The sequence below is a fragment of the Pseudomonas sp. MM211 genome, assembly GCF_020386635.1.
Taxonomy (GTDB): Bacteria; Pseudomonadota; Gammaproteobacteria; order Pseudomonadales; family Pseudomonadaceae; genus Aquipseudomonas.
This window is the reverse complement of record NZ_CP081942.1, coordinates 2,639,845-2,695,997: the sequence shown is the minus strand read 5'-3', so window position 1 is coordinate 2,695,997 and position 56,153 is coordinate 2,639,845. Positions and strand designations below refer to the sequence as shown.

The 56,153-nt window shown below is 62.3% G+C and carries 51 protein-coding genes, 6 tRNA genes and 1 pseudogene (2 of these 58 only partly in view); 23 read left to right on the top strand and 35 right to left on the bottom strand.

Annotation, left to right across the window (positions count from 1 at the left end):
* Positions 1-487: the beginning of a magnesium transporter gene (gene mgtE, locus K5Q02_RS12355; protein ID WP_225830876.1), read on the bottom strand. It extends 962 nt beyond the left edge of the window; 487 of the gene's 1,449 nt are visible here — the first part of the coding sequence; its start codon is at positions 485-487; its stop codon lies off the left edge, out of view.
* A gap of 311 nt (positions 488-798) precedes the next feature.
* Between mgtE and bamE the strand changes: the two genes are divergently transcribed.
* Positions 799-1,293 carry an outer membrane protein assembly factor BamE domain-containing protein gene (gene bamE / locus K5Q02_RS12350; RefSeq protein WP_225830874.1) on the top strand — a complete coding sequence of 165 codons (495 nt, stop codon included), beginning with the start codon at positions 799-801 and terminating at the stop codon, positions 1,291-1,293.
* Positions 1,294-1,334: 41 nt separating this feature from the next.
* On the opposite strand, the gene K5Q02_RS12345 is transcribed toward bamE, so the two are convergent.
* The 15 genes from K5Q02_RS12345 to K5Q02_RS12275 form a co-directional block, all read right to left on the bottom strand.
* Positions 1,335-1,411: transfer RNA gene (locus K5Q02_RS12345), tRNA-Arg, on the bottom strand.
* Positions 1,412-1,482: 71 nt separating this feature from the next.
* A tRNA-Arg gene (locus tag K5Q02_RS12340) sits at positions 1,483-1,559 on the bottom strand.
* 71 nt (positions 1,560-1,630) lie between these two features.
* A tRNA-Arg gene (locus tag K5Q02_RS12335) sits at positions 1,631-1,707 on the bottom strand.
* Positions 1,708-1,778: 71 nt separating this feature from the next.
* A tRNA-Ser gene (locus K5Q02_RS12330) sits at positions 1,779-1,869 on the bottom strand.
* Between the two features lie 61 nt (positions 1,870-1,930).
* On the bottom strand, positions 1,931-2,116 hold the full coding sequence (gene csrA / locus K5Q02_RS12325) for a carbon storage regulator CsrA (protein WP_013792214.1): 186 nt from the start codon (positions 2,114-2,116) through the stop codon (positions 1,931-1,933).
* A 182-nt stretch (positions 2,117-2,298) separates the two neighbouring features.
* On the bottom strand, positions 2,299-3,537 hold the full coding sequence (locus tag K5Q02_RS12320) for an aspartate kinase (RefSeq protein ID WP_225830872.1): 1,239 nt from the start codon (positions 3,535-3,537) through the stop codon (positions 2,299-2,301).
* A gap of 111 nt (positions 3,538-3,648) precedes the next feature.
* The gene (gene alaS / locus K5Q02_RS12315) at positions 3,649-6,273 is read right to left on the bottom strand and encodes an alanine--tRNA ligase (protein ID WP_225830871.1); all 2,625 of its coding nucleotides are present in this window, start codon (positions 6,271-6,273) and stop codon (positions 3,649-3,651) included.
* 221 nt (positions 6,274-6,494) lie between these two features.
* Positions 6,495-7,496 carry a low-specificity L-threonine aldolase gene (gene ltaE, locus K5Q02_RS12310; protein WP_225830869.1) on the bottom strand — a complete coding sequence of 334 codons (1,002 nt, stop codon included), beginning with the start codon at positions 7,494-7,496 and terminating at the stop codon, positions 6,495-6,497.
* A gap of 57 nt (positions 7,497-7,553) precedes the next feature.
* Positions 7,554-8,564, bottom strand: coding sequence for a succinylglutamate desuccinylase (astE, locus tag K5Q02_RS12305; RefSeq protein WP_225830867.1), 1,011 nt, complete (start codon positions 8,562-8,564; stop codon positions 7,554-7,556).
* Positions 8,565-8,573: 9 nt separating this feature from the next.
* Positions 8,574-8,858 (bottom strand): topoisomerase II, encoded by a 285-nt coding sequence (locus tag K5Q02_RS12300; protein WP_225830866.1) that lies wholly within the window; start codon positions 8,856-8,858, stop codon positions 8,574-8,576.
* A 41-nt stretch (positions 8,859-8,899) separates the two neighbouring features.
* Entirely contained in the window at positions 8,900-10,261 is a 1,362-nt protein-coding gene (gene astB / locus K5Q02_RS12295) for an N-succinylarginine dihydrolase (RefSeq protein ID WP_225830864.1), read from the bottom strand.
* A complete protein-coding gene (astD, locus tag K5Q02_RS12290; RefSeq protein WP_225830862.1) occupies positions 10,258-11,712 on the bottom strand; it encodes a succinylglutamate-semialdehyde dehydrogenase in 1,455 nt (484 codons plus the stop codon). Before astD ends, astB begins: the two co-directional genes overlap by 4 nt.
* Before the next feature lie 136 nt (positions 11,713-11,848).
* Positions 11,849-12,865 carry an arginine N-succinyltransferase gene (astA, locus tag K5Q02_RS12285; protein ID WP_225830860.1) on the bottom strand — a complete coding sequence of 339 codons (1,017 nt, stop codon included), beginning with the start codon at positions 12,863-12,865 and terminating at the stop codon, positions 11,849-11,851.
* Between the two features lie 52 nt (positions 12,866-12,917).
* A complete protein-coding gene (gene aruF, locus K5Q02_RS12280; protein ID WP_225830858.1) occupies positions 12,918-13,934 on the bottom strand; it encodes an arginine/ornithine succinyltransferase subunit alpha in 1,017 nt (338 codons plus the stop codon).
* Positions 13,935-14,064: 130 nt separating this feature from the next.
* Entirely contained in the window at positions 14,065-15,288 is a 1,224-nt protein-coding gene (locus tag K5Q02_RS12275; protein ID WP_225830856.1) for an aspartate aminotransferase family protein, read from the bottom strand.
* 476 nt (positions 15,289-15,764) lie between these two features.
* On the opposite strand from K5Q02_RS12275, the gene K5Q02_RS12270 reads away from it, so the two are divergent.
* Both K5Q02_RS12270 and K5Q02_RS12265 read left to right on the top strand, forming a co-directional pair.
* Entirely contained in the window at positions 15,765-16,034 is a 270-nt protein-coding gene (locus K5Q02_RS12270; protein ID WP_225830854.1) for a hypothetical protein, read from the top strand.
* A 141-nt stretch (positions 16,035-16,175) separates the two neighbouring features.
* Entirely contained in the window at positions 16,176-16,538 is a 363-nt protein-coding gene (locus K5Q02_RS12265) for a VOC family protein (protein WP_225830852.1), read from the top strand.
* A gap of 6 nt (positions 16,539-16,544) precedes the next feature.
* Here K5Q02_RS12265 and K5Q02_RS12260 read toward each other — a convergent pair whose 3' ends face one another.
* Both K5Q02_RS12260 and K5Q02_RS12255 read right to left on the bottom strand, forming a co-directional pair.
* Positions 16,545-17,600 (bottom strand): NAD(P)H-dependent flavin oxidoreductase, encoded by a 1,056-nt coding sequence (locus tag K5Q02_RS12260; protein ID WP_225830850.1) that lies wholly within the window; start codon positions 17,598-17,600, stop codon positions 16,545-16,547.
* Between the two features lie 50 nt (positions 17,601-17,650).
* Positions 17,651-18,517 carry a LysR family transcriptional regulator gene (locus K5Q02_RS12255; RefSeq protein WP_225830849.1) on the bottom strand — a complete coding sequence of 289 codons (867 nt, stop codon included), beginning with the start codon at positions 18,515-18,517 and terminating at the stop codon, positions 17,651-17,653.
* Positions 18,518-18,619: 102 nt separating this feature from the next.
* On the opposite strand from K5Q02_RS12255, the gene K5Q02_RS12250 reads away from it, so the two are divergent.
* Together K5Q02_RS12250 and K5Q02_RS12245 are read left to right on the top strand one after the other, a co-directional pair.
* Complete coding sequence (locus K5Q02_RS12250; RefSeq protein WP_225830847.1) at positions 18,620-19,474, top strand: DMT family transporter; 855 nt, start codon at positions 18,620-18,622, stop codon at positions 19,472-19,474.
* Between the two features lie 355 nt (positions 19,475-19,829).
* Positions 19,830-20,075, top strand: coding sequence for a hypothetical protein (locus K5Q02_RS12245; protein ID WP_225830845.1), 246 nt, complete (start codon positions 19,830-19,832; stop codon positions 20,073-20,075).
* Between the two features lie 27 nt (positions 20,076-20,102).
* Here K5Q02_RS12245 and K5Q02_RS12240 read toward each other — a convergent pair whose 3' ends face one another.
* Entirely contained in the window at positions 20,103-21,914 is a 1,812-nt protein-coding gene (locus tag K5Q02_RS12240; RefSeq protein ID WP_225830843.1) for a glycoside hydrolase family 15 protein, read from the bottom strand.
* Positions 21,907-22,707, bottom strand: a complete 801-nt coding sequence (locus K5Q02_RS12235) for a glucose 1-dehydrogenase (RefSeq protein WP_225830841.1) — start codon at positions 22,705-22,707, stop codon at positions 21,907-21,909. Before K5Q02_RS12235 ends, K5Q02_RS12240 begins: the two co-directional genes overlap by 8 nt.
* Before the next feature lie 357 nt (positions 22,708-23,064).
* Between K5Q02_RS12235 and K5Q02_RS12230 the strand changes: the two genes are divergently transcribed.
* Genes K5Q02_RS12230 through K5Q02_RS12210 form a run of 5 tightly spaced genes read left to right on the top strand, consistent with a single transcriptional unit; the run spans position 23,065 to position 25,171 of the window.
* The gene (locus tag K5Q02_RS12230; protein ID WP_225830839.1) at positions 23,065-23,214 is read left to right on the top strand and encodes a hypothetical protein; all 150 of its coding nucleotides are present in this window, start codon (positions 23,065-23,067) and stop codon (positions 23,212-23,214) included.
* A 36-nt stretch (positions 23,215-23,250) separates the two neighbouring features.
* Entirely contained in the window at positions 23,251-23,667 is a 417-nt protein-coding gene (locus K5Q02_RS12225) for a YgaP-like transmembrane domain (RefSeq protein ID WP_225830837.1), read from the top strand.
* Positions 23,668-23,709: 42 nt separating this feature from the next.
* Entirely contained in the window at positions 23,710-24,120 is a 411-nt protein-coding gene (locus K5Q02_RS12220) for a hypothetical protein (RefSeq protein WP_225830835.1), read from the top strand.
* Positions 24,120-24,524: a phage holin family protein gene (locus K5Q02_RS12215; protein ID WP_225830833.1), complete on the top strand. Its 405-nt coding sequence runs from the start codon at positions 24,120-24,122 to the stop codon at positions 24,522-24,524. The genes K5Q02_RS12220 and K5Q02_RS12215 overlap by 1 nt, the downstream gene beginning before the upstream one ends.
* On the top strand, positions 24,521-25,171 hold the full coding sequence (locus K5Q02_RS12210; protein ID WP_225830830.1) for a DUF3618 domain-containing protein: 651 nt from the start codon (positions 24,521-24,523) through the stop codon (positions 25,169-25,171). Before K5Q02_RS12215 ends, K5Q02_RS12210 begins: the two co-directional genes overlap by 4 nt.
* Positions 25,172-25,314: 143 nt before the next feature.
* Here the strand turns inward: K5Q02_RS12210 and K5Q02_RS12205 are convergent.
* Both K5Q02_RS12205 and K5Q02_RS12200 read right to left on the bottom strand, forming a co-directional pair.
* Positions 25,315-25,391 (bottom strand) — tRNA-Asp (locus tag K5Q02_RS12205).
* Between the two features lie 12 nt (positions 25,392-25,403).
* A tRNA-Val gene (locus K5Q02_RS12200) sits at positions 25,404-25,479 on the bottom strand.
* A 320-nt stretch (positions 25,480-25,799) separates the two neighbouring features.
* Between K5Q02_RS12200 and rdgC the strand changes: the two genes are divergently transcribed.
* The 3 genes from rdgC (at position 25,800) to sugE (ending at position 28,283) form a co-directional block, all read left to right on the top strand.
* Positions 25,800-26,720, top strand: coding sequence for a recombination-associated protein RdgC (gene rdgC / locus K5Q02_RS12195; RefSeq protein ID WP_225830828.1), 921 nt, complete (start codon positions 25,800-25,802; stop codon positions 26,718-26,720).
* 192 nt (positions 26,721-26,912) lie between these two features.
* Positions 26,913-27,851 carry a bile acid:sodium symporter family protein gene (locus K5Q02_RS12190; RefSeq protein ID WP_225830827.1) on the top strand — a complete coding sequence of 313 codons (939 nt, stop codon included), beginning with the start codon at positions 26,913-26,915 and terminating at the stop codon, positions 27,849-27,851.
* A gap of 114 nt (positions 27,852-27,965) precedes the next feature.
* A complete protein-coding gene (sugE, locus tag K5Q02_RS12185) occupies positions 27,966-28,283 on the top strand; it encodes a quaternary ammonium compound efflux SMR transporter SugE (protein WP_225830825.1) in 318 nt (105 codons plus the stop codon).
* Positions 28,284-28,341: 58 nt separating this feature from the next.
* Here the strand turns inward: sugE and K5Q02_RS12180 are convergent, their stop codons facing one another.
* From K5Q02_RS12180 to K5Q02_RS12140, 9 genes are all read right to left on the bottom strand, one after another.
* Positions 28,342-30,216, bottom strand: a complete 1,875-nt coding sequence (locus tag K5Q02_RS12180) for an MFS transporter (RefSeq protein WP_225830823.1) — start codon at positions 30,214-30,216, stop codon at positions 28,342-28,344.
* 115 nt (positions 30,217-30,331) lie between these two features.
* Positions 30,332-31,222, bottom strand: a complete 891-nt coding sequence (locus K5Q02_RS12175) for a LysR family transcriptional regulator (protein ID WP_225830821.1) — start codon at positions 31,220-31,222, stop codon at positions 30,332-30,334.
* 398 nt (positions 31,223-31,620) lie between these two features.
* Positions 31,621-32,085 carry a nuclear transport factor 2 family protein gene (locus K5Q02_RS12170; protein WP_225830819.1) on the bottom strand — a complete coding sequence of 155 codons (465 nt, stop codon included), beginning with the start codon at positions 32,083-32,085 and terminating at the stop codon, positions 31,621-31,623.
* A gap of 69 nt (positions 32,086-32,154) precedes the next feature.
* A complete protein-coding gene (locus K5Q02_RS12165; RefSeq protein WP_225830817.1) occupies positions 32,155-34,221 on the bottom strand; it encodes a 2Fe-2S iron-sulfur cluster-binding protein in 2,067 nt (688 codons plus the stop codon).
* A 38-nt stretch (positions 34,222-34,259) separates the two neighbouring features.
* Positions 34,260-34,877 (bottom strand): glutathione S-transferase family protein, encoded by a 618-nt coding sequence (locus tag K5Q02_RS12160; protein WP_225830815.1) that lies wholly within the window; start codon positions 34,875-34,877, stop codon positions 34,260-34,262.
* 130 nt (positions 34,878-35,007) lie between these two features.
* Positions 35,008-35,337, bottom strand: coding sequence for an AzlD domain-containing protein (locus K5Q02_RS12155; RefSeq protein ID WP_225830813.1), 330 nt, complete (start codon positions 35,335-35,337; stop codon positions 35,008-35,010).
* On the bottom strand, positions 35,337-36,047 hold the full coding sequence (locus tag K5Q02_RS12150) for an AzlC family ABC transporter permease (protein ID WP_225830811.1): 711 nt from the start codon (positions 36,045-36,047) through the stop codon (positions 35,337-35,339). The genes K5Q02_RS12155 and K5Q02_RS12150 overlap by 1 nt, the downstream gene beginning before the upstream one ends.
* A gap of 178 nt (positions 36,048-36,225) precedes the next feature.
* Positions 36,226-37,068, bottom strand: a complete 843-nt coding sequence (locus tag K5Q02_RS12145; protein ID WP_225830809.1) for a helix-turn-helix transcriptional regulator — start codon at positions 37,066-37,068, stop codon at positions 36,226-36,228.
* Between the two features lie 6 nt (positions 37,069-37,074).
* The gene (locus tag K5Q02_RS12140; protein ID WP_225830807.1) at positions 37,075-37,644 is read right to left on the bottom strand and encodes a GNAT family N-acetyltransferase; all 570 of its coding nucleotides are present in this window, start codon (positions 37,642-37,644) and stop codon (positions 37,075-37,077) included.
* A 169-nt stretch (positions 37,645-37,813) separates the two neighbouring features.
* On the opposite strand from K5Q02_RS12140, the pseudogene K5Q02_RS12135 reads away from it, so the two are divergent.
* Positions 37,814-41,289 (top strand): annotated as a pseudogene (locus tag K5Q02_RS12135) (hybrid sensor histidine kinase/response regulator).
* Between the two features lie 220 nt (positions 41,290-41,509).
* Positions 41,510-41,851, top strand: coding sequence for an FKBP-type peptidyl-prolyl cis-trans isomerase (locus K5Q02_RS12130; protein WP_225830805.1), 342 nt, complete (start codon positions 41,510-41,512; stop codon positions 41,849-41,851).
* A gap of 26 nt (positions 41,852-41,877) precedes the next feature.
* Here K5Q02_RS12130 and K5Q02_RS12125 read toward each other — a convergent pair whose 3' ends face one another.
* The 3 genes from K5Q02_RS12125 to K5Q02_RS12115 form a co-directional block, all read right to left on the bottom strand.
* Entirely contained in the window at positions 41,878-43,704 is a 1,827-nt protein-coding gene (locus K5Q02_RS12125) for a glycosyl hydrolase family 28 protein (RefSeq protein ID WP_225830803.1), read from the bottom strand.
* Positions 43,705-43,895: 191 nt separating this feature from the next.
* Positions 43,896-45,383, bottom strand: a complete 1,488-nt coding sequence (gene rmuC / locus K5Q02_RS12120) for a DNA recombination protein RmuC (RefSeq protein ID WP_225830801.1) — start codon at positions 45,381-45,383, stop codon at positions 43,896-43,898.
* A gap of 57 nt (positions 45,384-45,440) precedes the next feature.
* Positions 45,441-45,848, bottom strand: coding sequence for a tetratricopeptide repeat protein (locus tag K5Q02_RS12115; protein ID WP_225830798.1), 408 nt, complete (start codon positions 45,846-45,848; stop codon positions 45,441-45,443).
* Between the two features lie 527 nt (positions 45,849-46,375).
* Between K5Q02_RS12115 and K5Q02_RS12110 the strand changes: the two genes are divergently transcribed.
* The 4 genes from K5Q02_RS12110 to K5Q02_RS12095 all read left to right on the top strand — a co-directional run bounded on the left by K5Q02_RS12110 (position 46,376) and on the right by K5Q02_RS12095 (position 49,921).
* Positions 46,376-48,976 carry an intermembrane phospholipid transport protein YdbH family protein gene (locus K5Q02_RS12110; protein WP_225830796.1) on the top strand — a complete coding sequence of 867 codons (2,601 nt, stop codon included), beginning with the start codon at positions 46,376-46,378 and terminating at the stop codon, positions 48,974-48,976.
* Positions 48,977-48,990: 14 nt separating this feature from the next.
* Entirely contained in the window at positions 48,991-49,182 is a 192-nt protein-coding gene (locus tag K5Q02_RS12105) for a YnbE family lipoprotein (protein ID WP_042553186.1), read from the top strand.
* Positions 49,183-49,192: 10 nt separating this feature from the next.
* Positions 49,193-49,537: a YdbL family protein gene (locus K5Q02_RS12100; protein ID WP_225830794.1), complete on the top strand. Its 345-nt coding sequence runs from the start codon at positions 49,193-49,195 to the stop codon at positions 49,535-49,537.
* Positions 49,538-49,687: 150 nt separating this feature from the next.
* On the top strand, positions 49,688-49,921 hold the full coding sequence (locus tag K5Q02_RS12095) for a zinc-ribbon domain-containing protein (RefSeq protein WP_225830792.1): 234 nt from the start codon (positions 49,688-49,690) through the stop codon (positions 49,919-49,921).
* Here K5Q02_RS12095 and pdxR read toward each other — a convergent pair.
* A complete protein-coding gene (gene pdxR / locus K5Q02_RS12090) occupies positions 49,918-51,426 on the bottom strand; it encodes a MocR-like pyridoxine biosynthesis transcription factor PdxR (protein ID WP_225830790.1) in 1,509 nt (502 codons plus the stop codon). The genes K5Q02_RS12095 and pdxR overlap by 4 nt on opposite strands.
* 162 nt (positions 51,427-51,588) lie before the next feature.
* Here pdxR and K5Q02_RS12085 point away from each other — a divergent pair, with 162 nt between their 5' ends.
* The 4 genes from K5Q02_RS12085 to K5Q02_RS12070 form a co-directional block, all read left to right on the top strand.
* Positions 51,589-52,791: an NAD(P)/FAD-dependent oxidoreductase gene (locus tag K5Q02_RS12085; RefSeq protein WP_225830788.1), complete on the top strand. Its 1,203-nt coding sequence runs from the start codon at positions 51,589-51,591 to the stop codon at positions 52,789-52,791.
* A 177-nt stretch (positions 52,792-52,968) separates the two neighbouring features.
* On the top strand, positions 52,969-53,493 hold the full coding sequence (locus tag K5Q02_RS12080; RefSeq protein ID WP_225830786.1) for a sigma-70 family RNA polymerase sigma factor: 525 nt from the start codon (positions 52,969-52,971) through the stop codon (positions 53,491-53,493).
* Between the two features lie 5 nt (positions 53,494-53,498).
* Positions 53,499-54,488, top strand: coding sequence for a FecR domain-containing protein (locus K5Q02_RS12075; RefSeq protein WP_225830784.1), 990 nt, complete (start codon positions 53,499-53,501; stop codon positions 54,486-54,488).
* Between the two features lie 92 nt (positions 54,489-54,580).
* Positions 54,581-56,153, top strand: the 5' portion of a protein-coding gene (locus K5Q02_RS12070) for a TonB-dependent siderophore receptor (RefSeq protein WP_225839534.1). 866 nt of this gene lie beyond the right edge of the window; 1,573 of the gene's 2,439 nt are visible here — the first part of the coding sequence; the start codon lies at positions 54,581-54,583; the stop codon falls past the right edge of the window.

Genomic DNA, 56,153 nt, shown 5'->3' with positions numbered 1-56,153 from the left:
CATAGGACAGCGCAGAACGCACGCGCTCGCGCTGCTGAGCGTCGAGGGTTTCCATCAGCTCGTGGACAACGTCACGCGGAAGCTCGGATGCCAGATCCGCTAATTCGTCGGCATCCATCTCCTTGGCCGCCGCGAGGATCTCGTGATCCTCCATATCGGCAAGCAGCGTCTCACGCACGGCGTCGGACACTTCGAGAAGAATGTCACCATCACGATCCGCCTTGACCAACTGCCAGATAGCTAGACGATCTTGCAGCGGAAGGGCTTCGAGAATGTAGGCGACGTCAGCTGAGTGCAGATCATCGAGCTTACGCTGCAGCTCGGCGAGGTTTTGCCGGTGCACCAGACCTTCGACGCGATCCTGATGCTGACCTTCCTGGCGATGGGTAAGGTCTTCGACCAGCCGATGCCGCTGCAATAGCTCGACGACCTGAGCGAGTCGATCCTGCAGGCTTTCTTGCGGCTTCTTGGTTTCTACTTCTGACATGGCACACTCCGCCCCCAGCGGCGGCGCGCGCCAGCGAGGGTCAATCAATCAATACGTGATTGCACACTTGAAATTCTGAATTACTACTGGGTAAGTCCATGGTGAGGATCCACAAGCCCCGACGGGGCTGACAGATGAATAATAACACGCCAATCGGCGATGTACGTGACAAAGGCATGGCAAGACAAGCGCTTGCAGTGCTTTCCTGAACCCGCTCACAGGAGTTCGAATAGCAGGCACACAAGAAGACACCTGGCAGCTAGAAACGCATCAGCTAACCTTGAACCAGGACACGTCACGGAGGACGTCACATGCATCGAATGCGCTGCGCAACCGTTTGCGCCATCTTACTCTGCCCCACCCCGCTGATCGCCTCGAGTGTTTTTCGCTGCGAAGACGACAATGGTCACATCACCTTCACTCGGCACGGCTGCACGGAAAGCCAGCAACAGCACATTCAGGACGCCCACAATCCAAGACCCGGCAGCGGAGCGGCCGTTCCGCTGGCAATACCACAACCCGCCATTAAAAGCGCAGCAGCAAACGCCAGCAGTTCTCTGACCGTGGTCGGCGAGCAGCAGGACGGCTGTGGCAATGCCGTTACCGGCAACGCAAGGCGCGAAGCGATCATCAGAAAACAGGTGCGCCCCGGCATGACCCGTAGCGACGTAGAAAGCGCTCTAGGCAAGCCCGAGCGCATTAGCCGCCGTAACAGCCAGACGACCTATCACTACGCCAGCAAGTACAACAGCGAGCGACGCACGGTGAGCTTCGACCAGAATGACTGCGTAATGGGAAAACGCTAGGCAAAGAAAAAGGGCCTGCATTGCTGCAGGCCCTTTTTGTATGGCGGACTCAGGAGGATTCGAACCTCCGACCGCTCGGTTCGTAGCCGAGTACTCTATCCAGCTGAGCTATGAGTCCGTTTGGTGTTTTTAGACCAGACCACCGCTGGTTGGAACAAAATGATCTGCACTGCTGCAAGCCATTCAATATGGCGGACTCAGGAGGATTCGAACCTCCGACCGCTCGGTTCGTAGCCGAGTACTCTATCCAGCTGAGCTATGAGTCCGTTTGGTGTTTTTAGACCAGATCACCGCTGGTTGAAACAAAATGGCCTGCACTGCTGCAAGCCATTCAATATGGCGGACTCAGGAGGATTCGAACCTCCGACCGCTCGGTTCGTAGCCGAGTACTCTATCCAGCTGAGCTATGAGTCCGTTTGGTGTTTTTAGACCAGATCACCGCTGGTTTTTTTGCTTGCCCGATTTAAACCAGGCTTGCCAAATAATGGCGGAGAAGGGGGGATTCGAACCCCCGACACCCTTTTGAGGTGTACTCCCTTAGCAGGGGAGCGCCTTCGGCCACTCGGCCACCTCTCCGCAACACGGGGCGCATAATACTCATATTTCCCCCGCTTGCAAACCAAAATTTCGAGAAAAATTAGTGGTTTGGTTCTTCGCCCTTCTCTTTCTGGATGCGCTGGTAAATCTCTTCACGGTGTACGGCTACTTCCTTAGGCGCATTGACGCCAATCCGCACCTGATTACCTTTAACGCCCAACACGGTGACAGTGACTTCGTCACCCACCATCAGGGTCTCTCCGACCCGACGAGTCAGAATCAGCATTCCTTTCTCCTTACGGATTCAATTACGGACAACACGTCTGCAAGCAGTTGAAAAGCACCGGCCAAGATCAATACGAAATTGCCGACGCCCAGCTATTGACCAGCGCAGACGGACGGAAAGTTCCGCCAACACTAACCAAAAGTGCAAAAGGCGCGGAAGAACCGCACCTTTTGCAGGATACCTCAGTCGCCCTGACGGGCAGGTGCATCCAGCTCGAACGCAGTGTGCAGGGCACGCACGGCCAATTCCAGATATTTCTCTTCGATGACCACCGAGACCTTGATTTCCGAGGTAGAGATCATCTGAATATTGATGTTTTCCTTGGCCAGCGCTTCGAACATGCGACTGGCGACACCCGCGTGAGAGCGCATACCAACGCCGACAATGGACACCTTGGCGATGTTCACGTCCCCCACCACCTCACGAGCCCCCAGATCGCGCGCAGTGGCTTCGAGCACCTGCTGGGCGCCTGGGTAGTCGTTACGGTGCACGGTGAAGGTAAAGTCGGTGGTGTTATCGTGCGCGACATTCTGCACGATCATATCCACTTCGATATTGGCGGAGCTGATCGGGCCAAGAATCTTGAAAGCAACGCCCGGCAGATCAGGTACGCCACGGATGGTCAGCTTGGCTTCATCGCGATTGAAGGCGATGCCGGAGATGATCGGCTGTTCCATGGATTCCTCTTCATCAATGGTAATGAGGGTGCCCGGCCCCTCTTGAAAGCTGTGCAGAACGCGCAGCGGGACGTTGTACTTGCCGGCGAACTCCACCGAGCGAATTTGCAACACTTTGGAACCAAGGCTGGCCATTTCCAGCATCTCTTCGAAGGTAATCTTCTCCAGACGCTGAGCCTTGGGCACGACCCGCGGATCCGTGGTGTAAACGCCATCGACATCCGTATAGATCTGGCACTCATCGGCTTTCAAGGCCGCTGCCAGGGCCACACCGGTAGTGTCGGAGCCGCCACGCCCGAGGGTGGTGATATTGCCCTGCTCGTCGACACCCTGGAAGCCGGCAACCACCACCACACGACCAGCCTTGAGGTCAGCGCGAATGTTGGCGTCGTCGATGCTCAGGATGCGCGCCTTGGTATGCGAGCTGTCGGTCAGGATGCGCACCTGGCTGCCGGTGTAGGACACCGCTGGCACGCCAAGCCTGATCAGCGCCATAGCCAGCAGCGCAATGGTCACCTGCTCGCCAGTGGACACCATCACGTCGAGCTCTCGCGCCACTGGCTGACCATCACTGATCTGCTTGGCCAGATCGATAAGGCGATTGGTCTCGCCGCTCATGGCGGACAACACGACGACGATGTCGTCACCCCTTTCGCGGAATTTCTTCACCTTCTCGGCGACCTGCGCGATTCGCTCGATGGTGCCGACGGAAGTACCGCCGAATTTCTGTACGATCAAAGCCATTTCAAAGCTGCCTCAGCCCGTGAAGGGCGCCCATTAAACAGACAACACCGCACACCACCACGCCGCTCACCGGGCATGGCAAGCAGCGTGGTCACGCTTGAGTTACGAGCCTTAGAGGCCCTGTTCGACGAACGGGCCGATCAGCGCCAGGGCGCCATCCAGTGCAGCCGCATCGACCCCACCGCCCTGCGCCATGTCCGGCCGACCACCGCCCTTGCCGCCGACTGCAGCAGCGGCCTGTTTCATCAAGTCGCCGGCCTTCAGCTTGCCAGTCAGATCCTGGGTCACGCCGGCAACCAGCACGACCTTATCGTCCTGCACGCCGCCGAGCAGGATCACCGCGCTGCCGAGCTTGTTCTTCAATTGATCGACCAGCGCCAGCAGGCCCTTGCCATCCAGACCGTCGATGCGCGCACTGAGCGTCTTGACGCCCTTGATGTCCACGGCGGAACCGGCCAGATCGCTGCCAGCCGCACTGGCGGCCTTGGCCTTGAGCTGATCCAGCTCTTTTTCCAGCTGGCGATTGCGATCGAGTACGGCAGCAAGTTTGTCGAGCAGATTGTCGCGACTGCCCTTGACCAGCGTTGCCGCCTCTTTCAATTGCTCTTCCGCGCCATTCAGATAGGCGAACGCCGCAGCGCCCGTGACCGCTTCGATACGGCGCACGCCAGCTGCCACACCGCCTTCGCTGACGATCTTGAACACGCCGATATCACCGGTACGGTTGGCATGGATGCCGCCACAGAGCTCGACGGAGAAGCCATCGCCCATGGTCAGCACGCGCACGTTGTCGCCATACTTTTCACCGAACAGCGCCATGGCGCCTTTGGCCTTGGCACTTTCGATATCCATCTCTTCGGTCTGTACCGGTGTGTTGCGGCGCACTTCGCGGTTGACGATCTCTTCCAGCTCCTTGAGCTGCTCAGGCTTGATCGCCTCGAAGTGACTGAAGTCGAAGCGCAGGCGCTGGCTGTCCACCAGCGAGCCTTTCTGCTGCACGTGCTCGCCGAGCACCTGGCGCAGCGCAGCATGCAGCAGGTGAGTCGCCGAGTGGTTGAGCCCGGTTGCAGTACGCACGGAGGCATCCACTTCGGCGTTGATCGAGGCACCAACGCTCAGGCTGCCCTTGCTGACCACACCGTGGTGCAACCAGGCGCCGCCGACCTTGGTGGTGTCGCGCACGTCGAAACGCACGCCTGGGCCCTCGAGGAAGCCACAGTCGCCGATCTGACCACCGGATTCAGCGTAGAACGGCGTCTGGTCGAGGACTACGACGCCCTCCTCACCTTCGTTCAGGGTGTCGACGGATTGACCGTCGCGCAGCAGCACCAGCAGCTCGCCGCTGGCAACGGTGGCGTTATAGCCGAGGAAACGGGTATCGGCGTCGACCTTGACCAGGTTGTTGTAGTCCACACCGAAGGCGCTGGCGGAACGGGCACGTACACGCTGGGCTTCCATCTCGCGCTCGAAGCCGGCCTCGTCGAGGGTCAGCTCGCGCTCACGGGCGATATCACCGGTCAGATCCATCGGGAAACCGTAGGTGTCGTACAGCTTGAAGATCACCTCACCCGGAATCACCGTACCGCTGAGCTCAGCCAGATCCTGCTCGAGGATCTTCAGGCCCTGTTCCAGGGTCTTGGCGAACTGCTCTTCTTCGGTTTTCAGTACGCGCTCGATATGCGCCTGCTGCTGTTTCAGCTCCGGGAAGGCTTCGCCCATCTCGCTGGCCAGGGCCGCGACGATCTTGTGGAAGAAACTGCCCTTAGCGCCCAGCTTGTTGCCGTGACGGCAAGCGCGGCGAACGATGCGGCGCAGCACGTAACCGCGGCCTTCGTTGGACGGGGTGACACCGTCGGCGATCAGGAAGCTGCAGGAGCGGATGTGGTCAGCCACCACTTTCAGCGACGCGTCGCCATTGTTGGCGCAGCCGATGGCTTGAGCGCTGGCGTCGAGCAGGCTCTGGAACAGGTCGATCTCGTAGTTCGAATTAACGTGCTGCAGCACCGCGCTGATACGCTCCAGCCCCATGCCGGTGTCCACACTCGGCGCCGGCAGTGGGTGCAGAACACCGTCAGCCGTGCGGTTGAACTGCATGAACACGTTGTTCCAGATTTCGATGTAACGGTCGCCGTCCTCTTCCGCGGAGCCGGGTGGGCCACCCCAGATGTGGTCGCCGTGGTCAAAGAAGATCTCGGTGCACGGGCCGCACGGACCGGTGTCGCCCATAGTCCAGAAGTTGTCGGAGGCATACGGCGCGCCCTTGTTGTCGCCAATGCGGATCATCCGCTCGGCCGGCACACCGACTTCCTTGTTCCAGATGTCGTAAGCCTCGTCATCGGTGGCATAGACCGTAACCCAGAGCTTTTCCTTGGGCAGGTTCAGCCACTTTTCGCCGGTGAGGAACTCCCAGGCGAAGTGGATGGCATCACGCTTGAAATAGTCGCCAAAGCTGAAGTTGCCGAGCATTTCGAAGAACGTGTGGTGACGTGCGGTATAGCCGACGTTTTCCAGATCGTTGTGTTTACCGCCCGCGCGCACGCACTTCTGGCTACTCGCAGCGCGTGTGTAGGCACGCTTTTCCAGGCCCAGGAAGCAGTCCTTGAACTGGTTCATGCCGGCGTTGGTGAACAGCAACGTTGGATCGTTGTTTGGAATCAGGGAGCTGGAAGCGACACGGGTGTGCCCCTTCTCTTCGAAGAAGCTCAGGAAAGCTTCACGGATTTCTGCGCTTTTCATTGGCATTTTCCAGGAAAACAGGCGGCCACGGCGAAGCCGGCAAAAGCCCGCATTATATCGGGCTTGTCCGTGGCGGCTAGGGCATAGCCTGAATTATTTGCCGGTGGCTCGATGGCCGGGAATCAGCGGCCTGCACCGCTGGCCGGCAAACTGGGAGTGGGCTGTCTGATGCGGCCCACTGGCATCATCGACAGGGCAGGAGCCTGCCCCATAACGCAGGCTCAGCCGCGAAAAGCAGCGAAGGCCTCAATCACCTGCCCTACTGCATCGGCACCCACATCCAGATGGGTGACCATGCGCAGGCGTGGCGCAGCGCTCAGGCGAATACCGCGCTCGGCGCAGAAGGCTTTCAGCTCGCCAGCACGTTCGCCGATCTGCACGTAGACCATATTGGTCTGCACCGGCTCGACGGAGTAGCCCAGCTCACGCAGGCCAGCGGCCAGGCAGTCGGCATTGGCGTGATCCTCGACCAGGCGCTCGACCTGGTGATCCAGCGCATACTGACCGGCTGCGGCCAACACGCCCGCCTGACGCATACCGCCACCGACCATCTTGCGCAGGCGCCGAGCCTTGGCGATCAGCGCCTCGCTACCACACAGCACGGAACCCACCGGCGCGCCCAGACCCTTAGACAGGCACACAGAGACCGAATCGAAATACTGGGTGATTTCACCCGCCTCGACACCCAGTTTGACGGCAGCATTGAACAGCCGCGCGCCATCGAGGTGTAGCGCCAATCCCTTGTTGCGCGTGAAGGCGCGGGCGTCGGCCAGATACTCCAGGGGCAGCACCTTGCCCTGCATGGTGTTTTCCAGCGCCAGCAGGCGGGTGCGCGCGAAATGAAAGTCGTCCTGCTTGATCGCTCCTTCGACCCGTGCCAGATCCAGAGAACCGTCCAGCTCCATATCCAGTGGCTGGGGCTGGATCGAGCCAAGAACGGCGGCGCCACCGCCTTCGTACTTATAGGTGTGCGCTTGCTGGCCGACGATGTATTCGTCACCGCGCTCGCAGTGAGCCATCAAGCCAAGCAGGTTGCTCATGGTGCCGGTCGGCACGAACAGCGCAGCAGCGAAGCCGAGTTGCTGCGCAAGGCGCTGCTCCAGGCGGTTGACGGTTGGATCTTCGCCGTACACGTCATCGCCCAGCTCAGCGGACAGCATTGCGTCACGCATGCCGGCGGTAGGTTGGGTGACGGTGTCGCTACGCAGATCGATGATGGGCATATGCACTCCTGTGCGGGCAGATAAACGAAAAATAGAATGCGCCACGCCTATGGGTGATCACTCCAACAACGAAACGTCGGCCGGAACGATCAGGATGCCGGCGCGCTGGCCATTATGCACTTTGGGATTGGGGAAAATGATCCGCGCACCCTGCTCTTCCACAACCCAGCGGCTACTGGCCAGGTCTTCCGCCAGCAGATAACCGGATTCCAGCTCGGTGAAGTTTTCCACGTCTGATGGGAGGTGCAGGGTAAAGGCGTCGCTGTGCTTGATCACCTCGCGGGCAAAGGAAAAAAGCTGCAGACGCTCGGTTGCCGACTCATCGATCGGGGGCTCGCGCCCTTCGATGAGAACCTCCAGGCGCAGTTCCAGATGATCCAGATTGACCATTTCGTTGTGGCCAAACGGCCTGGCTTTGCCCAGTTCCAAGGTGAACGCTTCGGCACCCAATTGAGCATAAGTGTAGGCGCTGAACGTAGTCGACGCCTTGCTCTGCAGCAGCACCGCGTCGATACCGGCAGCCTGCAACCGTGCACATTCGCGGCGAGATTGGCGACGCCCTTCGGCCCAGGGATAGAGGGCGAACTGCTCAATGCGCGAAGCGCGGATAGCGGTATGCAGGTCGTAATGCAGGCGCGTGCGCGAAGCATCGGCAAAGAACGATACCGCCAGATGCTCCAACTCACAGGCGCGCATCGCCTCGCCGCCGCTACTGAGCTCGTGCCGGCCGCTGAACAGCCGGTTGATATCCTGCTCGACGAAGCGAACGCCACGGCGCATCGCCGCGGGGTTGCCGAACAGCAGTAACAGGCGTGCCCGCGGCTGCAGCTCATTGCGCGCGATGCGGCACAAGAGGCGGTCGAGCAGTTCGATAGGGGCTGTTTCATTGCCATGGATACCTGCTGAGAGCAGCAGATCCATACCATTGTCGCGGCCGCTGGCCGGAGTGATTTCAAGTGCACCCTCGGCCAGCCATCGCAGGCGCGTGCCCTCCGGCGTCAGCTGGATCTTCGAGGCAGGCTCATAGCCAGCCAGGGTCAGTTCGAGCAGGTTACCGAGGGCAAGCATAGGGTTTCCTCAGTGATTGCAGTCTGGGCCGTGGACATGGTCATCATCAGCGTCGTCTGCAGCTGGCTCCATTTCAAGTTCCAGACTGACCAGATTGGTGGCCAGTGGACGTAGCAGCAGGTTGGCGTACTCAGTGTCACCCTCTGCCACGTCAACGCCGATCATCAGTTGGCCATTACCGACCTGCTGGATCCATACCTCCTTGCCCTGCCAGAGCACGGCAAAACGGGTACACGAGGTTTCCAGCTGGGTGCCGTCGCTATCTTCGAGGATCAGTTGCAGGGCGTCGCTCATAAATACTCCAGGTTCAATAACAGCTCGAGTTGCGAGCCTGTTCAATTCAATTGAAAGGGATAAACCGCGCCCAATTCAAGGATCTGGGTCAGCTCATCCAATGCGCTGCGGCATTCGATCAGTAACTGCGGGTCAGCCAGATCGCTTTCGCTCAGGCGATCCCGGTAATGATGATCGACCCACTTTAGCAGTCGCTCATAAAGCACGGGCGTCATCATCACCCCTGGGTTCATGGCCGCCAATTCCTCTGCTTTGAGGGCCACCCGCAAACGCAGACAGGCTGGGCCACCACCATTTTGCATGCTCTGTTTCAGGTCGAATGCGCGCACTTCGGCAATCGGCCCATCGGCACCCAGCAGCGTTTGCAGGTAGGCCCAAACGCGCTGGTTACCACGGCATTCTTCGGGCACCACCAGCAACATACGACCGTCTGCTCGAGTCAGCAGCTGGCTGTTGAATAGATAGGAACGTACCGCGTCTTCGACACCCAACGCATGCCGAGGCACGCACACCGGCTGCAGCTGCCCGCCAAGCCGCGCCAACTTGTCGCCGAGCTCGCCAATGACCCGCGCGCTATCGAGAAAGGCATCCTCGTGGTGAAACAACACTTGGCCGTTACCCACCGCAATCACATCATTGTGGAACACGCCTTGATCGACCACGGCGGGATTCTGCTGCGCATACACCACAGCGCTATCGCTGAGGCCGTGCAGGCGTGCCACTGACTGCGACGCTTCCAGGGTCTGCCGTGCGGGGTAGCGCTGGGGGGCAGGCAAGCACAGGTCGAAAGCGCTGCGGCCGAAGACGAAAAACTCCACGCCAGGCTCGCCATAGTCACGGCACAACCGGGTGTGGTTGGCCGCACCTTCGTCGCCGAACTGGCTGACCGCAGGCAAGGCTGCGTGGTGGGCGAAATGGCGCTCGTCATCGAACATGGCCGCCAGCACCCGACTGGTGGTCGGGTGCTCGATGGAACGGTGAAACTTGCAGTTGAGGTTGGCCGCAGTGAAATGCACGCGACCATCGGCCGTGTCGGCACTGGGGCTGACAGTCGCTGCGTTGGCCGTCCACATGCTCGACGCCGAACAACTGGCGACCAACAACGGCATGGCTTCGCGCGCCGCCTTCTCAATCACCTGGGCGTCACTGCCACTGAAACCGCAGCGCCGTAGCGCCTGCACATCGGGCCGCTCCTGAGGCGCCAGCACTGCCTGTGCAAAACCCATGTCCATCAGTGCTTTCATCTTCGCCAAGCCCTGGCGAGCGGCCTCACGTGGGCTGGAAGCTACTTGACCATTATTTTGCGAAGCGACATTGCCGTAGGACAAACCACCATAGTTGTGCGTCGGGCCAACCAGGCCATCGATGTTCAGCTCACAGGCCGCAGCGAGTCGGCTACTCATAGGCTGACTCCTGGTGCCAGGCTGTCAGGCAGCGTCAGCTGTCCGCTTTCCAGCGAAGCGACCGGATAGGCGCAGTAATCCGCCGCGTAATACGCGCTCGGGCGATGATTGCCGGAAGCGCCGACGCCGCCGAACGGCGCGCTGCTGGCGGCGCCGGTCAGTGGCTTGTTCCAATTGACGATGCCGGCACGGCTGCGCAGCCAGAACTGCTCGTAGCGTTCACGGGAATCGGACAGCAAACCGGCCGCCAGACCGAAACGGGTGGCATTGGCCTCCTCGATGGCGGAGTCGAAATCGGCATAGCGAATCACCTGGAGCAGCGGCCCGAAAACCTCCTCATCACTGCGCGGCTGCAGGGCCGTCACATCGATGATCCCAGGCGTCAGCAGGGCTGCGCCTTCCAGCGGCTGGCTCATGTCCAGCAGCGGTCGCGCGCCTTTGTCGATCAACCGTTCCTGCACCTTCAAGAGATGCTGAGCCGCATCCAGGGAGATTACCGCGCCCATGAACGGCGCCGGCTGGGCGTTGAATGCCCCGACCTTGAGGCTTGCCGCCACGCTGACCAGGCGCGCCAACAACGCATCGCCCCAGCCGCCTTCTGGTACCAGCAGGCGCCGTGCGCAGGTGCAACGCTGGCCCGCAGAGATGAAGGCGGACTGGATGATGCAGTACACCGCCGCGTCGATATCGGTTACCTGCTCGACGATCAACGGATTGTTGCCGCCCATCTCCAGCGCCAGGATGGTCTCCGGGTGGCCGCCGAACTGAGCGTGCAGCAGATTGCCGGTGCGGCTGGAACCGGTGAAGAACAGGCCGTCGATACCGGGATGCGCGGCCAGGGCGGCCCCGGTTTCCCGCGCCCCCTGCAGCAGGTTCAGCACCCCTGCCGGCAAACCCGCCTCGATCCAGCATTTGAGCGTCAGTTCGGCCACTTTGGGCGTCTGCTCACTGGGTTTGAATACCACGCAGTTACCGGCGAGCAAGGCCGGCACGATATGCCCATTGGGCAGGTGGCCTGGGAAGTTATAGGGGCCGAACACCGCGACCACGCCGTGTGGCTTGTGGCGCAGAACCCCGCCCTGCATACCCTGTCTATGCCCGGTGCGTTCAGCGTGGCTTTGAACCGAAATGGCCACCTTGCCGATCATGCTGGCGACTTCGCTGGTGGCTTCCCACAACGGCTTGCCGGTCTCCTCACCGATGGTCTGCGCAAGCTCGTCCTGCCTGCTCTTGAGCACCGCGGCGAAGCGTTCGAGCAGCGCGATTCGCTCGTTCAATGGCACGGCAGACCATGCAGGAAATGCATCGCGAGCGGCCTGCACGGCGGCGTCGACCTGCTCGGCATCTGCTTCACGGCCCACCCAGAGCACCTGCTGGCTGACCGGATCGAGGGACTCCAGACTATTGCCCCGTCCTGTCTGCCAGAGACCTGCAATGTAATGCGTGCTCATGGTCTATCACTCCAGGCTTCACGGTTCGACAGGCCACCGCCAGGCGGTGACCTTGTTCTATAACGGCTGCCACTCTATGGCGGCATCACCGGTCGGGGCAGACGGCACGTCGCCCCTGATCACATCAGAAACACACTCAGGCCTGCGCGGCCAACATCACTGCGCGTACCTGATCTCCCACGCTCAGGCGCAGACGCCTGGCGGTCAGTGGGTCGACCACCAGGGTGCCAGCGGCCATGCGCGCCCGCGCTGCGGTGATGCGGCAATCCTCGCGCTTGCGGTTGTGCACTAGATACACCGGCGCATCGTCCCCTGGCGTACCGATGGCCAGTACCAACAACTGGCTGTCGCGAATCGCACGGATCTTGGCGGTTTCTGCCTCGATGGCCGGGCCGGCATCGAAGATGTCGACATAGCCCTGATAGCTGAAACCTTCCGACTTGAGCATCGCCAGCGCCGGCTCGGTGTCCGGGTGCACGCGGCCGATCACTTCGCGCGCGGCCTCGGACAGGAAGCAGGTGTACAGCGGGAACCTCGGCATCAGCTCGGCGATGAACGCCTTGTTGCCGACACCGGTGAGGTAATCCGCCTGGGAGAACTCCATACGGAAGAAGTGCCGACCGAGGCATTCCCAGAATGGCGAACGTCCTTCTTCATCAGAGACACCGCGCATTTCGGCGATGATCTTGTCGCCGAAATGCTCACGGAACTCGGCGATGAACAGCAAACGCGCCTTGGACAACAGACGCCCGTTCAGCCCGGTGCGGTGATCGGCATGCAGGAACAGCGAGCAGAGTTCGGAATGGCCGGTCAGGTCATTGGCCAGAAACAGCGTTGGCACCTGACGGTGGATATTCAGTTCCTGGGAGGCGCAGACAGTGAGGCCGACCCGGTAGTTGTACCAGGACTCACGCAAGCCAACCCCACCGGCAATCGCGGAGATGCCTAGCACACGGCCGTCGTCGTCTTCGAGAACGAACATGTAATCGCAATCGCCGCGCTCGGCTTCACCGCGAAAGGTCTTCTCGGCACGACCGACCCGATAGGCCAGACGAGCCTCGTTGGCTGGCAGGGTGGTCAGCCCGGTGCCCGTGCTGCGCGCCAGATCAATCAGCGCCGGCAGGTCACCGGCACGTACGGAGCGAACGATCATGATGCCTCCAGAAAACTGCGAGCCAGACAGCTGGCATTCATCACTGACACGTTCATACCGCCACCAGCCTTACCTGCCCGCCTTCAGCAACGCCGAGCGTCTGCGCGGTGATCGGGTCGAGCACCGCGGGCTGGCCAGGCGCCCAATTCAGTTCGGCAATCACCGCACGAAAGCCCTGCAACTGCTCGTTGCTGACCAGATAAGGTCGCCCACCGCCGTCGGTTTCGCCGAGCACCACAGGCGCCAGCACGCTCTGGGCGATGGAGCGAATGCCCGAGATCCGTGCATGCAGGGTCGGTGCACCATCGAAGATGTCGATGTAATGGTCGGTCTCGAAACCATCACGCATGAGAATGTCGAAGGACACCTGGGCACGCGGATGCACCAGGCCCATGGACTCCTGCGCGGTATCCGGCAGCAGCGGCACGTAGATCGGGTAATGGGGCATCAGTTCGGCGAGGTAGGCCCGGCTGCGCAAGCCGCACAGCCGCTCGGCTTCGGCATAGCTCATGCCGAAGAAATGCCGGCCCACTGCATCCCAGAACGGCGACTCGCCAGCGTCGTCGCTCTCGCCGACGATCTCCACCACCATGGCATCGGCGAACCGCTCCGGGTGGCAGGCCGCGAACAGCAGACGAGCACGGGAGTTGAGCTCGGACCAGACACTGTCGACCAGCGAGCGCTCGACGTAGAAACTGGTCAGCAGGCTGTTGCCGGTCAGGTCGTGGCACAGCGAAAGCACGTGAATCTTGTTGTGGATCTTCAGCTCACGGGAGTTGTGAACGAAGGTCTCGTTGCGAAAACTGTAGAACGGCTCGGAATAGCCGGCCGAGGCGACGATGCCGGAGCAGCCGACCAGGCGGGCAGACTCACTGTCCTCGAGCACGAAGAAATAGCGCTCCTCGCCATTGAAGCTCACTTCAGCCGCGAACGAGGCCTCCGAGGCGGCGATCTTGTCGCGCAGCCGCTCGGCGTTGTCCGGCAGCGAGGTGACCCCTACCGGGCTGTCGGCAGCCAGGCGCTGCACTTCAGCGAGGTCGGTCATTCGCGCAGGGCGCATAACCAGCATGGTGTCACTCCTTCAGAAGAGCCCGGGCACAGCAGTCCCGGCGGCGAGAACCATCATCCATGGTGCCGACCGTAACATCCGGTCGGGCGGATAAGAGCACTGGCGGCACTCGGGCCGCCAGCAAGGCAGGTCAGGCAGCAGCAACCACTTTGGCCACTGCGCGCTCGAAGCGATCCAGACCTTCATCGATATCGCTATCTTCGACCACCAGGCTCGGCGCGAAGCGCACCACGTCCGGCCCAGCCTGAAGAATCATCAGGTTCTCTTCGGCAGCTGCGTCGAAGAATGCACGCGCCTTGCCCTTCCACGCCTCGGATAGCACCGCACCAATCAGCAAGCCCATGCCGCGTACGCCAGAGAACACGCCGTACTGCTCGCCAATCCGTTCCAGACGCGCCTTGAAGCGCTCATGCTTGGCCTTAACACCGTCCAGTACTTCAGGCGTATTGACGACGTCGAGAACCGCCTCAGCCACCGCGCAACCCAGCGGATTGCCGCCGTAGGTGGTGCCGTGGGTGCCGACTGCCAAGTGACTGGCCAGTGCTTCGGTGGTGAGCATGGCCGCAATCGGGAAGCCGCCACCCAGGCTCTTGGCGCTGGACAGCACGTCAGGCGTCACACCGTAATGCTGGTAGGCGAACAGATGGCCGCTGCGGCCCAGGCCGCTCTGTACTTCGTCGAACACCAGCAGGGCATTGTGTTGATCACACAGCTCGCGAGCGCCCTGCAGATAAACCAGATCCGCCGGCAGCACACCACCCTCGCCCTGAATGGGCTCCAGCACCACGGCGCAGGTCTTGTCGCTGATCGCCGCCTTGAGCGCGTCGAGATCGTTGTAAGGCACGTGGGTGATGCCCTGAATCTTCAGACCGAAGCCATCGGAATATTTCGGTTGGCCACCCACGCTCACGGTGAACAAGGTGCGCCCGTGAAAGCTGTTGGTAGCGGCGATGATCTCGTACTTTTCGGCGCCAAAACGGTCGTGAGCCACACGACGCGCCAGCTTGAAGGCCGCCTCGTTGGCTTCCGCGCCCGAGTTGCAGAGGAATACGCGCTCGGCGAAGGTGGCCTCGACCAGCTTCTTGGCCAGGCGCAACGCCGGCTCGTTGGTGAATACGTTGGATACGTGCCACAGGGTATTGGCCTGTTCAGTCAGGGCCTTCACCAGCGCCGGGTGCGCATGGCCCAGCACGTTGACGGCGATGCCACCGGAGAAGTCGATTAGCTCACGACCGCTCTGATCCCAGACGCGCGAACCAGCACCGCGCACCGGCACGAATGCCGCAGGCGCGTAGCTGGGCACCATCACCTGGTCGAAATCGGCGCGTTGCACCGGGTCGTGCTGAACGGACATCGGAACTCTCCTGACAAGACACGCTGGCACGATAGGGCCAGCGATGCGAAAGATTGTAGGGGGTGCTCGAGGGTCAGCATTGCCGGCATGCGACAACTTCTTACAGCGCCAACCCAGGCTCCAGACGCTCGCGAAAAAGCCGCATAACGCGTCGGCGAGGCGCAGTTTAAACGTTGCCGCTATCTGGACGCACGGGGTCGCAGATATTTAACCATTCAAGCGCCGTGAACAGCCGCTGCATGCTGCCCGACGGCGCGTGACAAACGGTATCTCGACTTAAAACACACATGAAAACTATTTGCATCCAAGCCCCTGCAGCATATTGCCAGGGCCTGGTGTGACGGTGATATCATTTTGCTCGCAGCACGACCTCCATTCGTGAACGGCGTCCGACAGTGAACCCATCAAGGATCTGATGGCCTGTCGCAGCTTTACTCAACGCAATGCATCGACTCGTCCAGTCAAGGAAGCGCGAGATGAACGCGAAAGAACAACAGCTCACCGAACTGCTTACCCTCACCTCACGCACGATCACCCACATGACAGCCGCGATGACCGCACTGTCGTTCGATCTGCTGCGCAGCGATGACGGCGGCGTTCGCTCCGCCGCCTCGAAGATGATCACCCGGCTTGGCGCAGTCAGCCAGGAGCTCGATCAGCAGTGGGCGTTGATCAGTGAACTGACCGGCATCCAAGCTCCGGATCGGCACGACACCATCGAAGAAGTCCAGCTGCATACTGCCTGACCCAGGCAGTTTCCTGCTCCGGCCGACCGCACCGCTGTCGGCCTGTCACCGTATTGGCACATACTCGACCTTCATCTTCATTACCGCGGATGTACGCCATCATGGCTACGCCTGCCCAGCCCAGTTACAGGAACCTCCCCCATGAGCGCCCCCAGCACCCGCGTCATGCTGTATGCCAATGATCCGGGCAAGACCTGCGCGTTTTATGAGCGCCACTTCGGTTTCGTGAGCAGCGCGGAAGATCAGGGCGTGATCGAGCTGCATCACCCTCGCGGCGGGCTGATCCTGCTGGTACACCGTGCAGCCGTATCACTGAAAGGCAACCAGGCCCGCGTGAAGCTGGTGTTCGATGTGGAAAACCTCGAGGCCTTCCGCAGCCGCGCCCTGAGCAATGGCCTGGAGTTCGGCCCGATACACCAGGGCGAGGGCTATGGCTTCGCCAACAGCAAGGGCCCCGACGGCAATGGCGTAAGCATTTCCAGCCGGGCGTTCCGCTCGCGATAAAACGCCTCAGCCACGCGCAGCCAGATATTCGCGCTGCAGTACTGCGATCAGCTCGGCCGCCGGCATGGCTCGCGCCAGAGCCGCGCCCTGTCCTGCCCAATGCGCAGCGAACTCGGCATTACCGGCCTTCGCTGCTGCGGCGATGAGCTGCTTGCCAGCATCGTAGGCGATACCGAAACCCGGCACCGGTGGATGCCCGGCAGCGCCCACCTCAGCCATGAAACGGTTGAGAATGCCGCGCGCCGGACGCCCGGAGATCACCGTGGTCACCTGAGTAACCTGCGCCCGCTCACTGCCCAGCATGCGTCGGTAGGCTTCATTGGCCGCCGACTCCGGGCAGAGTATGAATGCCGTACCCAGCTGAGCCGCGCAGGCGCCCAGGGTCATGGCAGCGGCGATACCGGCGCCATCCATGATGCCTCCGGCGGCGATCACCGGCCGCGACAGATGCCGCACCAGCACACGCACCAGCGCCAGGGTGCCGATTCCCTGATCGCCACGCTGCGGATCGAATACCCCGCGGTGACCACCGGCCTCGATACCTTGGGCAACGATCACATCGATACCGGCTTGTTCCAGCTGGTACCCCTCCTCCAGCGTGGTCGCCGACGCCAGCAGGGTGATGCCAGCCTTTTTCAACGCATCGATACGATCCTGGGAGGGCAACCCCAGGTGAAAACTGACGATCGGCGGACGCTCTTCTAGCAGCACCTCGAGCTGACCGTCATCATTCTGAAAGCTGCTGTAGATATCGCCGATGACCTGTGGAGCCGGCACATCGAACTCGGCGAAGTAAGGCTGCAGATGATCCAGCCAGGCCTGCTCTGCGACCTGGTCGGCAACGCTGGGGCGATGGCAGAACACGTTGATATTGAAGCGCCTACTGGTGCCGGCACGGGTCTCGATGATCATCTGCCGCCCGGCTTCGGCCTTCACCGCAGCGATGGAGATGGAACCCAGGCCTCCGGCATTGCTGACGGCTGCGGCCAACGCCGGCGTAGCGGTGCCAGCCATCGGCGCCTGAATGATCGGATAGTCGATACCCAGTGCTGCACAGTTCATACGATCCTCGCTGATGTCCGTTGCAGAGGCCTGCGACTATAGCCCACTGATCATTCGAAATCCCGACGCAGGGTCTGCAACACTTGCTCATGCAGGGCGTCGACCAGCGCCGGCAGTGCGGGCGCACGGCTGCGCATCACCACCACATCGAGCATCGGCAGGCTCGGCAGTCCTTGGGCGGCGCCGAGCACCTGCAAACTGGCCGGTACGCAACACCGGGTCAGTACGCCGAGCGCTGCGCCACTTTCCGCCACCGCCAGCTGCCCGGCCACACTGGGGCTGTTGTAGACCACCCGGTAATCGCGGCCAAGCGCCTCGAGACTCTTGAGCACGCGGCTACGTGCCTGACTACCCAACTCGTACACGGCAATCGGCAACGGGGTTTGCCGCCAGGTTTCCTGGCGAGCATTGCCGACCCACACCAATTCCTCGCGAAACAGCAGCTCGCCGCGCTGCGGCTTGTCACGGGTAACGATAGCCACATCCAGTTCGCCGCTTTCCACCTTGGGAATCAACTGCGTAGAGGGTTCGCACACCAGGCTCACTTCCACCGCAGGCTGCCCGCTGGCGAAATCGTTGAGCAGAGGGGTCAGATAACCCAGTGCGTAGTCATCGGGGATACCAAGAGAAACCTTGCCCTCCAGCCGCACGCCGCCCAGTGCCAGCAGTGCTTCGCTGTGCACCCGGAGCAACTTGCGGGCGTAGGCCAGCAATTCCTCGCCTGCCGGCGTCAGGCTCAGGTGCCGCGGCCCACGAAGTAGCAGCGGGCGCCCCACCGCCGCCTCGAGCTTCTTGATCTGCATGCTCACCGCCGATTGCGAGCGCGCCAGCCCCACGGCCGCAGCCGTCAGCGAACCGCTGCTGACGACTGCAACGAACGCCTGCAACCAATCGATCTGCAAATTCTGCCTAGCCATGGCCAACCATTCGATTTTCGAATAAAAGACCACAGCATAATCCGTTTTACGGGATCTGCTGCACTTGGCACTCTGCTCGCTCCCCCAGCAGGCAGGCCCACCATGAGTCGTCGCACCGCCCATCTACAGCTGCATTCAGCCGCCCTGCTGGTCGGGGTCTCGGCATTGTTCGGTGAGTCACTGAACGTCAGCGCGAGCATGATCGTGCTCGGGCGGGCAGCGTTCGCTCTGCTGGCCTTGAGCGCGATCTGTGTGTGCCTGGATCTTCGCCCCTGGCGCGGCGTCAGCACTGCCACGGCAGCCAAGCTGTTGACCACCGGCGTCGCACTGGGCGGGCACTGGATTCTGTTTTTCATGGCCGTACGAACCGGCGGTGTGGCAGTGGCCACCCTGGGCTTCGCCTCGTTCCCGGCCTTTACCGCGCTGATCGAGCGACTGATATTCGGACAGCGCCTGGGGCGTACCGACAGTTTGATTGTGTTACTGGTGTCGATCGGGCTGATTCTGGTGACGCCCTCTTTCGACCTGCGTGACGGCGCTACAGCAGGCCTGCTCTGGGGCATTCTGTCCGGCGCAAGTTATGCCGCCATAGCGGTTGCCAACAAACACTTCGCCAGCAAGGTAGACGGCTTATCGTCGTGCTGGTGGCAATGTCTGGCCATCAGCGTGGCGCTGTTGCCCTGGAGCCTGCCGGAGCTCCCCGAGATCGGCTTCCACGACTGGTGGCAGTTGGCGGCCCTGGGCGTGCTCTGCACGGCGCTGGCCTACAGCCTGTTCATCGCCTCGCTACGCCATGTACGCACGCACACCGCAGCGGTGGTGATCGCCATGGAGCCGATCTACGCCATCGCCGGCGCCTGGCTGATCTTCGGCTCGGTACCAACTGCCAGCATGTTGCTGGGCGGCCTGCTGATTCTCGGCGCGGTGGCCTGGGCCGGACTGAAGAGCAGAAACTGACTACCCGGCCAACATCGCTTCACCTGCAGCTGGTGACACGAAACCCAGGCAGGGCCTGGGCATCGACCGAGCCGTTCGTCGGCTGCCGAGTCGAATTCATGCAGTTGTCGCAATTGCCACGCTAGCTTTCGCCTGGCAACGTTATCGCCTATGCTCCGGCTTCGGGCACAAGACCCGTACCGCACAGACCTGCATTCCTGTGCGCAACAATATTCACTGCCCAGCGCAGAGAAACCGGCACCCGGCCTGATCGCAGGATCATCGACATGACGGCCATGACCGGTGCCCGCCTTGCCCTCTGGCGCAGCCACATAGCCTGCACTGCATCATCAACGGACTTCAGGGCATTGTGACCATGGATTGTTTGATCATCTATTCGCGTGATGGCGAAAGGCGATTCCAGACCCTCACCACCCGCTTCATTCCCAATATGAAGGCGGTGGAATTCACCGTACTCAACGCAGAGCTGCCTGCCGGCCATTACCCGCAAGGCCTCGAGGCCAGCGGCTCAGTCAGAGAACTGATCCAGCAACTCGGCATCGAGATCATTGACGTGCTGCCCGTGCGCAAATCCGCGCCACCAGGCGAAGAGCGGGCATAACCGCTACGCCTAGGCAGCGCAAGTCGTTCAGGGCTGCCAGGTGGTGCGTTCACCGCTGAGCTTGTGATCGAGAAAGGTAGCAGCACTGATCAGTGCCAGATGACTCAGCGCCTGCGGCGTATTGCCCAGATGATGGGCACGTCGGTCGAGCTCCTCGGCGTACAGCCCCACCGGGTTGGCGTAGCGAAGTAGCTGCTCGAACTCCAGATGCGCCTGCTCGACGCGCCCGGCGCGTGCCAGACACTCCACGTACCAGAACGAACAGGCAACGAAGGAACCCTCCTCGCCTTTCAAACCGTCATCGGTGCGGTAGCGATAGACCATGCCATCGCGCACCAACTGATGTTCGATCGCGTCGAGCGTGGCCAGCCAACGTGGATCGCTGGCGGCGACAAAGCGCATTAGCGGCATCAGCAGCATCGAACCATCGACATCCTGACAACCGATGCGCTGGATGAAGTGGCCGCAGTCCTCATCCCAGAAGTTGTTCCAGATGTCATCATGAATGGCCTGACGCTGATCGTTCCAGCGCAAGAAAGGCGCCGGCAGCGAGCGTTTCTCTGCCAGGCGGATGGCCCGATCCAACGCCACCCAGCACATCAGCCGCGAATGCAGAAAGTGCTGCTCCTCGCCGCGTATCTCCCAGATACCGACATCTTTCTGCTGCCAGCTGTCGCAGACCTGATCGACGATGCCCACCACATGGTGCCAGCCGTCGTGGGAGATCGCCTCACCGTACTTGTTGGCGAGGTACACCGCGTCCAGCAACTCGCCAAAGATATCCAGCTGAACCTGATCGTGGGCCTCGTTGCCGATCCGTACCGGCTGCGCCCCGCCATGCCCGGCAAGATGATCGAGGGAAGTCTCTGGCAACTCATGCTGGCCACGAAGGCTGTAGAGGATGCGCAGATGGGCCGGGGTTTCCGAACAGTCGTCGACGCGCTCGCGCACCCAGCGCATGAAGGCATTGGCCTCTTCGGTAAAGCCCAGGCGCATGAATGCGTAGACGGTGAACGACGCATCGCGAATCCAGGTGTAGCGGTAATCCCAGTTACGCTCGCCGCCCGCCGCCTCAGGCAGTCCGTAGGTGGCCGCAGCGAGAATGCCGCCGTGCTTGCGTGAGGTCAGCAGCTTCAGTGCCAGGGCCGAGCGGTGCACCATCTCGCGCCAACGTCCGCTGTAGTTGGACTGTTTGATCCAGCGCCGCCAGTAGGCAACGGTGGCCTCCAGGCAGTGCTCGCAGGCACCGGCAGCGACCAGCGGGTCGTCTGGCGCGCCCAGCACGAACTCGGCATGTTCGCCTTCCTGCAAATCGAACTCGGCAACACCACAATGTTGATCGATCTTCAGTGACTGGCTGGCGGAGAGGCGCAGGCTCGGCTGATCGGGCGCATGGAAGAGCACATCGTCGCCCTCCATCTCCGCGACCGTATCAGCACGGCTGTAATCATGACGAACCCGGCAGCGCATGCGGATCCGTGCGCTACCGGAAACCACCTGGATACGGCGAATCAAACGCGGATCATCATCCACATCGGCGTTGATCGGCATGACATCGGTGCACTCCACTACCGCAGAATCGTCCAGCCAGCGTGTCTGCAACACGTTGGTGTCCGGCAGGTAGATCTGCTGGCGACGCGCACCGGGCAGATCCGGCGCCAGCTGGAAGACTCCGGCCTCAGGGCTGTCGAGCAGCGCCGTGAAGATCGACGGGCTGTCGAAATCCGGCCAGCAGAAAAAATCCACGCAACCGCTGTCAGCGACCAGTGCTGCACTGCGCATGTCACCAATAATGCCGTGGGCTTCGATGGGCATCTGACGCCCCTGAATTTCAACCATTGTCACGAAACTCCGGGTAAAGGCTCATACCGCCGTCGATGAACAGGGTCGTGCCGTGAACGTAATCGGCGGCATCGGAAGCCAGCCAGACCACCGCATTGGCGATGTCTTCGGCTTCACCGATGCGGCCGTAGGGAATCAGTTCGAGCAATGCCTTGGCGGCTTCGCCTTCGGTGGCCTCGCGATTGATCGCGGTACGGATCGCACCGGGGGCAATGGCATTGACGCGAATGCGCTGCTCGCCCACCTCCTGGGCCACGCTGCGCATCAGTAGGTCGAGGCCGCCCTTGGACGCCGCGTAGTTGGCGCGCCCTGCCCACGGGATCAATTGATGCACCGAACTCATCTGAATGATCTTGCCGGCCGCACGCGACACGTCTTCGCGAATTTCCTGCTGGCGGAATTGGCGCAGGGCTGCACGCACACAGAGAAACTGACCGGTAAGGTTGACCTGCAGCACCTGGTTCCAGTCCTCCAGGCTCATGTCCACCGTCGGCGCATCACGCTGCATGCCCGAGTTGGCCAGCAGGATGTCCAGCCGCCCGAAGGCCGACAGGGTTTCGGCGAACAGCGCCTCGACCTCCTTCTCGCTGGACACGTCCGCACCCACGGCAATCGCTTGGCCGCCTGCGCTGCGTATTTCCTCGGCCAGTCGCTCCGCCGCCTCGCGCCCGGATCGATAATTCACCACCACGGCGGCACCGGCCTGCGCCAGCGCTTTCGCCGATGCGGCGCCAATGCCTGAACTGCCACCGGTGACCAGTGCGACCTGTTTGTGCAGAGAAATGAGCATGGGTTTCCACTCCTGAACCTGTAACACCTGACTGACCGGCAAGCGGCAGAGTTCAGTAAAAGGCCCGTGCTGCCAGCTCCAATGGCAACACTCATATCCAGCAAAATAAAGGCGAGCCTCTGCCTGCCGCCCCAATGGCTACAGTGAGGCTGCCCTAGCATGCGGTAATTGCCTGCCCGTGTAGTCAGCGAAACGTTCACCACAGCGGATGCGCAAAAGAGCCAGCCAGAGGGCGCTGCGCCTGTGCCGGGCCTGGATCGCGGCGCTGGCGCCATGGGGATATCTCTTGGCAAAAAGATCGAACATGCAGCGCGTGCGACCCTCAAACCACCAAGAGCATCGAGACCGGAGGGGCGCATGATGACCCAACGAATACCAGAGGATCCTAACCAGGCACCGGGAACACTGGGCACGCCAGGCGAGCAGCCTCCCCTCGGCCATCCCCAGGAACCGGACAACGATGTATTGCCGGACAAGCCGCAGCCCGATCCGGTTTGCGCGCGCTGATCCAGCTTTCATCAATAACCAGAAAGGAGTGAACCCATGGTCGCCTTCGAACCGCAATCGCAACCCGACCGACAGGGCCCGGCACGCCAGAACGTAAGAGGCTGGGAGCGCTTGCTGTCCATCGGCGGCGGCCTGCTACTGGCCGCGCTGGGCGCCAGCAAACAGGGCCAGCAGGGTAATCGCCAGCTGAGTGCCGGCGGCCTGCTGTTGCTGCGCGGTCTCAGTGGGCACTGCAGCGTGAAAAGCGCGGCGGACGATCCCCTGGAAGAAATCCGCTACCTGCGTGCTCGCGTCCAGCGCCTGCAAGAGCTGGTGCTGATGGCCGAAGAGCTGGCAGACCGAACCCGCGCCGCTCCGGTAACGCCAGTATCCCCTGCCCCTGTGACGCCAGCGCCCATGGATATCCACACGCCCCTCGCAGACGAATTCGCCACTCGCGAGCACAGTCGATAACGACGACGTACAGCCCTTTCAAGCATGAACAGGTGTAGCCACATGGATAACGACAGCAAAGAACGGCCTCACAAGCGCCCAGGCAAGATCATCTCCGGGCACTGGCAGCAGGATGCTCAGGAGCAACTGCGCGCGCGCATCCAGGCCGATCAGTCGCACACCGACGAACTCGAAGCGCTGGCCCAGGTAGCCCGCTCGACCATCGCCGATCTGGAAAATCTCGACGCAGCGCCATCGCCGGATCGTCTGCGTGAAGCGGCCCGCCAGCTCGCCACCATGCGCGACGCGCTGAACAACGCCAGCGGGCATGCCGTGCACACTGTCGATCGCTTCGCCCGTACCCATCCGTTCTGGCTGGCAGCAGGCGGTCTGGCCGTAGGTTTCCTTGCCAGCCGCGTGCTGGTCAAGCGTGAGCGTTCGCTGCAACGTCACGTACGAAAAGGAGTTCTGTAATGACCGAAGATCCGCGGCAACCTCCGGTGGAGCCTTCCCTGCTCGGCCTGCTGCGCCAGCTTACCCGTGAAGTGCAGACGCTCTTCACCAAGGAACTGGCGCTGGCCAAGGTCGAGCTCAACGCATCCCTGCAGGCCACCAAGACCGGGATCGCTGCCGTAGCCGGCGGCGCCATCGTGCTGCTCTGCGGCGTGCTGATGCTGCTGCTTTCCGCCGTTTACGGCTTGAGCACCGTGGTGGCGCCCTGGCTAGCCGCGCTGATCGTTGGGGTGGTGGTCATCATCATCGGCCTGATCATGCTCAAGGTCGGCCAGCAGAAGTTCACGCCCTCTCAACTCACCCCCGAACGCACCCTGGACTCCTTGCAGAAAGACAAGGAAGCGGTGCAGAGGCAAATGTCATGAGTACCCATAGCACCATCGCAGCCGAATCGCTCAAGTCTCCGGAAGTGCTCGAGCAGGAAATCGATCAACAGCGCAGCCGCATCGACGCACTGATCGATAACGTGGAAGCACGCCTGACACCCCAACGCCTGATCGATCAGGCGCTTGCTTACGGCCGTGAAAGCGGTGGCCTGGAGATAGCCGAGCGCCTGGGCCAGACCTTGAAGGCCAACCCGCTTCCCGTGGCCATGACCGCCATCGGCCTGGCCTGGCTGGCCGTGGAGCAGACCCGTAGCCGCCCACAACCTGCTGACCAATTCGCCGAACCGGCCGACCACGAATCCCTTGCCGATGCATTGCGCGAAGCGCGCCAGTCACTCGATCAGGGCACCCACGCAGCCCGGCAGAAACTGCATGACCTCGCGGATAGCGCCGAGTCGGTGAAGAATCAGGTCAAACAGGGTGCCGACAAACTGAACGTGGCGCTGCATCGCCGCCCTTGGGCGTTCGCCGCTGCGGGCCTGGCGCTGGGCGCGGTGGTTGGCATTCTCGGTACGAGCCGCAAGAAAGAAGTCGAAATCGAGGTCGAGCGCTATGAGGTGCCGGACATCATCGATGGCTTCGAAGACCTGGATGACGAACCGCCCTTCCGCCCCGGCGCGATCTGAACGCTGCGGGTTCCTGCGGCCTGGCGAAGGCCTGAGCCGCAAGAGAAGGGATTCTTCAAAACAGAAACGCAGAAACGAAAAAAGCGCCCTTGGGCGCTTTTCGCGTTGCTTCCGGGTGTTCAGTGGGCCCTGGAAGCTATATATGGCGCAGCGGACGGGACTCGAACCCGCGACCCCCGGCGTGACAGGCCGGTATTCTAACCGACTGAACTACCGCTGCGCATACCTCGATTGGTGGGTGATGACGGGATCGAACCGCCGACCCTCTGCTTGTAAGGCAGATGCTCTCCCGGCTGAGCTAATCACCCTTCACTCTCGAAGTGGGGCGCATTCTAGAGAGCGACCTGCACCTTGGCAACCCCCTTTGTGAAAAAAAATTATTGGCGTTCCAAAGGCTTAGGAATCATCACGGTTTCAGCGCATAAACCTGAGGCTGCCTCGATACAGGGTTGGCCTAATCCGCCGCCGGAAGGAATAATGCGCCCTCGCGCTGGCCTGATCGTCGCGCGGCGTATTGAACATCTGCCGCCAGACTGCCCACGCTCTGCACCGATGCAGAAGCCTTGCGCCCGGACTCATGATTTTTTGCGCGCCAAACGCGCGCCCGCAAACTGGAGACACCCCGCTCATGTGGTTTCGCAACCTGCTGGTCTATCGCCTTACCCAAGACGTCAACTTCGACACCGAAACACTGGAAACCGCGCTGGCCGCCAAGCCTGCCCGCCCCTGCGCCAGCCAGGAACTGGCGACCTATGGTTTCGTCGCCCCCTTCGGCAAGGGCGCCGATGCGCCGCTGGTGCACGAGAGCCAGGGCTTCCTGCTGATTTCCGCCCGCAAGGAAGAACGCATCCTGCCCGGTAGCGTCGTCAAAGACGCCGTGAAGGAAAAGGTCGACGAGATCGAAAACGAGCAGATGCGCAAGGTCTACAAAAAGGAACGCGAGCAGATCAAGGACGAAATCGTCCAGGCCTTCCTGCCCCGCGCCTTTATCCGCAAGTCGGCCACCTTCGCCGCCATTGCGCCAGCTCAGGGCCTGATCATCGTCAACGCTTCCAGCCCGAAGCGCGCCGAAGACCTGCTCTCCACCCTGCGTGAAGCCATCGGCTCGCTGCCAGTTCGTCCGCTGACCGTGAAGATCGCTCCGACAGCGACCATGACCGACTGGGTCAAAGCCCAGCAAGCCGCTGCCGACTTCCACGTGCTGGACGAGTGCGAACTGCGCGACACCCACGAAGACGGCGGCATCGTGCGCTGCAAGCGCCAGGATCTCACTGGCGAAGAAGTCCAGTTGCACATGAGCTCGGGCAAGCAGGTCACGCAACTGTCGCTGGCCTGGCAGGACAAACTGTCCTTCGTGCTCGACGACAAGCTGGTGGCCAAGCGCCTGAAGTTCGAAGACCTGCTGCAGGAACAGGCCGAGCAGGATGGCGGCGATGATGACCTGAGCCAGCAGGACGCCAGCTTCACGCTGATGATGCTGACCCTGATCGAGTTCCTGCCGGCGCTTTTCGAAGCCCTTGGCGGCGAAGACACCCCGCAAGGCATCTGAGGTAGCGCAAATCTGTAGGGTGGACGGCGCCTTATCCGTCCACCGCGCTAGGCTCACAGTGCGCACACCAAAAGCACCCCGCTTCACTCTGCTGCTGTCACCACTGACATCCCCTGCAGCATCCAACAATAACCAGCTCCGCACGCTCTCTCGGCTGCGGAACCCGCTACACGTCATTACGGAATCTTCGCCATGTCTGCGCTGATCGCTCTGAGCCGCTTCGTCGGCAACACCTTCGCCATTTGGGTTCTCCTGTTCGCCGTGCTGGCGTTCCTGATCCCCAGCGCGTTTCTGCCGCTGACCTCGTGGATCGTGCCGCTGCTCGGGCTGATCATGTTCGGCATGGGCCTGACCCTCAAGGCCGAGGACTTTCGTGAAGTGGCGCGGCACCCGGTAAGAGTGCTGATCGGTGTACTGGCGCAGTTCATCATCATGCCGGGCCTCGCTTGGCTGCTGTGCCAGCTGTTTGCCCTGCCGGCAGAAATCGCTGTGGGGGTCATTCTGGTGGGCTGTTGCCCTGGCGGTACCGCCTCCAACGTCATCACCTGGTTCGCCAAGGGCGACGTTGCGCTGTCCGTGGGCATCACCGCTGTGACCACCCTGATGGCCCCCGTCGTCACTCCGGCGCTGATCTGGCTGCTGGCCTCGGAATGGCTGCCGGTATCATTCTGGGCGATGTTCAGTTCGATCCTGCAGATGGTGCTGCTGCCGATCATTCTCGGCCTGGTCGCCCAGCGTCTATTGGGCGAGCGGGTCAAGCTGGCCGTCGACGTGCTGCCCCTGGTTTCAGTTGTGTCCATCGTCGCCATCGTTGCGGCCGTGGTCGCGGCCAGCCAGGCGAAGATCGCCGAATCCGGCCTGCTGATCATGGCCGTGGTGGTTCTGCACAACAGCCTCGGCCTCGGCCTCGGCTACCTGGCCGGCGTCCTCACCGGCATGCCGCTGGCACAGCGCAAGACGCTGTCCATCGAAGTCGGCATGCAGAACTCCGGGCTTGGTGCCGCCCTGGCAAGCGCCCACTTCTCACCGCTTGCGGCGGTGCCTAGCGCACTGTTCAGCGTCTGGCACAACCTCTCCGGCGCACTGCTGGCAACCTTCCTGCGCCGCATGAAGGACGACAAACAGGGCTGACCCTGGTTTTCCCTGTTAGGTGATTCATGCACACTATTGGGGCGCGCCAGGGACGACCCTGGGCATGACGCGCATGACTGCCGGGGACGACCCCACCCACAGTAGAGTCGCCTTATGTCCTGGATCATTCTGTTTTTCGCTGGCCTGTTCGAGGTCGGCTGGGCCGTCGGCCTGAAATACACCGACGGCTTCACTCGACCACTGCCCACCTTGCTCACCGTGACCGCGATGGTTATCAGCCTCGGCCTGCTCGGGCTGGCCATGAAGGAATTGCCGCTAGGTACTGCTTACGCCATCTGGACGGGCGTCGGCGCGGTAGGCACGGTGATCGCCGGCATTATCCTGTTCGGCGAGTCCATGGCGTTGATGCGCCTGGCCAGCGTGGCACTGATCATCTGTGGCCTGGTCGGGCTGAAGATGAGCCACGGCTGAAACGAAGGAGCCCGCCAATTGGCGGGCTCCTTCGTTAAGTGCGTAAAGAAATCGCAGCTCAGCGCTTGTCTCCACGCAACGCGGCGACCTCGGCCTGCAGCACCTGGCGTGTGGCCGCAGCGGCCTCGATTGGCTTGCCGGCGATCAGATCGACACGCGACCAGAAGCGGCGGAACAGTCGCTTGCGCGGATCACGACTGAAGAAGCTACCCCACAGGCCACCCAGGGCCATGGGAATCACCGGCACCGGGTTGTCCTGCAGAATGCGCTCTACGCCTGCCTTGAACGCGTCGATCTCGCCGTCGGCGGTCAGTTTGCCTTCAGGGAAGATGCACACCACCTCGCCGTTGCGCAGGTACTCGCCAATGCGCTGGAACGCTGCATCGAACACCAGCAGATCCTCGCTGCGCCCGGCAATCGGCACGGTACCCGCAGTGCGAAAGATGAAGTTGAGCACTGGCAGGTTGTAGATCTTGTAGTACATGACGAAGCGTATCGGCCGGCGCACCGCGCCACCGATCAGCAGCGCATCGACGAATGACACGTGGTTGCACACCAGCACGGCTGCACCTTCATCCGGGATGGCATCCAGGCCCTTGTGCGACACCCGGTACATCGAGTGGCCGAGCAGCCAGATGAGGAAGCGCATGGTGAATTCGGGGACGATCTTGAAGATGTAGCTGTTGACCGCCACGTTCATCAGCGAAATGACCAGGAACAGCTGCGGGATCGACAGCCCGGCGACGCTGAGAAAGAGGATCGACACCAGCGCCGACACCACCATGAACAGCGCGTTGAGAATGTTGTTGGCGGCAATCACCCGGGCCCGCTCGTTCTCGGCGGTACGCGACTGGATCAGCGCATACAGCGGCACGATGTAGAAACCGCCGAACACACCAATGCCGAGGATCGAGCCCAGCACCCACCAAGCATGGCCATAGCCGAGCAGCGCCAGCCAGTTGTGCGGCTGCGCTGCCTCGGGCACACCACCCGATCCCCACCACAGCAGAATGCCGAACACCGACAGGCCGATGGAGCCGAACGGTACCAGGCCGATCTCCACCTTGTGGCCGCTCATTCGCTCGCAGAGCATCGAACCCAGAGCGATGCCCACCGAGAACACGGTAAGAATCAGCGTGACCACGCTTTCGTCGCCGTGCAGCCATTCCTTGGAATAGGCCGGAATCTGCGTCAGGTACACCGCGCCGAGAAACCAGAACCAGGAGTTGCCGACCAGCGAGCGGGATACCACTTTTGGTTGGGTCAGCCCCATACGCAGGGTCAGCCAGGTCTGGCGCAGGATGTTCCAGTCCAGCGCCAAATTCGGCAGCGCGGCATCCGCACGCGGAATAGCACGGCTGGTCAGGTAGCCAATCACTGCCACCAGCACCACCGAGGCGGCGACGATCACCCCGTAATTCGCGCTGGTGAGCATGATCCCGGCGCCGATGGTGCCGGCCAGGATCGCCAGAAAGGTGCCCATTTCCACCAGGGCATTGCCACCGACCAGCTCCTCGGGCCTTAACGCCTGGGGCAGGATCGAGTACTTGACCGGGCCGAACAGCGCCGACTGCATACCCATGGCGAACAGCACCGCGAGCATCAGTGTGAGGTTGCCCAGCAGCACCCCGGCCGCGCCAATCAGCATGATGAATATCTCGAAGAACTTGAGCCGGCGGATCAGCCAGTCCTTGGCAAACTTCTCGCCGAACTGCCCGCCGAGTGCGGAGAACAGGAAGAACGGCAGAATGAACAGCATCGCTGCCACGTTGACCATCAGGTCGCGATCGGCGTCGAGGCTGAGCTTGAAAAGAATCGCCAGAATCAACGACTGCTTGAAGATATTGTCGTTGAAGGCGCCGAGCAGTTGGGTGATGAAGAACGGCAGGAAGCGCCGGCTTTTCAGCAGGGCAAATTGAGATTGCTGGCTCATCGATACCTTCCCTATTGGTGAGTCGCTGAACATTGGACTGCAACTGCTCGGGCAAAGCTACATCCGAGAGCATTAATGTTGGCGCGACACGCCATTGCTCAGCGGTACGATGCCATCAATTGAACAGCGGATTGCCGCGCAGCCGCGCCACGGCCAGATCGACGAAAGCGCGCACCTTGGCAGGCGCCTGGCGCCCCTCCGGGTAAAGCACGTGAATCGGCAACGGCGGCTCCTCGAAGGGGTCGAGCACGATCTGCAGCGCGCCCTCCTGCAGGGCCGGACCAACCTGATAACTCAGTACGCGGGTCAGCCCCCACCCGGCGCTCGCGGTAGCGATCGCCGATTCGTTGGTGTTGCATTGCAGGACGGGATCGACAAGCACCCGCTGCCCCTCGGCAAAGCGCCACTCTGGCGAAGCCCAGGCACTTTGCGAGACGACGATGCGGTGATCTTTCAGCGCGGCTGGGGTCGATGGCACGCCGTACTTTTGCAGGTAGGACGGCGCCGCGCAGATCACTCGCCGCACCGAGCCGACCTGAATGGCGGTGAAGCCGGAATCCGCCAGATGACCGATACGGATTGCCACGTCGATGCCCTCGTCGACGATATTCACCGGGCGATCGACGAAGAAGGTACGCGCGTGCATGCCCGGGTAGGTATCCAGGTAATCCAGTACCAGTGGCAGCACGTACATGTGGCCGAACATCGACGCCGCAGTCACCGCCAGGCTACCGGAAGGCTCGGCATAGTGGCCGGCGGCGGCCAGTTCCGCCTCGGCGATATCACCAAGAATCCGCCGACAGTCCTGCAGGTAGCGGCTGCCTGCGTCGGTGGTTTTCACCGAGCGCGTGGTGCGCACCAGCAGCCTGGCGCCGATCAGATCCTCGAGGCCCGCGACGATGCGCGTCACCGCCGGCGCACTCATGTGCATCTGCCGCGCGGTACTGGCGAAGCTGCCAGTTTCCGCGACCTTCACAAATACCCGCATCGCCTGCCAACGATCCATCCGCCTGTCGATCCTCTTGCTTCAGCGTTGACTACGCAACGAGCGCAGCGGGGCAGTATGCCGTATCTGAGTGACCCCAGAGCGCTTGCGCTCAGAGTCTGTTCGCCATCATACGATGATGGCTCCCACGCTCCAGCGTGGGAGCCTACTAGTCCAGGGCGCTCTGCTCCCGCTTGGCCTCGACAGCGGAAACCACTGGCAGGAACATGGCGGAGGCGGCCGGTGAGCAGAGCTTCTGTGGAAGAGGCTTTAGCCTCGATTGTGCCTGCCTAGGCGTAAAGAGCTCGAGGCTAAAGCCCCTCCTACGAGATCGCTGGATGTGCGCTTGCGCCTTGAAGTAATCCCTGCCTGCTACCGGCATCGACCTTCACATGCTTAGAAAACTCGTGAACCGGCGCTCAGAACCCGAAATCGCTGAGGCTAGGGTAATCGTCCGGGCGGCGGCCCAGTGGCCAATGAAACTTGCGGTCGGCTTCGGCGATAGGCTGTTCGTTAATGCTGGCGTGGCGCGCGCGCATCAGACCGTCCTCGGCAAACTCCCAGTTCTCGTTGCCGTAGGCGCGGAACCACTGTCCGCTGTCGTCGTGATACTCGTAGGCATAGCGCACGGCGATGCGGTTACCGGTATAAGCCCAAAGCTCCTTGATCAGCCGATAGTCGAGCTCGCGGTTCCATTTGCGGGTCAGAAAGGCTTCGGCCTCGGCACGGTTGGTGACGAACTCGACGCGGTTGCGCCAGCGAGTGTCGAGGGTATAAGCCAGCGCCACCTTGGCCGGGTCGCGACCGTTCCAGCCATCTTCGGCCAGGCGTACTTTTGCGATGGCGGATTGCTCGTCGAACGGGGGAAGCGGTGGACGGGACATGGCGCAACTCCTTGCTGTGGATTGGGGATGTTCTCTCGTAACGCATTACCATCAGACTGGCCGGGTCACTCAGAGGGCCAGCTCCAGCCGCTCGCCGCCAGTCTCCTGTGACTGCGCCGGTACAGCGCAGCAGATCAGCACTTCGTTGTCGTCCAGCTTCGCGGTGGGCTGTTTCACGTAGCTCACAGCGCCTTTCAACAGCCGCGTGCGGCAGGTACCACAGGTGCCTTCGCGGCAGCTGAATTCCGGTTCCAGGCCACGGGCCTCGGCCAGTTCCAGCAGTGTGCCCGACTCAGGCGTCCAGCGTCCTTCCTTCAACGACTCGGTGAACAGCACCGCCACCGGCTCGGTCGCCGGCGGCAGCATGGCCGTAGCAGTCGCGGGTTGATCGAGGCTGCGCAGCAGGGACGCCGGGCCGAAGCCTTCGGCGTGGATGCGCCGGTCAGCGATGTTGTAGCCGCGCAGGCCATCGTACAGGCCCTGGGTAAACGCCGGCGGGCCGCACAGGTAGAAGTCGTAATCGTCGAAGGCCAGAAAGCGGGTCAGCAGTGCCATATCGATACGCCCCGCCGTCTCGTAATCGATGCCCGGCTCAGCGCCCTGGGTATCGCCAAGCACCCGCACCAACCTGACGGCACCCTGGGCAGCGGCGACCAGATCGGTGAGTTCGCGGTCGAAGGCGCGCTCTGCTTTCGACCGCGCAGCGTAGAACAGCGTGACCGGCCTGATTCGCTGCTGCCGCCAGCCTTCGTAGACCACATGGCGCAGCATCGCCAGCATCGGGGTGATACCGATGCCACCCGCCAGCAGCACCAGCGGACGATCATCGGGCGGGTCGAGGGTGAACGCGCCGGCCGGGGCGCGAGCGTCGATCAGATCGCCCTCACGCAACTGATCATGGATGAATTGCGACACCCGCCCTTCACGCTTGACGCTGATCCGATAAAGGCCATCGGACGGTGCCACCGACAGGGTGTAGGTACGGATCAGCGGTTTCTCATCCGCAGCCACTTGCAGCCGAACCGGCAAGTGCTGGCCGGCCAGATGCGGCAGCAGCCCGGCGCCATCGACCGGTTCAAGATGCAGCGAGCGGATCGACTGACTTTCCTGAACGATGCGCGCGATTTTCATCGGCCGCCATTGCGTAGCGTACTGGGCGGCGCGCAGCTGGTCAGCAGCCTGCTGCCAGTTGCCGGTGAGCAGCGAACTGTCCGACCAGCCGTCTTCGCGTAGTGCCCAGCGCAAGGCCACCGCACCTGGGCGGCGCACGATACGCCGCGCCTGGAATGTCCACAGCCGCTCGGCGCCCTGGAAGGCAGCGATTTCTGGTGATTCGAATATGACCTCGGCATCACCGCTCATCTGCAGCACATCGCCCGTGGCGAAATCCACGAACAGCAGGCCGGCCTTGCCATTGAGCAGGATGTTACCGAGGGTGGAAAAGAACAGGTTGCCGTTGAAGTCCGGAATAGTCAGCGTTCCGTCAGCCTCGATCCGCACGAAGCCGCTATTGCCACCACGGTGCGAGACATCGACCTGACGCTGCCCATCGACATCGGTATAGGTCGCAACGAAGAAGGTATCCGCCCCTTCGATCAACGTCCGCGCTGCTGCATCCAGCACCGGCAACTCTTTGACCTCACTGGCGAACGGCGCTGCCGGATCACGGGAAAAGGTGAAGTCGCGCTGCTGGATATAGCGCGGGCAGTTGCCGAAGCTCTCTTTGACCGCGACCCGCAGGCCCTGCGCACCGGCAGTCACCAAGCCATTAATACGGTTGCGCCGACGGGTGTGCAGTTCGATGCCAAGCAGGCCAAGCGCAGCACCATCGCCCATTCCTTGCGCAATAGGATCATCTGGGTGCGGGCGGGCAGCGATATCCAGCGTGGCGGGCGTCGGCGAGGCGATAAAGCCAACCTGCCCTTCGAGCATGCCGGCCCAGGCATCGCCCTGTGCATCCACGCTGCCCAGCACCATAAACGGCAGCTGGGCATAGAACTCGCGGTGCTGATCGGGCATGAAGTCACGCACCACACGCTTGCCGACCGCAGCCATCCGCTCGGCGACGCCGAGTTTTTCCTGGATGAGAGTTTCGCCCGGATGCCAGGTGGCAGGCGTTTTCGCGTGATCGGTCATGGCTGTTCTCCCAGTGGCGGCGACGGCGGTGTGGATGCTCAGGCGTTGGCGGTCAGCCCTGCGGCCGTTTCGGGGATAGCGACGAAGCCCGGCAGCGCTTCGATGCGCGTCAGAAATGCCCTGACCTGCACGTAAGAGGACAGGTCGACATTGCCTTCCGGAGCCCGGGCCAGGTAGCTGTACAGCGCCACATCAGCGATGGTCGGATGATCAGCGGCCAGCCATTGGCGGCCGCTCAGGTGACGCTCCAAGCGAGCGAGCAGCACGTGGGCGCGGGCGATCACCTCTTCAGCGTTGAGGTCGTAGCCGAATACCGTGATCAGGCGTGCCGCACACGGCCCGTAGGCCAATTCGCCGGCCGCAACGGACAGCCAGCGCTGCACCGCCGCCGCACCAGCAGGGTCTTCCGGCAGCCAGTCAGTGCGGCCGGTTTTCTTGGCGAGGTAGACGAGGATGGCGTTAGCGTCTGCGATGACGACGCCGTCGTCCTCCAGCACCGGCACCTGACCGAACGGGTTGAGCGCCAGAAACTCAGGCTGCTTGTGCTCGCCCGCAGCGAGGTCGACCTCTACCAGTTCGGGCTTGAGGCCAAGCAGCGAGGCGAACAGAACGGCGCGATGGGCATGCCCCGAGAGTGGGAAGTGATGGATTTTCATGGGTCGGCTCCTGGCTGGCGGTAGACCGGGAGAGTTCCCGATCCGTGAGGCCAGCTTGCGACAGGATGCCGAGTTGAGGAATACGCGTTATTGGCACTACTTTATTGCGGTAAGTGGAACAATCTCGACCTCAGATCGGCAACTGCCCCATCGCCCAGCGCAGCAGGAAGAAGATCACCAGGCCGCCACCGATGGTTGCCAGCAGATGCCGGGTAAGCACCGCGATGGCGATGGTCGCCAGCCCAGCCAGCAAATAGGCGTTATCCCAGCTCAGGGCCCAGTGTTCGCCATCCGGCAGCAGCATGGCGGGCACCACGATGGCGGTGAGCACCGCCGTCGGCACGTAATGCAGGGCCAGGCGCACGGCCTGGGGAAAGCGCAGGTCGGGAAAGGCGAACAGGCTGTAGCGGGTGGCGAAGGTGATCGCCAGCATGCCGACAATCAAGATCCAGTTTTCCATCAGCACGGCTCCTCCAGCAGTGGACGCTGGCAACGCTCCAGCAGCACGCCGACCACAATGCCGGCAAAGGCAGCGGCCATCAGGCCGAGTTTGTACGGCAGGTCATGGCATACCAGGGCGACCACCGCGGCCACCAGCGCCGCGGCGACCTGCGGGCGATTGCGTAGCATCGGCACGACGACACCGATGAAGGTAGCGATCATCGCGAAATCCAGACCCCAGGCGGCAATATTCGGTACGGCCTGGCCGAATACCAGGCCTATCAGCGTGCAACTCACCCAGTTGACGTACATCGCCAGGCCCGCACCGAGGAAATACCAGTGCTTGTAGGGCGAGGAGTCGCTTCGCGCATAGCGCTGCTGCACCACCGCGAAAGCTTCGTCGGTCAACCAGAAAGCCAGCGGCACCCGCCAGCGCTTGGGCAGATGGCGGACGAAAGGCTGCAGGGTGGCGCTGTATAGAGCGTGGCGCAGATTCACCACCAGAGTGGTCAGCCACAGCACCGCCAGAGTTGCGCCACCACCGAGCAGGCTGATGGCAATGAACTGCGCGGAGCCGGCGAACACCAGCACCGACATGCCGACGGTTTGCCAGGCGCTCAGCCCGGCGGCGCCGGCCAGGCTGCCGTAGATGATGCCAAACGGCATGGCACCGAGCAGCATCGGCAGCATGTCGCGCAGGCTCTGCAGAAATTCGTGTTGACGGGACATGAGAGGCGAACCATTGAGCAGGTAGGAGCCCGCTTGCGGGCGATCAGGATTGCCAAAGGCTATGTGGCCGATGCCATGTCAGTCTTGAACGATCTTGCGCAAGTGCGGCGATCAAAGCACCGTAGCCCGGCGTTGAGCACAGCGAAACCCGAGGAAGCTGACCTGGGTATCGCTGCGCTCAACCACAGGCTACGGGGCTGCGTTGGCAGGCGTTGCGGTATTCGCCGGGCGCTACGCCATAAGCCTGCTTGAACTGCCGCCCAAGGTGGCTCTGGTCGGAGAAACCCAGCTGCAAGGCGACATTCAGCGGTGCACAACCATCGCGCAGCAGCGCTCGTGCTTGCTCCAATCGGCGCAGTTGCAGCCAGGCGTGGGGCGGCAGGCCCGTCGAGCGGCGGAACACCCGGGCGAAATGGAAGGGCGAGAGATTCACCGCAGCGGCCAGCTCTTCCAGGGAAGGTGGCTCGCCCAGTCGCGAGGCGAGCAGTTCCTTGGCCAAAGTCACCGCACGGGGCTCCTGGCCAGGCAGCGGCGCCTGGCTAACACCCGCATGCCGCTGGAACAGCATCAGCAGCGTTTCCCGCCATGCAGTCTGCTGCTGCAGCTTACTCGCTTCGCTGTCGAGCAGGCGATGCAACTGCCCAAATGCCTGATGCAGTTGCACATCCTGCAGCACGCTGGCGGCAAATGAAGGCAGGCCGCGCTGGGCCAGCCCCAACTCTTCGAGCACACCATTCACCTGCGCAGGGGCCGGATAGAACGCCCGGTAGAACCAACCCTGCTCGTGGGCCGCCGAACCGGTGTGCACTTCATCCGGATTGATCAGCACCATGCTACCGATGGGGGCCAGATGGTCGGCGCCACGATGGCGGAAACGCTGCGCGCCGTGCTCGATCACGGTGAACACGAAACCTTCGTGCACATGCGGGGTGAAGCGCTGTTTGATATAACGCGCCTGGAGCAGCTCCACCCCAGCCAGTGCGGAGCTTTCCCAGAAACGGGTGCGTTCACCGGAGTCCATAGCGGATCAAACGCCGAAGCGCGCCTCCAGACCGGCCTTAACCACCGGCCACTCATGATCGGTGATGCTGTACATCACGGTATCGTCGAGACGCCCGTCAGCCAGGCGGCGATGATTACGCAGCAGCCCTTCGCGAATGGCGCCGAGTTTTTCGATAGCGCGCTGGGAGCGCAAATTGCTGCCAGCAGTCTTCAGTTGCACACGAACCATCCGCCAGCTTTCAAAGGCATGACGCAGCATCAGGTACTTGATCATGCTGTTGAGCCCGGTGCCGTGCTGGCTGGCGTCCAGCCAGGTCCAGCCGATTTCCACAGCGGGCAAGGTCGGTATGAAATCGGCGAAGCGGGTCGTGCCGACCAACTGATCGCCCAGGCGAATCACGAAGGGCAACGCGCGATCCTCACGCTGCTCGTGCAGGGCCTGGCGATACCAGTCCAGGCGCCGGGTGCCGCTCATGTAGGCCAGTTCAGAGCGGTTGACTTCAGCCAGCGTCACCAACGCAGGAATATCGCCGTCGAGCAGCGGCTCGATGCGCAGGGCACCACGTTGCAAGGTGATCAACTGCGGCTTGAACATTAGGTTTCTCCATAAAAAGCAGCGCCCGCAGTGTATGTGCGACCTTGGTCGCGCCTGACGCTGCGGTACTTTACTGAGACACTACTGCGGTATCTTCTACGCCTCGACGCGAGCACGTAAAGGCGTGCATGCAACGATACAGTCGCCCCTTGGTTCTTCCGGAGTATGCATGTCGCTGTCCAGTTGGCTCATCGCTGCGGTCGCCCTGCTCTACATGGCCGTTCTGTTTGCCATCGCCTTCTACGGTGACCGTCGGCGCAAACCACTGCCGCCGAAAGTACGCGCCTGGGTCTACAGCCTGTCGCTGGCAGTGTACTGCACCAGCTGGACGTTCTTTGGCGCTGTCGGCCAGGCCGCCGAACAGTTGTGGTCGTTCCTGCCGATCTACCTCGGGCCGATACTGCTCTTGCTGTTCGCCCCCTGGGTGATCGAGAAGATGGTGCTGATCAGCAAGCAGGAAAACATCACCTCGATTGCTGACTTCATCGCTGCCCGCTACGGCAAATCACAGTCGCTGGCCATCGTCGTCGCACTCATCTGCCTGGTCGGCGTGCTGCCCTACATTGCCCTGCAACTCAAGGGTATCGTGCTCGGCGTCAACCTGCTGATCGGCTCGGAAAGCGACCCAGACGGCACCCGCGCCCAGGACACTGCCCTGGTTGTATCGCTAATCCTGGCGCTGTTCACCATCCTGTTCGGCACCCGCAACCTTGACGTTACCGAGCATCACCGCGGCATGGTGCTGGCCATCGCTTTCGAATCGCTGGTCAAGCTGCTGGCCTTCTTCGCTGTGGGCGCCTTTGTCACCTACGGCTTGTACAACGGCTTCGGCGACCTGCTCAGCCAGGCACAGCGCAATACCGAGCTCGAAGAATACTGGGCCGTGGCGGTGAACTGGCCGGCCATGTTGGTGCAAACCGGCATGGCGATGATCGCCATCATCTGCCTGCCCCGCCAATTCCATGTCACCGTGGTGGAGAACACCCAACCGCAGGATCTGCGCCTGGCGCGCTGGGTATTCCCGCTGTATCTGCTGCTCGCCGCGCTGTTCGTTATTCCCATCGCCCTCGCCGGACAGATGCTGCTGCCAGCCGGCGTCAGCCCGGATTCGTTCGTGATCAGCCTGCCGCTGGCCGAGGCTCATCCGGCCCTGGCCCTGCTGGCCTTCATTGGCGGCGCATCGGCAGCCACCGGCATGGTAATCGTCGCCTCGGTGGCGCTATCGACCATGATTTCCAACGACATGCTGCTGCCCTGGCTGCTGCACCGCAAAAGCACCGAGCGGCCCTTCGAGGCCTTCCGCCACTGGATGCTCACTGCACGCCGGGTCAGCATCGTGCTGATCCTGCTGCTGGCCTACGTGTGCTACCGCCTGCTCGGCACCAACGCCAGCCTGGCGACTATCGGGCAGATATCCTTCGCTGCCATCGGCCAGTTGGCGCCCGCCATGTTCGGCGCCCTGGTGTGGAAGCAGGCCAATCGTCGTGGCGTATTCGCCGGCCTGATCACTGGCGCCGCACTGTGGGTCTACACACTGGTGCTGCCAGTGCTGGCCCGCGGCCTGGGCTGGCCGCTGGATATCTTTCCTGGCCTGCGCACCTTGCTGTACGCGCCGATCGGCTTCGAAGTGGACGCCCTGACCCGCGGCGTAGTGCTGTCGCTGGCCGGCAACACCATGATATTCGCCTGGGTATCTTTCTTCTCGCGCACCCGGGTTTCCGAGCACTGGCAGGCCGGGCGCTTCGTCAACCACGACTTTGGCAGCAAGCAGGGCGGCCGCACCATGCTCGCGGTACAGGTCAACGATCTGCTGCTGCTCGCCGGCCGCTTCGTCGGCGCAGAGCGCGCGCAGCACAGCTTTAGCCGCTTCGCTGCTCGCCACGGCAAGACCTTCAACGCCGCACAACCGGCCAACAGCGAATGGATCGCCCACACCGAACGCCTGCTGGCGGGTGTACTCGGCGCCTCCTCGACCCGCGCGGTGGTGAAAGCGGCCATCGAGGGGCGCGACATGCAGGTCGAGGACGTGGTGCGCATCGTTGGCGAAGCCAGCGAGGTGCTGCAGTTCAACCGCGCCTTGCTGCAAGGCGCTATCGAAAACATCACCCAGGGCGTCAGCGTGGTCGACCAGTCCCTGCGTCTGGTGGCTTGGAACCATCGCTACCTGGAAATCTTCGAGTACCCGGAAGGACTGATTTGCGTGGGTCGGCCGATTGCCGAGATCATCCGGTTCAATGCCGAGCGCGGCATGCTCGGCAGCACCAATGTCGAGGAAAGCGTCACCAAGCGCCTGTACTGGATGCGCCAGGGCACCGCCCACAGCTACGAAAGGGTCTTCCCCAATGGCCGGGTCATCGAGCTGATCGGTAACCCGATGCCGGGCGGCGGCTTCGTCATGAGCTTCACCGACATCACCGAATTCCGCGAAGCCGAGCGCGCCCTCAAGGCAGCCAACGAGGGCCTCGAGCAACGCGTTGCCGAGCGTACCTTTGAGCTGTCGCAACTGAACAAGGCGCTGACCGCCGCCACTGGCATCGCCGAAGCGGCCAACGCCTCGAAAACCCGCTTTCTCGCGGCGGTCAGCCATGACCTGATGCAGCCACTCAACGCTGCCCGCCTGTTCTCCGCCGCCCTCTCCCACCAGGAAGAAGCGCTGCCGCGGGAAGCCCAGGAACTGGTGCGTCACCTCGACAGCTCGCTGCGCTCCGCAGAAGACCTGATCAGCGATCTATTGGACATCTCGCGCCTGGAGAACGGCCGCATCACCCCGGATCGCAACGCCTTCGTGCTCAACAATCTGTTCGACACCCTGGGCGCCGAATTCAAGGTGCTGGCGGCGGAGCATGGCGTCGACTTCCATATGCAGGGCAGCACACTGCGCGTGGACAGCGACATCAAGCTGCTGCGCCGCGTGTTACAGAACTTCCTTACCAATGCCTTCCGCTACGCCAAGGGCCGCGTGCTGCTGGGCGTGCGCCGCCAGGGTAGACAACTGCGCCTGGAAGTATGGGATCGCGACCGGGCATCCCCGAAGACAAGCGCCAAACCATCTTCGAGGAATTCAAACGCCTGGACAGCCACCAGACCCGCGCCGAGAAAGGCCTGGGCCTTGGCCTCGCCATCGCCGATGGGCTATGCCGGGTGCTCGATCACAGCCTCGAAGTACGCTCCTGGCCAGGCAAGGGCAGCGTGTTCAGCGTCACCGTGCCTATCGCCCGTAATCAGACGCCCGCCCTGCAGCGCCCGCGACCGGAAGGCAACGGCCAGCTACTCACCGGCACCCAGGTGCTGTGCATCGACAACGAGGAAAGTATCCTCACCGGCATGCACAGCCTGCTGTCACGCTGGGGCTGCCAAGTGTGGTCGGCGCGCAATCGCGCCGAGTGCGAAGCGTTGCTCGCAGGTGACGTGCGCCCGCACCTGGCGCTGGTCGACTATCACCTCGACGAAGGCGATACCGGCACCGAGCTGATGGCCTGGCTGCGCACCCGCCTCGGTGAGCCGGTACCTGGCGTGGTGATCAGCGCCGACGGCCGCCCCGAGCTGATCGCCCAGGTGCACGCTGCGGGCCTGGACTTCCTGCCCAAGCCGGTCAAGCCGGCAGCCCTGCGCGCGTTGATCAGCCGCCATCTGCCACTGCAATAAGGCGGGAGCAGACGGTGGATGCAGAGCTTTCTTTTTGTAGGAGGGGCTTTAGCCGCCCGGCCCCTCCCACAAGTTACGCGAACGTCTGCTTACGCCACGTTCCTGCCATAGCCTGCCTTTGAGATACGCCTCACCAGACCATCTGCTTCCGCGTGCGGCTGTTGCAAAACACCGCGTTTCCTGCGAAAACGCGGTTCTCTGGAACATTGGAATGACGGCAATGAGCGAAGATTTACGTATCGAAGACCTCCACCCAGGCGATGGCAAAGCGGCGGTCAAAGGTGCGCTGATCACCACGCAATATCGCGGCTGGCTGGAAGATGGTACCGAGTTCGACTCGTCCTATTCCCGCGGCAAGCCCTTCCAGTGTGTGATCGGCACTGGTCGTGTGATCAAGGGCTGGGATCAGGGGCTGATGGGGATGAAAGTCGGCGGCAAACGTCGCCTGTTCGTGCCCGCGCACCTGGCCTACGGCGAGCGTTCGATGGGCGCGCATATCACGCCCAACTCGAACCTGACCTTCGAAATCGAGCTGCTGGAAGTGCTGACGCGGGACGACTGAGTCACCCCGCGCCTGCGACTGGCTATCTACTGCTTGGGTTGAGGCTCGACGCGGTCGAAGCTGAGACCTTCGCTGCCCTTGATGTTCCAGGGGTCGCCCTCGCTACCGACGAAACTGACGTCGGTGAAGCTCGAATTGCGCAGGCCATCGATCTGCGCCCCAGCCTTGCCCGTGAAGCGCACCTGCTCGAAGGCGACGTTCTCGTGGAAGGCGTCGTGGGCGCTGTCACCCTTGACCTGAATCGCCGCACCGGCAGCATCCTCCACCGTCACGTTGGCCACGCGGATATCGCGGAACTGGCCAGGAACAGTCGAGCGCTTGTAGTCGAGAATGGCGTTGGGGTCGTGGTAGTCGAGGGTCATGATCACCCCCTGCTTGACCGTATTGCGGATAGCCGAATCGCGAAAGGTGACGTTGCGCGCACCACCGCCCATGAAGTTGGTGCTCTTCATGCGCAGGCCGGTATCGGTGCCATCGGAAACGTTGTCTTCGGCGAGGATGTTCTGGATCCAGCCGCCGGTATGGCTACCGGCGACCACCATGCCGTGGCCACGACGGAAGTAGTTGTTGAAGATCCAGGCATCTTCCTGAGGCGGCTGCTGGGTCGCATCGGCGCCGGTGCCCGATGCGAAGTTGACGCAGTCGTCGCCGGTGTCGAAGAAGTTGTTGAAGACCATGGCGCCCTTGCTGTTGGCGAACTCGATACCGTCACCATTGTTGGCGTCGTAGGTCTTGTGCACGGTGCCAGCCATTACCACGTTCTCGGTCTCCAGGTTCATGATCCCGTGGTAGGCCGGATTGAGCACGGTGAAGCCGCCGTAGAAGACGTTGGTGACGTTGCGCAGGGTCATCAGTGACGAGCGCATCTGCCCATAGGCGTCCTTGACGATGATGCCCCGCGCTACCGCCTTCTCGACCTGATCCTTGGCGAGAATGCCATCTTCCATGTAACGGGTGTTGTCACTGGCGCGATAGAACGGCAGCGTGTTGCCCAGCTCGTCACGGCTGTCGTCGTTGCGCTTCCAGCCGTTGCCGTCGATGGTGCCCTTGCCGACGATGCGGATGTTCTCGAACGACTGATGCTGGCGCGGATCACGCGGCAACGCGTTGATCAACGACGCCGGGCGCACCATGGTCGAATAGGGATATTGGATATAACCCTCCAGCGGGTAGTCCTCGCTGCGTTCCGAACCCAGTAACGTCGCGCCCTCGGCGACCTCCAAGGTCATGTTGCTCTTCAGGTACAGCGCGCCGGTCTTGAACACGCCAGCCGGGATCAGCACCTTGCAGTTCAGCGAACAGGCATCGATGGTCTTCTGGATGGCCGCCGTGTTGAGCGTCTTGCCGTCGCCTTTGGCACCCTGCTCCTCGACGTTGAAGACCTCGGGGGTCGCCGTGGTTCGCTGCACCAGCACCGGGCTGTCGCCGGACTCGCGCCCGTCGGCATCCACCGAACGCACGGTGAAGCGGTACTCGGTCTCGGGCTTCAGGCCATCCACGGTGTAGTTATGGATGGAGATGCGGTGATGGAAGTTTTCCGTATCGGCCTTGTAGAACTGATCGATGTACGGCTTGGCTGGCGAATGCTGGTCATTGTTGGCGTTGGCGCCGCCCAGTTTCTTGCCGTCCATGTAGACGTGATAGTCGACGATGCCGGCGGCGTTCTCCGGCTTCTCCCAGACCAGAATGATCTGGCTGTCGTCGTAGGCCAGGGTCGGCACTTGAACCTTGTGGGGCGCGTCCAGCGCCAGGGCAGAAGCGCTGAACAGCAGCGCAAGCGGTACGACAACATACTTTTTTTGGCGCCAGGCACCCTGCACTGCTGACGCAGATGAGCTCTCGATGAGCGGCATATTCTTATCCTTGTTATGGCCAATCTATTGAATCAGCTGAAATTAAACCAGCCATCGAGCCGGTTTAATAATCAGCCAGGCGAAATCGTCACACCCTAAAGAAGTATGACAACCGACAAGATAGCCAAAATTTCTGCTACGTCCAGCCTGGAAACGGAATCCTCCTGGCGGGGCAGCGACCGGACAGAGATTCAGTCGTCCTCTGGCTCGTCCAGAGGCAGGCCGGCAGCTCGCTCGAGCAGCTCGGGAGGCAGGCTTTTGCTGGCCCGGGCACCGAGCAGCTTGAGATTTTCGGCACGGCTTATCAGGTTGCCGCGACCGTCGACCAGCTTGTTGCGCGCACCGGAATAAGCCTTGTCGAGTTGTTGCAGGCGCATGCCCACCTCGTCCAGATCCTGGATGAAGGCCACGAACTTGTCGTACAGCGCCCCTGCCCTTTCGGCGATTTCCCGAGCGTTCTGGCTTTGCCGTTCCTGACGCCAGAGGCTGTCGATTACCCTTAACGTAGCCAGCAGCGTGGTGGGGCTGACGATCACGATGTGCTGGTCGAAGGCCTCCTGAAACAATCCCGGATCAGCCTGCAAAGCGGCCGCGAATGCCGCCTCGATGGGCACGAAGAGCAGCACGAAATCCAGGCTGTGCAGCCCGTCCAGGTGCTGGTAATCCTTGAGCGACAGCCCCTTCAGATGGCTGCGCAGAGAGAGCACGTGCTGCTTCAGGGCCAGTTGCCGCGTCGGCTCATCGGTGGCGGACACGCACTGCTGATAGGCCGTGAGGCTGACCTTGGCATCGATCACCACCTGCTTCTCGCCCGGCAACTGGATCAGCACGTCCGGCTGGAAGCGCTCGCCATCGGCACTCTTCAGGCTGACTTGAGTATGGTACTCACGGCCCTTTTGCAGACCGGCATGCTCCAGCACTCGCTCGAGCACCAGCTCCCCCCAGTTGCCCTGGGTTTTCTGCCCCTTGAGGGCCTGGGTGAGATTCATCGCCTCTTCGCTCAGGCGCTGATTGAGCCCCTGCAGGCGCTCCAGCTCCTTGCCCAGGGAAAAGCGCTCGCGCGCCTCCTGCTGATAACTCTCCTCGACCCGTTTCTCGAAGGACTGGATGCGCTCCTTGAGCGGGTCGAGCAACTGGCCGAGGCGCTGCTGGCTGGTTTCCGAGAAGCGCTGCTCGCGCTCGTCGAAGATCTTGCCCGCCAGCTCGGCGAACTGCGCCCGCAAGGCGTCACGGGCGCCCTGCAGATCTTCGAGACGTTGCTGGTGGTTTTCCTGTTGCTCATGCAGCTCGGCAGCCAGGCCAGCCCGCTCGGTATCCAGGCGACGCAGCTCGGCTTCCTGCTGATCACGCAGCGCCTGCCCACCTTTGATCTGCTCGCGCGCCAGTTGCAGGTCGTTCTGTAGCAAATGAGTCTCGCGGCGCAGCGCGGCCAGCTCGGCCTGCTGGTCAGCCTTGATCTCGAGAATCTCGGCAAGCTCTTCGCGGCAACTGTCCAGTTGCGCACTCAGGCCTGCCTGGGCCAGTTGCGCGGCATTCATGCGCTCCTGCGCCAGGCCGGATTGCAGGCGCATCTCCTCGGCCTCCCGGGAAAGGGCGACAGCACGCAGCAACAGGGGAACGGCACAGACCAGAGCGCCGACCAGAAAGGCCGGCAGAAGCGAAACGAGATCGAAGGGCATACAGACATCCAGGCGAGACTGCCTGGCAGTATACCCGCGCGGGCTGCTCTACAGAGGCTACAGACGCTGCAGCAGATCCCGCGCTTCGTCCTGCCCCTGCAATGCCGCCAGCTCCAGCCAGTGGCGGGCCTGCTCCAGCTCCAGGGTGCGCGGCTGGCAGTAAAGACGCCCCAACTCCAACTGCGCAACCCCGTCACCGGCACGTGCCGCCTGGCGTAGCAGCTCCACACCCATACGGCGATCACGGGCGCTGTCGCAATCACGACAAAGCATCTGGCCAAGACGGCTCTGCGCCTGCACCACGCCTTGGCGCGCTGGCTGCTTGAGCAGGCGACCAGCGATGCGCTTGACGCTCGTAGCATGCCCCAGGCGCGGGCTGTCTAGCAGCCAGGCGGCGACACGAACAGGTACCTGGGCACGGACGGGAAGCAGATGAAGCTCGGAATGGGATAAAACGCGGGGCATATTGGATAAAGCAGGGGCTACCAGAGAGGCGCGCCACTCTACTCTTTTTTCGCCCCAGGTAAAGCCCGCCCTACTCCTTGCTGGCCTGCTTGCGACAATCCACAGAAGCTGTGGATAACTGTGTGCATATCGTGGGAGAAAGACCTCCCAGCACCGATGGTATGGGGGTCGAAGTCAAACTGGCTATTTTTTCACCAAATCTAAAAAATCCATATTTTTCATATACTTAAATTATCTCCTACGACACTTACAGGATTTACGCAAGCGTAAATATGCAGCTTGACAAGCTGCATCGCGATTGTGCACAAGTCCGTCTGCACGCCGCCTGGGACGCCCTTTTGCGGGGCATCAGGCATGCTCCAACGGGCCCACGCAATGACAGGCGGACGTTCTAGCCCCGCACCAATAACGCTCATGTCACCATTGCGACATAAAACTGTGAACGGCACATTCAGCAAACAGTGCGTTTGGCAGCCCATGTCGCTTCGGGTTACCGTCGTAAATCCCCCGCCGATGGATGACGCCCCATGCTCAGCCGCCGCACCAGACTGCGACTGTCTGTTGTTTTCACGCTGCTCGTGGTGTCCGTTGCCGCCCTTTATCTGGGTGGCAGCTACCTGCTGCAGCGCAACGGCATCGAGAAACTCGATTGGCATGGCGTTTCGCTCTCCCGCACTGGCTTGAATGTGAAGGATCTGCAGCTGACTCAACGCAGCAGCACAGGCACTCTGGATCTGCACAGCCTGGATCTGCAGTTGGCCTGGCGCGACTTCGGCTTCAGCCTGCCGTTCTGGCAGTACCTCGATATAGGCAGCCTGGCACTCACCTGGCGACCAGCAAGCGCAGAGGCAGCGCCAGCCACACCTCCAGCCGATCTCGACCTGCAACAACTGGCCGCACCACTGGCCTTACTGCCACGCAGCCTGAGGATTCACCAGCTCGCCGCCACCTTGCCCTGCGCCCGTGGGCAGTGCACCGCCACAGGTGACCTGAGCCTGCTGCATGATGAGGATGACCACCTGGCAATACAGCTGAATCTTGACCACCAGGCGCAGGTCTTGAATGCCTCGCTACTTCTACAGCCGCACAGTGATGCACTCGATCTGCAACTGACCCTGGCCATAGATCAGCAACCACAAGTGACCCTGAAAAGCAGCCTGGAACACCTCGGCGATGGCCTGGCCTGGAGTGGCCAGCTCGACGCGACGCAACTGACGCAAGCGGCGGTCTTGCAGAACTGGCTGAGCGCCTGGACGGTGCCGGAAGGCACGCAGTGGCCTCAGGCACCGGGAGAGATTGGCCTGCAAGGCTCATGGCAATTGAACATGCCGCGCCGCGCAATGGATGTAGACAACCTGCTGGAAGCCATCGGCCAGTTCGATCTACAGGGCAACCTGCCCCAGCCTTGGCCATTTCCTGGCATCGGCCAGTTGCAAGGCCAACTGGCCCTGGCAGCAAACAACGACGGGAAACAGTGGATCGCCAGGCGCGTCGAGGCGGATCTGCAGCTCACCCAGCCGAGTGCCGACTGGCTGAACGTGCTGCCGCCGGAGCTGCGCAGCGAATCCCTGCGTGTACAGGTGCAGCCTGACACGCCGCTCGGCGACCTGCGTAGCGATCTGGCCGAGCGCAGCCTGCCATTGAAATTGACGCTTGCACTGCGTGGCGCCACCCGCCTGGACTTGCAAGGCCGCCTGGCGTTGGCAAGCTCAGCGCCCTGGGCCGTGCAATTCGCCGACACGCGCCTGACCAGCCGCACCACCACGGCCAACCAGGCTGGCTGGCAAATCGGTGAGCTGACCAGCGACCTCAAGCTGGCCGGCCACGCCGATGGCAGCGCAATCGAGTTGAGCCTTGGCCAAGGCTCACAGCTTCAGGCAGCCACCCTCAAAGGCGCCGACCTGAATGCACAGAAGCTGCAAGTAGAGCTCGCTGGCAGCGCCCTGAACCTGACGCTGCAGGACGGCACCCTGCAGAACTGGCAGTTCAAGGGCCCGCTGAACCTGAGCACCACACGCCTGGAGCAGGCCAACCTCAAGCCTCAGGGCTGGCGTTTGCAGAGCCAGATAGCAGCAGCGGATCTGGCTGGCACCCTGCGCGGCAAACTGAGCAACGACAGCGACCTGCAACTGGACCTGGATGCCCGTCTAGACGCCAAACAGAACCTGCAGCTCAAGGCGACCCTCGGCGAACTGTTCCTGCGCTCCGGCAACCCACTGGCGAAAACCCTGGTGCAGTGGCCGGAGTTACTCGACCTCAACAGTGGCCGCCTGAATGCCGTCGCGAACCTGGCCCTGACCGCCGGCGGCAGCGCCCCGAGCGTTGACCTGAGCCTCACCGGCAAGGGCTTGGGTGGTATCTACGACCGCTCCGAACTCAGTGGCCTGGACACCCGCCTGCAATTCAAGCTGGCGCGCCAGCACTTCGACCTGGCCATTGATGAGCTGAAAATACAGCAGGCCAACCCCGGCCTGCCCATCGGCCCGATCGAGGCCCGCGGCCGCTACAGCGCATCACTGGCCAGCGCCGACAAGGGCCAGTTGCAGGTGAACCTCGTCCGAACTGCCCTGATGGGTGGGCAAGTCACCCTAACGCCAGGGCAATGGGATCTCGCCTCCAGCAATCAGTTGTTTCCTATCCAGATACGCGGCCTGGAACTCCAGCAGCTTTTCACCCTCTACCCGGCAGAAGGTCTGGCCGGTAGCGGCACACTGGACGGTGATCTGCCGGTGCGTCTGGGCCAGAACGGCATCAAGGTGGAGCAAGGCCATATCGCCGCCCGCCAACCCGGCGGGCGGCTGCAATTCAGCTCGGAGAAGATCAAGGCCCTGGGCCGCAGCAACCCGGCGATGCAGCTGGTGACGCAGTCCCTCGAGGACTTCAACTTCACCACCCTGAACAGCTCGGTCGACTATGATCAGCACGGCAAACTGCGCTTGGCCATGCGCCTGGAAGGTCAGAACCCGGCCATCGAGAATGGCCGGCCGATTCACTTCAACATCAACCTGGAGGAGGACATCCCCAACCTGCTCGCCAGCCTGCAGCTGACGGATCGGGTCAACGAGATCATCACGCGGCGCGTGCAACAGCGTATGTTGCAGCGCAATACCGCACCCAAGGAGCCTTGACGAGGAGAAGCGCCATGCGCTTGCGTAGTTGCATCACCGCCCTGCTGCTGGGGCTACTGAGCGTAGCCTGTACCCCCACGGTACAACTGGCGATGCCCAACGAGCCGATCAACATCAACCTGAATGTGAAGATCGAGCACGAGATCTATATCAAGGTGGATAAGGCACTGGACAGCATGTTCAGTGAATCCAGCGGACTGTTCTGAGGAAACGCAAATGAGCCTGATCAAACCCTTCGCCGGCCTGTTGCTGCTGCTCAGCCTGAGCCTGCCGGCCCACGCCATCAGCCTCAACGAGGCGATGTCCGCCCTGAGCGATGCCAAGGCCAGCGGCCAACTCGGCGAACTGCCCAGTGGTTACCTCGGCGTGGTCAAATCCGGCGGCCAGGCCGACGAGATCGCCAAACTGATCAACGCCGCCCGCCGCGCCGAATACCAGAAGCTCGCCCAGCAGAACGGTATTCAACTCAGCGACGTGGAAACCATCGCCGGCCAGAAGGCTATCGACAGAACTCCCGCCGGGCAGTACATCCAGCAGCAAGGTCAGTGGCGCCGCAAGTAGCCGCCAGGAGCGCCCGCCGTACGCTGCGGGCGCTTTGTGATCTCCCCCACGAAAACGCTACAGACCCCGCCAGCTCTGCCCTGTGGCGGAACTCGGCTGCGCCGGCCAAGTCTCACGTTCGCCATCGCCACTGATCAGAGGACGAGCGACATGAGCCTTATCGACTGCCCCGAGTGCCAGAACCGTATTTCCGACAAGGCTCAGGCCTGCCCGCAATGTGGCAACCCGATGAGCCATCCGGTCAGTAATCGCTGGCTGTCGGAAAAGAACGTCGGCCAGGTTGCCGGCGCCACGACGGCATGGCTCACAGCACCATGGATCGCCCGCATGGTTTTTGGCGTGGTGGCGATGATCTGCATCACCGTGATCATCGTGGCCCGCTAGCGCACTTTCACCGATTGCAGCAACCGCGCCACATCCTTGGCGGCACGCTCGATGGCCGCTTCGTCATAGGGCGCGAAGCCCATCACCAGCCCAGGCGCCCGAGGTTTCACGCAGTAACGCTGCAAGGGCATCACGTCGATGCCTTCCGCGGCCAGCCTCGCCTGCACGTCCAGCTCATCGCCCGCCAGCAGACCACACACCACATCCAGCCCCGCGCGTATTGGCGGAACGTCGATCAGCCCTTGCCAATGCTGCTCGGCGGCATGAGCGAAGGCCTCGGCCCGCGCCGCGTACAACTTGCGCATGCGCCGCAGGTGGCGGTCGAAATGCCCCTGCGCGATGAAGTCGGCCAATACCGCCTGTGAAAGGCTGTTGGCGTGCCGCGCAGTCAGCGAAACCAGGCGCGTGAAGCTCTCCACCAACTGCGGCGGCAATACCACGTAGGCCAGGCGCAGAGACGGAAACAGCAGCTTGCTGAAAGTCCCGGCAAGAATCACCTGAGCGTCGCTGTTGGCCATGCTGCGCAGCGCCGGGATGGGCTTGGCGACGAAGCGGTACTCGCTGTCGTAATCGTCCTCGAAGATGTAGCTGCCGTTTTCACTGGCCCAACGCAGCAACGCAATGCGCCGTGCTGGTGACAGCTCGCCGCCCAGCGGTGCCTGGTGCGATGGGGTGACATAGGCCATGCGCGCGCCCGGCGCCAGGTGAATCCCTTCCTCGACCTGCAAACCTTCACGGTCAACGGGCACATCGACCATCTCCACGCCGCTGGCCTTCATCAATTGCCGGGCGCCGGGGTAGCCGGGGTCTTCCATCCACACCGTCTCGCCGGGCGCAACCACTAGCCGCAGGGTCAGATCCAGCGCCTGCTGGACGCTGCCAAGAATCACGATGCGCTCGGCTGTCACCCGCACGCCACGGGCAATCGACAGGTACTGGGCGATGGCATTGCGCAGCACGGGCAAGCCCGCCGGGTCGGCATCCAGCATATCCAGCAGGCGTGACGAACGCAGGTGCCCGGTGTGCAGCTTGCGCCACAGGTCGATAGGGAATGCCAGGACGTCGCCGCGGTGCGGAAAGAACGGGCGCAATCCAGCTTGTGCTCCACCACTCATGAACACCGGCTTCTCTGCCTGCAGACGCTGCGCCCAGAGCGTATCTGGCGCGTCACGCTGCTCTACCTGCGGGGCGATTGGCCGCCTTACATAGCCCGCGTTCAGCGTGGCATCCGGCAACACCACGCAGACTCGCGTGCCATAGCCGCTGTCGGTATTCAGATAGCCTTCGGACTGCAACTGCTGGTAGGCGGCCTGCGCCGTACCACGCGCCATGCCGTAATGCTCAGCGAGCGCTCGCGTACTGGGTAACTGGCTGCCAGATGGCAGCCGACTGCTGAGGATCGCCTCGCGCAGCGCGGTGTATAGCCAACGCTGCAGGCTCTCGCCTGGCTGCGGCTCGCCGAGCGGCAGTGATACCACCAACGGCCCTTGATTCTTGGCTGCCATGAACGCCTCTCTTGGATCAATCCATTTAGCACTTTATGGATCAATACGCTGATCCACTTCAAGTAGAGAATCGCCTCGTCAACTGCAGCGATCGCGCCCCAAGCGTATCGCCCTTCCTGCGCCGCACCTTGCGGCCAGGCAACCGCTTTCGAGGAACACCTGATGAAGCAACGAATTCTAGTCATCGGCACCGGTTTCGCCGGTCTGTGGAGCGCCCTGAGCGCAGCGCGTCTGCTCGACCTGCAGGCACGCGAGGATATCGAGGTCTGCGTGATTGCTCCCAAGGCGCAACTGCACGTGCGGCCACGCTTTTACGAGGCGGATGTAGCGCGGATGAGCGCACCGCTGGACAAGCTGTTCGCCGTGGTCGGCATCCGCTTCGTGCAAGGCTGGGTCACGGGTATCGACAGCGCCAGGCAAACCCTGACCTACCGAAGCGAACACGGCCTCGACAGCGAGCTGGGCTATAGCCGCCTGATCCTCGCCAGCGGCAGCCAGGTGGTGCGCCCCGCCTTGAGCGGCGTCGAACATGCCTTCGATGTCGACAGCCTGGAGCAGGCCCTGGCTCTGGAGCGTCATCTCCACAGCCTGCGCGATCTGCCAGACAGCCCCGCGCGCAACACCGTAGTAGTCGCGGGCGGCGGCTTCACCGGTATCGAAACCGCTACCGAGCTGCCCGCTCGCCTGCGCAGCATCCTGGGCGACGATGTTGATATCCGCGTGATCGTGGTCGACCGTGGCGAGCGGATCGGCGCCAGCCTGGGCGAACACGTCGCCCCCATCGTGGCCGAAGCCAGCGCCCAGCAGGGCGTTAACTGGCGCCTGGGCAGTGCAGTGGGTTCGGTAGATGCGGGCGGCGTCACGCTCACCAACGGCGAACGCATCGACGCCCAGACGGTCATCTGGACGGTTGGCGTGCAGGCCTCGCCGCTAACCCGAGAGCTGACTGCCGAGCGGGACGCTCAGGGTCGCCTGCATGTTGACCGTAACCTCAAGGTCTCCGGGCTGGAGAGCGTGTACGCCGCCGGTGATACCGCCTACGCGGCAGTAGATGACCACGGCAACCATGCGCTGATGTCCTGCCAGCACGCCATCGCCCTGGGCCGATCTGCAGGCAACAACGCGGCGGCCGACCTGCTCGCTATCGCACCCATTACCTACAGCCAGCCCAAGTATGTCACCTGCCTGGATCTCGGCGAATGGGGCGCGCTATTCACCGAAGGCTGGGAGCGCAAAGTGATGCTGACCGGCACCAAGGGCAAGCAGCTGAAAACCGAGATCAACACCCAGTGGATCTACCCGCCAGCCGCGATCCGCGAAACCGCTCTGGCAGCGGCCGACCCGCTGATTCCAGTGGTGGCCTGATCCGCAGCGTTTGATGCATGACCAACGCCATCACGGGCTGCTGCACGAAGTCGGCAGCCCGTGCCTGCAAACTGAATTGAGCACCACCCATTGCAGCAATCAGCGCATCTTGTTCTAATTTGCGACTAATTCTTATCTGCATTGAGGCGCGTAAACGCCAACGGGTACGTGCTCTCGATGACGCCTCTCGATACCAACCACCTGCATAGCCTCTACGCCAGCCACAGCGGCTGGCTGCAGCAGTTTCTGCGCCGCCGCCTGGGCGATGGCGCCGATGCCGCCGACCTGGTGCAAGACACCTTCGTGCGCCTGCTGCTTCGCCCGCGCAGCTTCGACAGTGACAGTGGCGAGCGCTCCTACCTGGCGACCATAGCCCGCGGCCTGAGCATCGACCACTGGCGCCGCAAGCAATTGGAACAGGCCTGGTTGAGTGTGCTCGCCAACCGTCCGCAAGCGCTGCAGCCCTCGCCGGAGCAGGCGGCGTTGATCATGGAAACCCTGCACGAAGTTGACGCCATGCTGCTGCGCCTACCTGCCCGGGTGAGGGAGGCGTTTTTGCTGGCTCAGCTCGATGGTTTGCCCTACCGCGAGATAGCCCGGCAGCTCGGCGTATCCGAGCGCATGGTCAAGAAGTACCTGGCCCAGGCTCTGCTGCATTGCGCCCTGCTCGAAGCGGAGCTCGACGGCCTGCTGGTCGAGTGACGGCGATGCATACCCAACAAGACCGCACGCTCAGCCATGCCAGCCTGCAACAGGCCGCCAACTGGTATGTGCTGCTGCACGACGAACAACCAGACAGCCAGATGCGCCAGCAATGGCAGCAGTGGCTCGAGCAACACAGCGAACACCGTGACGCCTGGCACTATGTGGAGCGGGTCAGCCAGCGCTTCGGCAACCTGCAGCAACAGGACGATCCCCAGGCCCTGCGCCAGGCTCTGGGTCAGGAAAGCCGCGCGGGCTTCAGTCGTCGTCAGGGCCTCAAGAGCCTGCTGATTATCGGCGCCGGCAGCGTGCTTGGCTGGGGCACTTGGCGCAATACTCCGCTACCACGCTTGCTGGCTGGCTGGACGGCGGACTTCGCCACCGGCACCGGCGAGGTGCGTGAAGCCAGGCTGGCTGATGGCACCCACCTGTGGCTTAACGCAACCAGTGCGGTGGATGCCCAATTCAGCACCAGCCTGCGCCTGCTGCACCTGCGTTTCGGTGAAGTGCTGATCGATACCGCGAAAGACGCCAGGCCCTTGTTCATCGACAACAGGCATGGCCGCATGCAGGCCCTGGGCACCCGCTTCAGTGTGCGCCAGACGCCTGAAGAAACCTGGCTGACGGTGTTCGATGGCACAGTGGAAATCTGCACCGCAGATAGCCGCGAGACGCGGCGGGTCGAGGCTGGCCAGCAGGTCGGCTTCAATGCCCAACGGGTTGGCGGCCAGGCACCCGCCGCCAGCGCTCGCGAGTCGTGGACGCGCCATGTGCTGGCGGCTGAGGGCATGCCCCTGGGGCAACTGCTCGAAGAGCTATCGCACTTTCGCCGTGGGCACCTGGGCTGCAATCCGAGCATCGCCAGCTTGCCGGTGATGGGCTATTTCCCGCTGGACGACAGCGAGCAAACACTGCAACTGCTGCAAGCTGCCCTACCAATCCGTATCCAACGGCTCACCGACTGGTGGGTGAGCGTCGAGCCAGCCAGTGCCTGACTGAAAAGAAAATCATCGATGCGGTTCCCTTTCTGCAATCTCGCTCGGTAATCCCTGAGAAGCCAACTATTCGAACAACTCCAGGGGACACCATGCACTTGCCAACCGCGCACTCCTTCCAATCCCTGCGGCCACTCGCACTGGTCTTGCCAATGGCGCTGTCCCTCGCTCCGGCCTTGCTGGTTTCGCTACCGGCAGCGGCGCAGGAAAGCCGCGAGGTGCGCACTTACAGCATCGCGCCAGGCCCGCTGGCCGGCGTGCTCAACCAGTTCTCGGCCCAGGCGGGCATCTACCTCGCTGGGCATAACGACCTGGCGACGGGCAAGAACAGCCCCGGTCTGAATGGCAGCTACTCGGTGTCCGCTGGGCTTGCCCTGGTGCTGCAGAACTCTGGCCTGGAAGCAGTCGCTCTGGGCGGCAGCGGCTACGTGCTACGCCCGCTGCCAGCCAGTGGCGCGCTGCAGCTCGATAGCACCACTGTGTCTGGAAGCGCGCTGGGCAGTGGCGAGGCACCGGGTGAGCCGCTCGCCGGTTACGTGGCCCTGCGCAACGGCAGCGCGACCAAAACGGATACAGCATTGGTCGATACCCCGCAGTCGATCTCGGTGGTCACCCGCGACGAGCTGCGCAATCGCCAGTCGGAAACCCTGTCCCAGGCACTCAGCTATACACCGGGTGTCACCAGCCAGCCGACCAGTTTCAACCGCACGGCGGATCGTTTTCGTATCCGTGGCCTCGATGTCGAGTCCGCCACCGGCGGCTCGCTGCGCGATGGCCTGCGCCTGCAGAACAACTCCTATGACGGCATTCAGGAGCCCTATGGCCTGGAGCGCGTCGAGGTGATTCGCGGCGCGGCGTCCGTGCTCTACGGGCAGCTGTCGCCAGGCGGCATGATCAACGGGGTGAGCAAGCGGCCGACTCGGGAGCCGCTGCGCGAACTGAACCTGCAGGTCGGCCAGAACGACCGCAAGCAGCTGTCCGCTGACTTCAGCGGCCCGCTCGGTGAAAGCGATACGCTGAGCTACCGCCTGACGATGCTCAAGCGCGACAGCGACACGCCGCAGGATCATATCAATGACGACAGGCTCTATATCGCACCGGCGCTGACCTGGCGCCCGAACGAAGACACCTCCCTGACCCTGCTGTCGTTCTACCAGAAGACCGAAACGGGCTTCTCCGCGCCGCTGCCCTATCAACTGGTCAAGGGTGTGGGCGACGCGACGTACCAGATAGGCCGCCACGACTTTATCGGCGAGCCCGGCTACAACGAAATGAACGGTGAGATGTCGACGCTGGGTTACGAGTTCGAGCACCACTTCAACGAGCAGCTGCGCATCAACCACAAGCTGCGTTACTACCAGACCGACGTGGACTGGAAGTACCTGCAGATACAAACCTCCGCCGCGGCCATCAATCAGGCAGCCACCACGGGCATCCTGCGCCGCCAGTACAGCGACCGCCACGAGCGCGCCCGCGGCCTGGCCAGCGACACCAATATCGAGTCCAAATGGCAGCTTGGTGGCGCCGAGCACAGCGTACTGCTGGGCTTCGATGCTTACGACATGACCTACGACTCGCACAACTTTCGCGGCGTAGCGCCAGCGCTTGACCTGAGCCGCTACAACTACGGGCAGCCAGTGGTAGTGAACAAGGACTCCAGCCTGG

Bases quoted from the DNA above. Each gene is read 5' to 3' on its own strand.
- bamE (WP_225830874.1), top strand. From the start codon at position 799: ATGCATCGAATGCGCTGCGCAACCGTTTGCGCCATCTTACTCTGCCCC.
- csrA (WP_013792214.1), bottom strand. From the start codon at position 2,116: ATGCTGATTCTGACTCGTCGGGTCGGAGAGACCCTGATGGTGGGTGAC.
- K5Q02_RS12320 (WP_225830872.1), bottom strand. From the start codon at position 3,537: ATGGCTTTGATCGTACAGAAATTCGGCGGTACTTCCGTCGGCACCATC.
- alaS (WP_225830871.1), bottom strand. From the start codon at position 6,273: ATGAAAAGCGCAGAAATCCGTGAAGCTTTCCTGAGCTTCTTCGAAGAG.
- ltaE (WP_225830869.1), bottom strand. From the start codon at position 7,496: ATGCCCATCATCGATCTGCGTAGCGACACCGTCACCCAACCTACCGCC.
- astE (WP_225830867.1), bottom strand. From the start codon at position 8,564: ATGCTTGCCCTCGGTAACCTGCTCGAACTGACCCTGGCTGGCTATGAG.
- K5Q02_RS12300 (WP_225830866.1), bottom strand. From the start codon at position 8,858: ATGAGCGACGCCCTGCAACTGATCCTCGAAGATAGCGACGGCACCCAG.
- astB (WP_225830864.1), bottom strand. From the start codon at position 10,261: ATGAGTAGCCGACTCGCTGCGGCCTGTGAGCTGAACATCGATGGCCTG.
- astD (WP_225830862.1), bottom strand. From the start codon at position 11,712: ATGAGCACGCATTACATTGCAGGTCTCTGGCAGACAGGACGGGGCAAT.
- astA (WP_225830860.1), bottom strand. From the start codon at position 12,865: ATGATCGTTCGCTCCGTACGTGCCGGTGACCTGCCGGCGCTGATTGAT.
- aruF (WP_225830858.1), bottom strand. From the start codon at position 13,934: ATGCTGGTTATGCGCCCTGCGCGAATGACCGACCTCGCTGAAGTGCAG.
- K5Q02_RS12275 (WP_225830856.1), bottom strand. From the start codon at position 15,288: ATGTCCGTTCAGCACGACCCGGTGCAACGCGCCGATTTCGACCAGGTG.
- K5Q02_RS12270 (WP_225830854.1), top strand. From the start codon at position 15,765: ATGAACGCGAAAGAACAACAGCTCACCGAACTGCTTACCCTCACCTCA.
- K5Q02_RS12265 (WP_225830852.1), top strand. From the start codon at position 16,176: ATGAGCGCCCCCAGCACCCGCGTCATGCTGTATGCCAATGATCCGGGC.
- K5Q02_RS12260 (WP_225830850.1), bottom strand. From the start codon at position 17,600: ATGAACTGTGCAGCACTGGGTATCGACTATCCGATCATTCAGGCGCCG.
- K5Q02_RS12255 (WP_225830849.1), bottom strand. From the start codon at position 18,517: ATGGCTAGGCAGAATTTGCAGATCGATTGGTTGCAGGCGTTCGTTGCA.
- K5Q02_RS12250 (WP_225830847.1), top strand. From the start codon at position 18,620: ATGAGTCGTCGCACCGCCCATCTACAGCTGCATTCAGCCGCCCTGCTG.
- K5Q02_RS12245 (WP_225830845.1), top strand. From the start codon at position 19,830: ATGGATTGTTTGATCATCTATTCGCGTGATGGCGAAAGGCGATTCCAG.
- K5Q02_RS12240 (WP_225830843.1), bottom strand. From the start codon at position 21,914: ATGGTTGAAATTCAGGGGCGTCAGATGCCCATCGAAGCCCACGGCATT.
- K5Q02_RS12235 (WP_225830841.1), bottom strand. From the start codon at position 22,707: ATGCTCATTTCTCTGCACAAACAGGTCGCACTGGTCACCGGTGGCAGT.
- K5Q02_RS12230 (WP_225830839.1), top strand. From the start codon at position 23,065: ATGATGACCCAACGAATACCAGAGGATCCTAACCAGGCACCGGGAACA.
- K5Q02_RS12225 (WP_225830837.1), top strand. From the start codon at position 23,251: ATGGTCGCCTTCGAACCGCAATCGCAACCCGACCGACAGGGCCCGGCA.
- K5Q02_RS12220 (WP_225830835.1), top strand. From the start codon at position 23,710: ATGGATAACGACAGCAAAGAACGGCCTCACAAGCGCCCAGGCAAGATC.
- K5Q02_RS12215 (WP_225830833.1), top strand. From the start codon at position 24,120: ATGACCGAAGATCCGCGGCAACCTCCGGTGGAGCCTTCCCTGCTCGGC.
- K5Q02_RS12210 (WP_225830830.1), top strand. From the start codon at position 24,521: ATGAGTACCCATAGCACCATCGCAGCCGAATCGCTCAAGTCTCCGGAA.
- rdgC (WP_225830828.1), top strand. From the start codon at position 25,800: ATGTGGTTTCGCAACCTGCTGGTCTATCGCCTTACCCAAGACGTCAAC.
- K5Q02_RS12190 (WP_225830827.1), top strand. From the start codon at position 26,913: ATGTCTGCGCTGATCGCTCTGAGCCGCTTCGTCGGCAACACCTTCGCC.
- sugE (WP_225830825.1), top strand. From the start codon at position 27,966: ATGTCCTGGATCATTCTGTTTTTCGCTGGCCTGTTCGAGGTCGGCTGG.
- K5Q02_RS12180 (WP_225830823.1), bottom strand. From the start codon at position 30,216: ATGAGCCAGCAATCTCAATTTGCCCTGCTGAAAAGCCGGCGCTTCCTG.
- K5Q02_RS12175 (WP_225830821.1), bottom strand. From the start codon at position 31,222: ATGGATCGTTGGCAGGCGATGCGGGTATTTGTGAAGGTCGCGGAAACT.
- K5Q02_RS12170 (WP_225830819.1), bottom strand. From the start codon at position 32,085: ATGTCCCGTCCACCGCTTCCCCCGTTCGACGAGCAATCCGCCATCGCA.
- K5Q02_RS12165 (WP_225830817.1), bottom strand. From the start codon at position 34,221: ATGACCGATCACGCGAAAACGCCTGCCACCTGGCATCCGGGCGAAACT.
- K5Q02_RS12160 (WP_225830815.1), bottom strand. From the start codon at position 34,877: ATGAAAATCCATCACTTCCCACTCTCGGGGCATGCCCATCGCGCCGTT.
- K5Q02_RS12155 (WP_225830813.1), bottom strand. From the start codon at position 35,337: ATGGAAAACTGGATCTTGATTGTCGGCATGCTGGCGATCACCTTCGCC.
- K5Q02_RS12150 (WP_225830811.1), bottom strand. From the start codon at position 36,047: ATGTCCCGTCAACACGAATTTCTGCAGAGCCTGCGCGACATGCTGCCG.
- K5Q02_RS12145 (WP_225830809.1), bottom strand. From the start codon at position 37,068: ATGGACTCCGGTGAACGCACCCGTTTCTGGGAAAGCTCCGCACTGGCT.
- K5Q02_RS12140 (WP_225830807.1), bottom strand. From the start codon at position 37,644: ATGTTCAAGCCGCAGTTGATCACCTTGCAACGTGGTGCCCTGCGCATC.
- K5Q02_RS12130 (WP_225830805.1), top strand. From the start codon at position 41,510: ATGAGCGAAGATTTACGTATCGAAGACCTCCACCCAGGCGATGGCAAA.
- K5Q02_RS12125 (WP_225830803.1), bottom strand. From the start codon at position 43,704: ATGCCGCTCATCGAGAGCTCATCTGCGTCAGCAGTGCAGGGTGCCTGG.
- rmuC (WP_225830801.1), bottom strand. From the start codon at position 45,383: ATGCCCTTCGATCTCGTTTCGCTTCTGCCGGCCTTTCTGGTCGGCGCT.
- K5Q02_RS12115 (WP_225830798.1), bottom strand. From the start codon at position 45,848: ATGCCCCGCGTTTTATCCCATTCCGAGCTTCATCTGCTTCCCGTCCGT.
- K5Q02_RS12110 (WP_225830796.1), top strand. From the start codon at position 46,376: ATGCTCAGCCGCCGCACCAGACTGCGACTGTCTGTTGTTTTCACGCTG.
- K5Q02_RS12105 (WP_042553186.1), top strand. From the start codon at position 48,991: ATGCGCTTGCGTAGTTGCATCACCGCCCTGCTGCTGGGGCTACTGAGC.
- K5Q02_RS12100 (WP_225830794.1), top strand. From the start codon at position 49,193: ATGAGCCTGATCAAACCCTTCGCCGGCCTGTTGCTGCTGCTCAGCCTG.
- K5Q02_RS12095 (WP_225830792.1), top strand. From the start codon at position 49,688: ATGAGCCTTATCGACTGCCCCGAGTGCCAGAACCGTATTTCCGACAAG.
- pdxR (WP_225830790.1), bottom strand. From the start codon at position 51,426: ATGGCAGCCAAGAATCAAGGGCCGTTGGTGGTATCACTGCCGCTCGGC.
- K5Q02_RS12085 (WP_225830788.1), top strand. From the start codon at position 51,589: ATGAAGCAACGAATTCTAGTCATCGGCACCGGTTTCGCCGGTCTGTGG.
- K5Q02_RS12080 (WP_225830786.1), top strand. From the start codon at position 52,969: ATGACGCCTCTCGATACCAACCACCTGCATAGCCTCTACGCCAGCCAC.
- K5Q02_RS12075 (WP_225830784.1), top strand. From the start codon at position 53,499: ATGCATACCCAACAAGACCGCACGCTCAGCCATGCCAGCCTGCAACAG.